General features: G+C 62.3%; 45 protein-coding genes (1 of these 45 cut by a window edge). 26 read left to right on the top strand and 19 right to left on the bottom strand.

Annotated elements, in window-relative coordinates:
- Window positions 1-59: 59 nt before the first annotated feature.
- The 3 genes from PVW27_RS01605 to PVW27_RS01595 form a co-directional block, all read right to left on the bottom strand.
- Entirely contained in the window at window positions 60-1,043 is a 984-nt protein-coding gene (locus PVW27_RS01605; RefSeq protein WP_274554779.1) for a glycosyltransferase family 4 protein, read from the bottom strand.
- Window positions 1,044-1,296: 253 nt separating this feature from the next.
- A complete protein-coding gene (locus PVW27_RS01600; protein ID WP_274554778.1) occupies window positions 1,297-2,463 on the bottom strand; it encodes a rhamnan synthesis F family protein in 1,167 nt (388 codons plus the stop codon).
- Between the two features lie 97 nt (window positions 2,464-2,560).
- On the bottom strand, window positions 2,561-3,208 hold the full coding sequence (locus PVW27_RS01595; protein ID WP_274554777.1) for a TetR/AcrR family transcriptional regulator: 648 nt from the start codon (window positions 3,206-3,208) through the stop codon (window positions 2,561-2,563).
- A gap of 61 nt (window positions 3,209-3,269) precedes the next feature.
- Between PVW27_RS01595 and PVW27_RS01590 the strand changes: the two genes are divergently transcribed.
- Genes PVW27_RS01590 through PVW27_RS01575 form a run of 4 tightly spaced genes read left to right on the top strand, consistent with a single transcriptional unit; the run spans window position 3,270 to window position 7,163 of the window.
- A complete protein-coding gene (locus tag PVW27_RS01590; protein ID WP_274554776.1) occupies window positions 3,270-4,586 on the top strand; it encodes a flavin-containing monooxygenase in 1,317 nt (438 codons plus the stop codon).
- Window positions 4,583-5,479 carry a bile acid:sodium symporter family protein gene (locus tag PVW27_RS01585; protein ID WP_274554775.1) on the top strand — a complete coding sequence of 299 codons (897 nt, stop codon included), beginning with the start codon at window positions 4,583-4,585 and terminating at the stop codon, window positions 5,477-5,479. Before PVW27_RS01590 ends, PVW27_RS01585 begins: the two co-directional genes overlap by 4 nt.
- Complete coding sequence (locus PVW27_RS01580) at window positions 5,476-6,405, top strand: SDR family oxidoreductase (RefSeq protein ID WP_274554774.1); 930 nt, start codon at window positions 5,476-5,478, stop codon at window positions 6,403-6,405. The genes PVW27_RS01585 and PVW27_RS01580 overlap by 4 nt, the downstream gene beginning before the upstream one ends.
- Window positions 6,402-7,163, top strand: a complete 762-nt coding sequence (locus PVW27_RS01575; RefSeq protein WP_274554773.1) for an SDR family NAD(P)-dependent oxidoreductase — start codon at window positions 6,402-6,404, stop codon at window positions 7,161-7,163. Before PVW27_RS01580 ends, PVW27_RS01575 begins: the two co-directional genes overlap by 4 nt.
- Before the next feature lie 7 nt (window positions 7,164-7,170).
- Here the strand turns inward: PVW27_RS01575 and PVW27_RS01570 are convergent, their stop codons facing one another.
- Complete coding sequence (locus PVW27_RS01570) at window positions 7,171-7,818, bottom strand: response regulator (RefSeq protein ID WP_274554772.1); 648 nt, start codon at window positions 7,816-7,818, stop codon at window positions 7,171-7,173.
- Between the two features lie 291 nt (window positions 7,819-8,109).
- Between PVW27_RS01570 and PVW27_RS01565 the strand changes: the two genes are divergently transcribed.
- From PVW27_RS01565 to preA, 5 genes are all read left to right on the top strand, one after another.
- Window positions 8,110-8,598, top strand: a complete 489-nt coding sequence (locus tag PVW27_RS01565; protein ID WP_274554771.1) for an oxidoreductase — start codon at window positions 8,110-8,112, stop codon at window positions 8,596-8,598.
- A 28-nt stretch (window positions 8,599-8,626) separates the two neighbouring features.
- On the top strand, window positions 8,627-11,215 hold the full coding sequence (locus tag PVW27_RS01560; protein WP_274554770.1) for an ATP-binding protein: 2,589 nt from the start codon (window positions 8,627-8,629) through the stop codon (window positions 11,213-11,215).
- Between the two features lie 30 nt (window positions 11,216-11,245).
- On the top strand, window positions 11,246-11,656 hold the full coding sequence (locus PVW27_RS01555; RefSeq protein WP_274554769.1) for a sensor histidine kinase: 411 nt from the start codon (window positions 11,246-11,248) through the stop codon (window positions 11,654-11,656).
- Between the two features lie 182 nt (window positions 11,657-11,838).
- Window positions 11,839-13,161 (top strand): NAD(P)-dependent oxidoreductase, encoded by a 1,323-nt coding sequence (locus tag PVW27_RS01550; RefSeq protein WP_274554768.1) that lies wholly within the window; start codon window positions 11,839-11,841, stop codon window positions 13,159-13,161.
- Between the two features lie 23 nt (window positions 13,162-13,184).
- Window positions 13,185-14,489: an NAD-dependent dihydropyrimidine dehydrogenase subunit PreA gene (gene preA / locus PVW27_RS01545; RefSeq protein ID WP_274554767.1), complete on the top strand. Its 1,305-nt coding sequence runs from the start codon at window positions 13,185-13,187 to the stop codon at window positions 14,487-14,489.
- Between the two features lie 143 nt (window positions 14,490-14,632).
- Here preA and PVW27_RS01540 read toward each other — a convergent pair whose 3' ends face one another.
- The 3 genes from PVW27_RS01540 to PVW27_RS01530 form a co-directional block, all read right to left on the bottom strand.
- A complete protein-coding gene (locus PVW27_RS01540; protein WP_274554766.1) occupies window positions 14,633-15,016 on the bottom strand; it encodes a hypothetical protein in 384 nt (127 codons plus the stop codon).
- On the bottom strand, window positions 15,009-15,596 hold the full coding sequence (locus PVW27_RS01535) for a Panacea domain-containing protein (RefSeq protein WP_274554765.1): 588 nt from the start codon (window positions 15,594-15,596) through the stop codon (window positions 15,009-15,011). The genes PVW27_RS01540 and PVW27_RS01535 overlap by 8 nt, the downstream gene beginning before the upstream one ends.
- Before the next feature lie 530 nt (window positions 15,597-16,126).
- A complete protein-coding gene (locus PVW27_RS01530) occupies window positions 16,127-16,783 on the bottom strand; it encodes a TetR family transcriptional regulator C-terminal domain-containing protein (RefSeq protein ID WP_274554764.1) in 657 nt (218 codons plus the stop codon).
- A gap of 234 nt (window positions 16,784-17,017) precedes the next feature.
- Here PVW27_RS01530 and PVW27_RS01525 point away from each other — a divergent pair, with 234 nt between their 5' ends.
- The 16 genes from PVW27_RS01525 (at window position 17,018) to PVW27_RS01450 (ending at window position 32,999) form a co-directional block, all read left to right on the top strand.
- Window positions 17,018-18,268 (top strand): Zn-dependent hydrolase, encoded by a 1,251-nt coding sequence (locus PVW27_RS01525; RefSeq protein WP_274554793.1) that lies wholly within the window; start codon window positions 17,018-17,020, stop codon window positions 18,266-18,268.
- A 103-nt stretch (window positions 18,269-18,371) separates the two neighbouring features.
- Window positions 18,372-19,832, top strand: coding sequence for a dihydropyrimidinase (gene hydA / locus PVW27_RS01520; RefSeq protein ID WP_274554763.1), 1,461 nt, complete (start codon window positions 18,372-18,374; stop codon window positions 19,830-19,832).
- 111 nt (window positions 19,833-19,943) lie between these two features.
- Window positions 19,944-20,726 carry an ABC transporter ATP-binding protein gene (locus PVW27_RS01515; RefSeq protein ID WP_274554792.1) on the top strand — a complete coding sequence of 261 codons (783 nt, stop codon included), beginning with the start codon at window positions 19,944-19,946 and terminating at the stop codon, window positions 20,724-20,726.
- A gap of 243 nt (window positions 20,727-20,969) precedes the next feature.
- Window positions 20,970-21,902 carry an ABC transporter permease gene (locus PVW27_RS01510; RefSeq protein WP_274554762.1) on the top strand — a complete coding sequence of 311 codons (933 nt, stop codon included), beginning with the start codon at window positions 20,970-20,972 and terminating at the stop codon, window positions 21,900-21,902.
- Window positions 21,899-22,744, top strand: a complete 846-nt coding sequence (locus tag PVW27_RS01505; RefSeq protein ID WP_274554761.1) for an ABC transporter permease — start codon at window positions 21,899-21,901, stop codon at window positions 22,742-22,744. The genes PVW27_RS01510 and PVW27_RS01505 overlap by 4 nt, the downstream gene beginning before the upstream one ends.
- A gap of 65 nt (window positions 22,745-22,809) precedes the next feature.
- On the top strand, window positions 22,810-23,799 hold the full coding sequence (locus PVW27_RS01500; protein ID WP_274554760.1) for an ABC transporter substrate-binding protein: 990 nt from the start codon (window positions 22,810-22,812) through the stop codon (window positions 23,797-23,799).
- Between the two features lie 323 nt (window positions 23,800-24,122).
- The gene (gene maiA / locus PVW27_RS01495; protein WP_274554759.1) at window positions 24,123-24,767 is read left to right on the top strand and encodes a maleylacetoacetate isomerase; all 645 of its coding nucleotides are present in this window, start codon (window positions 24,123-24,125) and stop codon (window positions 24,765-24,767) included.
- Window positions 24,768-24,856: 89 nt separating this feature from the next.
- Window positions 24,857-25,891, top strand: coding sequence for a TRAP transporter substrate-binding protein (locus PVW27_RS01490; RefSeq protein WP_432762076.1), 1,035 nt, complete (start codon window positions 24,857-24,859; stop codon window positions 25,889-25,891).
- 86 nt (window positions 25,892-25,977) lie between these two features.
- Window positions 25,978-26,559 carry a TRAP transporter small permease gene (locus tag PVW27_RS01485; RefSeq protein WP_274554758.1) on the top strand — a complete coding sequence of 194 codons (582 nt, stop codon included), beginning with the start codon at window positions 25,978-25,980 and terminating at the stop codon, window positions 26,557-26,559.
- Window positions 26,556-27,881, top strand: coding sequence for a TRAP transporter large permease (locus PVW27_RS01480; RefSeq protein WP_274554757.1), 1,326 nt, complete (start codon window positions 26,556-26,558; stop codon window positions 27,879-27,881). The genes PVW27_RS01485 and PVW27_RS01480 overlap by 4 nt, the downstream gene beginning before the upstream one ends.
- A 117-nt stretch (window positions 27,882-27,998) precedes the next feature.
- Window positions 27,999-28,760, top strand: coding sequence for a crotonase/enoyl-CoA hydratase family protein (locus PVW27_RS01475; RefSeq protein WP_274554756.1), 762 nt, complete (start codon window positions 27,999-28,001; stop codon window positions 28,758-28,760).
- A gap of 4 nt (window positions 28,761-28,764) precedes the next feature.
- A complete protein-coding gene (locus PVW27_RS01470) occupies window positions 28,765-29,244 on the top strand; it encodes a MarR family winged helix-turn-helix transcriptional regulator (RefSeq protein WP_274554755.1) in 480 nt (159 codons plus the stop codon).
- A 12-nt stretch (window positions 29,245-29,256) separates the two neighbouring features.
- Entirely contained in the window at window positions 29,257-30,129 is an 873-nt protein-coding gene (locus tag PVW27_RS01465; RefSeq protein ID WP_274554754.1) for an amidohydrolase family protein, read from the top strand.
- A gap of 112 nt (window positions 30,130-30,241) precedes the next feature.
- Window positions 30,242-31,561, top strand: coding sequence for an NAD(P)/FAD-dependent oxidoreductase (locus PVW27_RS01460; RefSeq protein ID WP_274554753.1), 1,320 nt, complete (start codon window positions 30,242-30,244; stop codon window positions 31,559-31,561).
- Window positions 31,562-31,576: 15 nt separating this feature from the next.
- Window positions 31,577-31,948 carry a DUF5368 domain-containing protein gene (locus PVW27_RS01455; protein WP_274554752.1) on the top strand — a complete coding sequence of 124 codons (372 nt, stop codon included), beginning with the start codon at window positions 31,577-31,579 and terminating at the stop codon, window positions 31,946-31,948.
- 61 nt (window positions 31,949-32,009) lie between these two features.
- A complete protein-coding gene (locus tag PVW27_RS01450) occupies window positions 32,010-32,999 on the top strand; it encodes an SLAC1 anion channel family protein (RefSeq protein ID WP_274554751.1) in 990 nt (329 codons plus the stop codon).
- An 86-nt stretch (window positions 33,000-33,085) separates the two neighbouring features.
- On the opposite strand, the gene PVW27_RS01445 is transcribed toward PVW27_RS01450, so the two are convergent.
- From PVW27_RS01445 to PVW27_RS01390, 12 genes are all read right to left on the bottom strand, one after another.
- On the bottom strand, window positions 33,086-34,129 hold the full coding sequence (locus tag PVW27_RS01445; protein WP_274554750.1) for an NADP-dependent oxidoreductase: 1,044 nt from the start codon (window positions 34,127-34,129) through the stop codon (window positions 33,086-33,088).
- A gap of 67 nt (window positions 34,130-34,196) precedes the next feature.
- On the bottom strand, window positions 34,197-34,604 hold the full coding sequence (locus PVW27_RS01440; RefSeq protein WP_274554749.1) for a PaaI family thioesterase: 408 nt from the start codon (window positions 34,602-34,604) through the stop codon (window positions 34,197-34,199).
- A gap of 2 nt (window positions 34,605-34,606) precedes the next feature.
- Entirely contained in the window at window positions 34,607-35,641 is a 1,035-nt protein-coding gene (locus PVW27_RS01435; RefSeq protein ID WP_274554748.1) for a phosphotransferase family protein, read from the bottom strand.
- Between the two features lie 15 nt (window positions 35,642-35,656).
- Window positions 35,657-36,322 carry a histidine phosphatase family protein gene (locus tag PVW27_RS01430; RefSeq protein WP_274554747.1) on the bottom strand — a complete coding sequence of 222 codons (666 nt, stop codon included), beginning with the start codon at window positions 36,320-36,322 and terminating at the stop codon, window positions 35,657-35,659.
- Window positions 36,315-37,298: an NAD(P)H-dependent flavin oxidoreductase gene (locus tag PVW27_RS01425; protein WP_274554746.1), complete on the bottom strand. Its 984-nt coding sequence runs from the start codon at window positions 37,296-37,298 to the stop codon at window positions 36,315-36,317. Before PVW27_RS01425 ends, PVW27_RS01430 begins: the two co-directional genes overlap by 8 nt.
- Window positions 37,298-38,500 carry an acetyl-CoA C-acyltransferase gene (locus PVW27_RS01420; RefSeq protein ID WP_274554745.1) on the bottom strand — a complete coding sequence of 401 codons (1,203 nt, stop codon included), beginning with the start codon at window positions 38,498-38,500 and terminating at the stop codon, window positions 37,298-37,300. The genes PVW27_RS01425 and PVW27_RS01420 overlap by 1 nt, the downstream gene beginning before the upstream one ends.
- A gap of 18 nt (window positions 38,501-38,518) precedes the next feature.
- Window positions 38,519-39,448 carry an SDR family NAD(P)-dependent oxidoreductase gene (locus PVW27_RS01415; RefSeq protein WP_274554744.1) on the bottom strand — a complete coding sequence of 310 codons (930 nt, stop codon included), beginning with the start codon at window positions 39,446-39,448 and terminating at the stop codon, window positions 38,519-38,521.
- The gene (locus PVW27_RS01410) at window positions 39,445-39,927 is read right to left on the bottom strand and encodes a MaoC family dehydratase (RefSeq protein WP_274554743.1); all 483 of its coding nucleotides are present in this window, start codon (window positions 39,925-39,927) and stop codon (window positions 39,445-39,447) included. Before PVW27_RS01410 ends, PVW27_RS01415 begins: the two co-directional genes overlap by 4 nt.
- 4 nt (window positions 39,928-39,931) lie before the next feature.
- A complete protein-coding gene (locus tag PVW27_RS01405) occupies window positions 39,932-40,762 on the bottom strand; it encodes an SDR family NAD(P)-dependent oxidoreductase (protein WP_274554742.1) in 831 nt (276 codons plus the stop codon).
- A 15-nt stretch (window positions 40,763-40,777) separates the two neighbouring features.
- Complete coding sequence (locus tag PVW27_RS01400) at window positions 40,778-41,920, bottom strand: acyl-CoA dehydrogenase family protein (RefSeq protein ID WP_274554741.1); 1,143 nt, start codon at window positions 41,918-41,920, stop codon at window positions 40,778-40,780.
- A complete protein-coding gene (locus tag PVW27_RS01395) occupies window positions 41,917-43,095 on the bottom strand; it encodes an acyl-CoA dehydrogenase family protein (protein ID WP_274554740.1) in 1,179 nt (392 codons plus the stop codon). The genes PVW27_RS01400 and PVW27_RS01395 overlap by 4 nt, the downstream gene beginning before the upstream one ends.
- Window positions 43,096-43,252: 157 nt before the next feature.
- Window positions 43,253-44,884, bottom strand: coding sequence for a long-chain-fatty-acid--CoA ligase (locus PVW27_RS01390; RefSeq protein ID WP_274554739.1), 1,632 nt, complete (start codon window positions 44,882-44,884; stop codon window positions 43,253-43,255).
- Window positions 44,885-45,088: 204 nt separating this feature from the next.
- Between PVW27_RS01390 and PVW27_RS01385 the strand changes: the two genes are divergently transcribed.
- Window positions 45,089-45,994: the 5' portion of an NADPH:quinone oxidoreductase family protein gene (locus PVW27_RS01385; RefSeq protein ID WP_274554738.1), read on the top strand. 60 nt of this gene lie beyond the right edge of the window; the window shows 906 of its 966 coding nt (coding positions 1-906); its start codon is at window positions 45,089-45,091; its stop codon lies beyond the right edge, outside the window.

The following is a 45,994-nucleotide window of genomic DNA, read 5'->3' as shown; positions in this document are numbered from 1 at the left end:
TCCACAGTGAAAATCCTCCCGCCCTCCCTGTCGCCAGAAAGGGTAAAGGTGGACGACTTTTACGCCGCCCGCAGCAGGCTCATCCCGCCGCTACCGTGGCCGACTTTCGCACCGCCGTTCTCAGTTTCATCGTTGATGAATTCGGTCGATCCACCGTAATCCGTGGCGACGACAACCTTGCCGGCCGCCAGTGCTTCGGCACATCCAAGTCCCAAACCCTCGGAACGATGGAGCGACAGGAAAACATCGTGCTCTGTCATCATGGCGTTGACCTCATTGCGGGTCATGAGGCGGTCGACAACCTCTATGCGTGAATCATCCGCGGCTTGCTGAGCAAGCCACAAACGTCTTCCCAAATCTCGCTGACCCCGTGTTTTAACGGTCAGGCGAACATTCTCGTTGCCTGGGAAGGCCTTCTTGAAGGCATAGATGGCCGCCTCAGGATTCTTTCTGGCTGGGAAAGAATCAAAATCAAAATGAAAGAGGATTCTCAGTGGCCCCGATGGTTCAAAGAATCTCGGCTCTTGCGATGGCAGGTCTATTGGATGCTTCACAAGATATACGTTTGATAAACCATGTCGCTGTAGGATTTCGAGAATGAATCCTGAAGGAGCCCAAATACTATCATAATTGCTTAGATAATCGACGTATTTTGGGGGAATGCTGTCCAGTTCCCAAAATGGGTAGGCGACATTATATTTGCGTTTGCAGATCTGATACCTGAGACGCTTAAACCCAGTCAGGCCGTCCACAGTGAGGCTAATACCATAGGGTGCCTTGGCCGAAACAAGTTCGACAAAACTCTCTTCATTTTGCCGACCTTCGAGTAAACGGTTGCAGGCCGCAATTTTCAGTTCCTGAGTTGAAAGCGCATGATACAAGAGGCGTGCACTTTCCCCCAATCCCGTTTCGGAAAGCAAGAACCCATGTAGGTTAATTCCTTTTTCAAGTTCAGATTTACCACCCAACCAGCACGGCTTCGGCGTTTGGTCGGCGCACTGGGCTCGATAGCATTGAAGTAGTTTTGTCAGATTTTTATTCACAACGTCCGTTACCCAAAGTGCTATCAAAAGCCAGGAAACTGCATCAACCCACGGTACGTTCGCTTAAGCCAAGCCCGTGAGTTTAGCAACACATGTAGGGCCATTGTTATTGATGCGAAGGCCTGCGCGCGACGCGAGTGGCAGGTTCCTGCCGGATTGCAGTTCCACGCCTAGCGAATGCATTAGAGCGGACGTTTTGCGATCGACTGGATAATCCCAAGATCTAAGTAAGAATTAATATTCTACGGACTATCTAGCTGTCAGCGCAAAGCAGCGTGGCTTCTTGGACAACATGAGGTGTCTGCTGTGTCAAAATGTTTTCGGCTACCTTCAAAATACAGTTGGGCCCGTCTGCTGACAGCCACAATGGCGACTTCTTGAGGAATGGAAAGGTCGTATGACGCAGGTTGTAGAGAGCCAGCGCATAAGCGCTGCCGTGGCGGGCGACGGCGGTCAGGATCAGGCCGGTTCGTTCGTTGCGGCCGTCGACGGTCGACATATCCGTTCGTAGCACACGCGGTTTGATCCCGGCGATCGTGGTGTCCCTGAACAGGATCAGTTCGCGTGCGGTCTGATCCAGGTCTTCATCCGATAGTTTGGCGAGCTCTTGTGGCAACTGGTCGATCTCATGCGTGGCGCCGTGGCTATAGCCGTGGCGGATGGCCCATTGGCTGAGGCCGATCTCGCCGCGTCTGACTGTGTGTTTCTTGCCGTTCCGGATCTCTAGCTTTCGCCAGTAGTCCATGAACCGGTGATCCTGCAGAATGGCCTTGCCGATGCACAGGGCGTAGGACCCGTAATGGAAATTCGGGTTGTCCGGCTGATGGGTCCAGACAATATCGCGATAGTCCGAGGCATCGAAACGTCTGGCCCCCAGAAGGCTTTTGCGGAGGATGGAAAAGCTGGAGGTCGCGCCTGTGAAGTCCTTGTTCATGGCGCGGGCCTGCGTGAACCAACTGTCCTGACGTGGCACCATCCAGACCGAGTCGTTGAGCAGCCAGAGGCGGTCCAGTGTCGGCAGGCGATCCGCGATTTCAAGGAGTCCGTCCCGGTAGCCGCCGAAATCGTAACCAACATTCGGGCGTTCGATGATCTGGGTGGCGACAGCCTGGAGTCGCTCTCTGTCATGGTCGTGCAGGGGCAGGTTCGAGACGACGATCGCACTAATGCCGGCCCGTTTGATTTCATCGAGCATGTAGATGTGAGAGGCCAGAACGCCGGTTTCGGGATAGATCAGATAGATCGCCACTTCCCGCTGCATGGGGACCGTGCCGTTTGTGCGGCGGATCTCTTTGCGGGTGACAAGATCGTAGTAGCGGCGGAAATAGAGCCGGCGGAGCATTTCACCCACGACGACTGTTCCGTCCCGCCGCAACCTTTGCAGCTCGCGTTTGATTTTCCAGAAAGGGATCTTGCCCATGTGCGTCTCGCTCGTCTTTGGCGACCTGTTAGCACAGGTTTGTTGGGCTGGACACCTGTCGACATGCGGCACGCATCGCTGCCCGTGCCGGACACCTTTACGCCGCAAAGCCTGCTGCGCAGAAATGGATGAGGTGGTCGAATTGCTGATCCTCGGGGGCCGGTGTGCCGCCGAGGGCGGCGATCCGGCCTTGCGAGGTCAGCAGGGCCAGCATGGCCGAGACCGAGAACACGAAGGCTTCGGCGATCCGGCTGCGGGAGGCATCGGGGCGGCGTTGGTGCAATGCGTCCATGAAGGTCTGGGCGGTGGGGTCGAAACAGCTGGCCGAAATGGCGCGCCAGCGGTCATCGGTCGAGACGAAGGCGACAAGGCGCGCATAGTCGCGCCAGCGCGGATCGTCCCGTGACAGGGCGAAGAAGGGCTGCATGAAGGCGCGCAGCAGGCCGTCCGGGGTCAGCTCGTCAGTGGCGCGCAATCGGGCGAGGGCGTCAAGTCGGGCCCGGGACAGGGTGTCGGCCCGCCGGGCGACGGTGGCGTGGAACAGGGCCTCCTTGCCGCCGCCGTGATGGTGGATCGTTCCGACCGGCTCGCCCGCCGCTGCGGCGATGTCGCGGATCGTGGCGCCATCGAAGCCCTGACGGGCGAAGACCTGTTCCGCTGCATCGAAGACGCGCTGCCGCGTGGCCAGCGCCCGCGCGGAGGGGGCACGTTTGCGCGGCGGGGCGGAGGGCAGCATCGCGGTCATCGAAATATCTTGCCTTAGATTGAACATTTGTTCAACTTAACTTGCAATGAGGGAGGACGGAATGACCAATGCACGCGACAGGTACGCCCTGATCGGGGCGGGACCGATGGGCTTGGCGACGGCCAAGTTGCTGCTCCAGCACGGTATCGCCTTTCAGGGGTTCGAACTGCACGACAGTGTGGGTGGCCTGTGGGACATCGACGGGCCCCGCTCGACCATGTATGAGACGGCGCATCTGATCTCGTCCAAGAGGATGACGGAGTTCGCCGATTTCCCGATGCGAGACGACGTGGCCGACTATCCGTCCCACCGCGAGATGAAGCGCTATTTCGAGGATTTCGCCCGGCATTTCGACCTGCACCGGCATTACCGCTTTGGGGCCGAGGTTCTGTCCTGCACGCCGCTGGGTGGTCCTCATGACGGCTGGCGCATCACATGGCGCGACGGGCAGTCAGAGCAATCCGCGGATTTCGCGGGCCTTCTGATCGCCAATGGCACGTTGAGCACGCCGAACATGCCCAGCTTCAAGGGCGCGTTCAGCGGCGAGATGATCCATTCCGCGCAGTATCGTCATGCCAGCCAGTTCGACGGCAAGCGGGTGCTGGTGATCGGGGCGGGCAATTCCGGCTGTGACATTGCGGTGGATGCGATCCATCACGGGCTGTCCTGCGACCTGTCGATGCGGCGCGGCTATTACTTCGTGCCGAAATACATTTTTGGCAAACCCGCTGATACGCTGGGCGGGGCGATCAGGCTGCCGATGCCGCTGAAGCGAATCCTGGACGGGGCAATCCTGCGCATGTTCGTGGGCGAACCGCAGAAATACGGTTTTCCCAAGCCGGATTACCGGCTGTATGAAAGCCACCCCATTGTAAACTCGCTGGTGCTGTATCACGCGGGACATGGCGACATCCGGGTGAGGCCCGATGTGGACAGGTTCGACGGGCCGACGGTGCATTTCACCGATGGCAGCCAGTCCGACTATGACATGATCCTGACGGCCACCGGCTATAGGCTGGATTACCCGTTCATCGACAAGGCGCATCTGAACTGGCAGGGGGATGCGCCGCATCTTTACCTGAACGCGATGCATCCTCAGCGGGATGACCTTTTCGTGCTGGGCATGGTCGAGGCCTCGGGGCTTGGCTGGCAGGGGCGGCATGAACAGGCCGAAATGGTCGTGCGCTATATCAAGGGATTGCAGGACGGATCAGCCGCAGCGCGCAAGCTGCAACAGACCAAGGCGCAGGGATTTGACCGGGCCACGGGGGGCATGAACTACCTCAATCTGCCGCGCATGGCCTATTATGTGGACAAGGCCACCTATCGGAAAGCGGTGAACCGCTGGATCGGCAGGCTGGGAGGGGCACCGGCATGATCGACGAGGCGGTTCTTGATTTCTCGGCGGGCTCGCTGGTTTTGCTGAACGGGATTCTGGCGGTGGTGATGTTCTCGATCGCCATTGATCTGGCGCCGCGAGATTTCCGGGTTCTGGCGCGGGCGCCGAAACCGCTGATCGTCGGGCTTGTGTCGCAATTCGTGGTATTGCCGGTCCTGACGTTTCTGCTGGTGCTGGCGGTGCGGCCACAGCCATCGGTCGCCTTGGGGCTGATGCTGGTGGCGGCCTGTCCGGGGGGCAACATCTCGAATTTCATCACGCATCGGGCAGGGGGGAATGCGGCGCTGTCAGTGTCGATGACCGCCTTTGCCACGGTGGCGGCGATCCTGCTGACGCCGCTCAATATCGCCTTCTGGGGCAGTCTCTATGCCCCCACGGCCGAGATCCTGCGGGCCACTTCGATTGATCCGGTGAATATCGCGATCACCGTGGGGCTGATGCTGGTGTTGCCGCTGGTTCTGGGGGTGACGCTGAACGCCCGCCGCCCCGACGTGACGCGCAAGCTGCGACAGCCGTTGCAATGGGTGTCCATGGCGATTTTCGTGGGGTTCATCATCATCGCACTGGCGGCCAACTGGGCGCAATTCCTGACTTATGCCGGTGGAATCGCGGGGCTGGTGATCCTGCACAACGCGCTGGCGCTGGGCGGGGGCTATGCGACGGCCAGTCTGGCGGGGCTGTCGGCCTTTGACCGCAGGGCCGTGACCATCGAGACAGGCATCCAGAACTCGGGTCTGGGTCTGGTGCTGATCTTCGGCTTTTTCGGCGGCTTGGGCGGCATGGCTGTGGTGGCGGCCTTCTGGGGCATCTGGCACGCGATTTCGGGGCTGGCTCTGGCCAGCGTGATGGCGCGGACCAAGGTTGCGCCATGACCCGCATCCTGATCACCGGCGGGGCGGGCATGGTGGGGCGCGCGCTGGCCGAGGCTTTGCCAGCAAAGGATGTCATTGTCACGGATCTGTCCGACCGGGGGCTGCCTGAGGGGCTGGAGTTCCGGCGGATGGATGTGACGGGCACTGACCCCGATCAGGTGATCGGTGCGATCCGGCCCGAGGTGGTGGTGCATCTGGCCTCGATCGTGACGCCGCCGCCGGGGATGACGCGGGCGCAGGCCCATGCGGTGGATGTGACCGGCACGCGGCATGTGCTGGAGGCTTGCGTGGCGCATGGGGTGCGGCGGCTGGTCGTGACCAGTTCGGGCGCGGCCTATGGCTATCACGCGGACAACCCCGTGCCGCTGACGGAAGACGCACCCTGCCGTGGCAATCCGGAATTCGCCTATGCCGATCACAAGCGTCAGGTCGAGGAGATGCTGGCCGCGGCGCGGGCGCGGCATCCGGGGCTGGAGCAGGTGGTGCTGCGCGTGGGCACAGTGCTGGGGGCGGGGGTGGACAACCAGATCACCGCATTGTTCCGGCGCAGGCGCCTTCTGGCGATCCGGGGCAGCGACAGCCCGTTCGTGTTCATCTGGACCCGTGATCTGGCCCGGATCGTCCGGCGGGCGGCGACCGATGGGCCTGCGGGGATCTACAATGTCGCCGGGGATGGCTGGATGTCGGTTGATGCGCTGGCGGCGGCACTGGGCAAGCCGGTGCTGCGGGTGCCGGCCTGGGCGCTGCGGGCGGCCTTGGCGGTGCTGCATCCGCTGGGCCTGTCGCAATACGGGCCCGAGCAGGTGCGGTTTCTGCAATACCGGCCTGTTCTGGACAATACGCGGCTGAAGCGTGATTTCGGCTATGTGCCGGACCTGACCTCGGCGCAGGTGTTCGACCTGTGGCGGCGGGAGGCCGGGCTGTGAGGACGGCGGTGATCTCGGGCGGCAATGGCGGGCTGGGGCGGGCCATGGCCGCAGCGCTGGAGGCGCAGGGCTGGCACTGCGTGCTGATGGATATCGACGTGACCGGGCTGGCGGCATCGGCGACACGGACACCCGTTGCGGTGGACCTGACCGATGGCGCCGCGCTGGAGCAGGCGGCGGCGCAGATCATCGCAGCGCGCCCGTCGATTGATCTGGTGATCTATAATGCAGGCGTGTCGCAGATCGGCCCCTTCGCCGGATCCAGCGATGAGAGTCATCGTCGCGTGTTCGAGATCAACTATTTCGCCGCCGTGGCCATGGCGCGGGCCTTTCTGGCGGCGATCCGGCAGAGCGGCGGCACCCATCTGGCGATATCCTCGGTCGCGGGCTTTGCACCGCTGCACAACCGCACGGCCTATGCTGCGTCGAAACATGCGGTGCAGGGTTTCTTTGCCTCGTTGCGGTCAGAGGAGGCGGCTTTTGGCGTGCGTTGCCTGATCGCGGCCCCCAGTTTCGTGGCGACGAACCTTGGCCGGGCCGACCGGCGCGCGGACGGCTTGCAGCGGCCGGGATCGGCGGCGGACGGGATGGATTACATGACCCCCGAGGCGGCCGCAGCCGTGATCCTGCGCGGATTGGCGCGTGGGCAGGACTTCATCCCCGTGGGGCGTGTCGCCCGGCTGGCCTGGTGGCTGATGCGCGCCTCGCCCGGTCTTTATCAACGGGCGATGCGGCGCAGGATCAGCGGCAAGGGATAGGGCGCGATCAGGACTCGATGATCGACATGTCGCGACCGATGACGGCGGCATGGGCGCGGTTGCGCGCGCCCAGCTTGCGGCAGATCGTGCGCATGTGCATCTTGATCGTCGTTTCGCTCTGATCCATGTCGTTGGCGATGTGCTTGTTGGTCAGGCCCGCCGCAGCAAGGCGCAGCACATGCAGTTCCACATCGGTCAGCTTGTCGCGTTCCCCGGCGGCCTGCTTGTCGTCCAGCGCGTCGGCGGGAACGAACATCTGCCCGGATTCGATCAGGCGCAGCACACTGACCAGCGATTGCAGCGGCATCGTCTTGGGGATCAGGCCGCGCACGCCCATTTCGATGGAACGGTTCAGGATATGGCGGTCGGCATTGGCCGAGAACAGGACAACCTGACCCGTGCCCGCGTTTTCGACCACCTGACGCACGCCCTCCAGACCGACAAGGCCCGGCATCCGCAGATCCAGCATCACGATGTCATAGGGGCCGTCATTGACAAGGCAGGAGATCGTTTCGTCAAACGTTTCTGCGGTGTCGACGCTGAACCGTTCCGTCGTGGACAACAGGGTGGCGACAGCCTCGCCGATCAACCTGTGATCGTCCGCAAGCAACACACGGCTGATGTGATCAGCAGTCGCGGCATAGTTTCTGGGCATCTGGTTTTTCCTGAATACTCGGACCCCGAACGCACTTACGAGGAAATGTTGGCATACGTAAGGTATGATAGCGGCACAAACGACAAAATCATCCTATATGTTTGATGTCATCCTTGCAAAAGACATGCCAGATTGTCGAAGGAGAGTGATACACCTTTGCCGCGAATCCTGTAAGATAAGACGCGGCAGAAAAACGTTATCGTAAGGCAGTTCAGGGTTATCTTAAGATACTATTGTCCGGCTGAAAGAGGGCCGCTAGCAATGCGCAGTCTCAAGAGAGGTTCAGGGCTCATGTTTAAACGTTTCTTTCTCATGGTGGTTGGTGCCCTCGGTCTGGCGCATATGACGGCCGGTCTGGCCGCCGCCGAAGTGCTCTTAAGTGTCGATGTGAAAGGGGACGGGTCCGAGATCCGCACCCTGACCGATGCGGAACTGTCGGCGCTGCCGCAGGTCAGCTTCACCACATCGACCATATGGACAACCGAGCCCGTCACGTTTTCGGGCCCCAGTCTGGCCTCTGTGCTTGAGGCTGTCGGGGCGCAGGATGGCGCTCTGAGCATGGTGGCCGTAAACGACTACAAGGTCGAGATGCCGCGCAGCCTTGTGGAAGAGGAAGTGCCCGTCGTCGCCAACCGGATCAACGGCGAACCCTTCAGCATCCGCGACAAGGGCCCGCTATGGGTCGTGTTCCCCTATGATGCCGATGCGCGGTTTCAAACCGAGGAAATCTACTCCTTCTCGATCTGGCAGCTGACCCAGATCCAGGTTGTTCCGGATTGAAGAATTGTTCGCCATCACAGGATCATCAGTGCTGAGGAAAGACACCTCCCGGCGCTATACGGCCCTGTTTCTGCTACTGCTTCTGGTATTGTCCTGCGTCGCTATGGTGTATAGCGCGCAGGCTTTCCGGGATCGCATCGACGCGGTGCGGGCCTCGGATTCCGACAATGCGGGCTGGCTGATCTCGCAGCTTGACGTTGATCACAAATCGCTGGCTCTGGCGATTGACCGGACGCTGCTGTCCACGACCTATCCCGCGCTTGCAGGGGCATCAACGGACCTTGCGGTGGTCCGGTTGCGTCTGGATATCTTCTATAGCCGCGTGAATACCGTGATCGCCGCCCTTGGCCGCGAGACCGTCTCGCAGGAACTGCGGAACCGGCTTGTCGAACTGGATGAAAGCCGTGATGCGCTGGCGGCGGAGCTTGACCGTCTGACCGATGGGGACACCGCGGGACTGTTACAGTTTGCCAGCAGTGTGCAACGGGCCGCGCCGCTGGTGCGCGACATCACGACCATGGCTCTGCTGCATTTCGTGACGCAGTCCGACATGGTGCGGGAGGCCGAGCGCAGCCTGCTCAAGCGGTTCTGGATCCAGAGCCTTGTTCTGCTTTTCCTGATGATCGCCTCGGCCGTTCTGGCCGTGAAGCTGTGGCGCGAACTGGAAGACCGGACGGTCAAGATGCAGCGCGCGCTGGACACGGTGTCCAAGGTGTTCGAGGTCTCGCTGAGCGCCGTTGTCATTTCGGACATGTATGGCCAGATCCTGATGGCCAACCCTGCGGCGGCAAGCATCTTCGGGGTTCCCGCCGATGAATTGGAAGGCGAGTTCCTCGAGGAGGTGATGGTCCCGGCCGATCACAGGGAGTCTCATCGTAAGCTGATGGCCAGACACCGGCGCGATGGTCACCGCAAGATGATCGGTGCCGGACCGGTGCGGATGGATGCCGTCCGGATGGACGGCACGCCCTTCAAGGCTGAGATTTCGGTCGTGGCGGATCACGATCTGGACGGGCGGCCGATCCTGATCGGGTTCATCCGCGACATTTCGGATGTGGTCGCCGCCGAAGAACGGCTGGTGATCGCGCGGGACGAGGCCGAACGGCACGCCTCGGCCAAGACGATGTTCCTGGCGACGATGAGCCACGAGATGCGCACCCCGCTGCATGGGGTCATGGCGGCGCTTGACCTGATCGATCAGGGGCCGATGGATGACGAAACGCGGCTGCTGCTGCAAACGGCCAAGGATTGCAGCGACCGGGCGTTGCAACAGGTCAATGACGTGCTGGAAATCACGCGGCTTGGCGAAAGCCGGATGGGCAATGTGCCCTTCCGCCCGGCCGAGGTGGCGCAGGATATCCTGCGCGAGCTGACGCCGATGGCGGCCGCGCGCGGCCTGTGGCTGAAGCTTGAGGTCGAGGGACAGGATGCCGAGCGGATGTATCTTGGTCTGCCCAATGCCTTCTCGCGCGCGCTGTATAATCTGGCGGGCAATGCGGTAAAGTTCACCGACCATGGCGGAGTCCGGATCGGGCTGACCTTTTCTCCCGAGGAAGACGGCGCGCAGCGCCTGCGGGTCGAGGTGCGCGATACCGGCATCGGGATCGGTCCTGCGGATCAGGAGCGCATCTTCGCGGAATTCGAGACGGTGGAATCCGTTTCGCGCTTCCGGGGGTCGGGCACGGGGCTGGGCCTGCCGATCGTGCGGCTGGCCGTCACGCGGATGGGGGGGCACCTGTTCTTGAGCAGCGAGGAAGGGAAGGGCAGCACCTTCTGCTTCGAGATCACCCTGCCTTTCGCGGATGAGGACAACGATACCGTGGCGTTGCCCGTGGCACCCGACGCGGCATCAAAGGCCATCGCGCCGCCGGTCAAGCCGCTGGAGGTTCTGGTGGTCGATGACAACAAGATCAACGTCACGCTCATGAGCAAGATGATCGTGCGGCTGGGGCATGTCCCGTCACAGGCCAGCAACGGTCTGGAGGCGGTGGCCGCAGCCTCGGGCAAGCCATATGACATCATCCTGATGGATGTGAGCATGCCGGTCATGGACGGGCGCGAGGCAACCGGGCTGATCCGCGCAGGCGGGGCCTCGGCCGATGCCATCATCATCGGCGTCACGGCCTTCAGCGACGAGGAGCGTCTGAAAGACCTGACGGCGGTCGGCATGAACGCCGTCGTGACCAAGCCGATCAACACCGCCGAACTGTCTGCCGCCATGACCCAGATGCTGGACGTCAGACTGTCCGAGCAGGCAGAGGCCGCCCCCGACGCCAAGCCCCAGTCCGAGATGCACCGCGCCTTGGCGCAGCTGGAAGAGATGCTGGACCGCGGCAGCGCGCTGCGTTTTCTGGATCAGGCCCTGAACGATGTGGACAAGACCCTGCCGGTCCTGTCGGACAAGACCATGGGTCTGGAGGATGTGGCGGACCGCATCCACAGCACGGTCGGATCGACCGCCGTGGTCGGCCTGACCCAGTTGTCGCGCCTGCTGGCCGAGGCCGAGGACTCGGCCCGTGCAGGCGACCGAAAGGCACTGGGCAAACTGGCCCCCCGGATCTCGCGGCGTCTGAGCGGAGATCAGGACATCCTGCGTCAGGTCACGGAAGACGTCTGATCGTAGCGGAAAAAAGGGGCGCAGCCTGGCATGGCCGAGGCCAAGGGAATTCTGCTCGAGACCGAGCCTTGCGATACCAAGGTTGCGGCCGATCCGGTGCGTGTCGCGCAGATCATGGAGAACCTTCTGTCCAACGCGGTCAAGTTCACCTCCTCGGGCGGTTCGGTGCGCGTTTCGGCCCTTCCCGGTCCTCATTGCGTCAAGGTGACCGTGGCCGATACCGGGGACGGCATACCCGAAGAGAAACTGGACTCAATCGTCGAAGAATTCTCGCAGGTGCATCCCTCGGGCACACGGCGACAGGGCGGGACAGGTCTGGGTCTGGCCATCACCAAGCGACTGGTGGCCCTCCAGGGCGGCGACATCAGCGTGCAAAGCACGCCGGGTGTCGGCAGCACCTTCACTTTCAGCCTGCCTCTGGAGGAACAGGCCGCCGCCTGACCCGCCACGTCCGATCACCGGTCATCTGCCGGCGCAGGGCGGTTGACGCTGCTGCGAAACGCTCATGCCGGGCGCGATCACCCTTGGATGGGTCGTTCACAAACTGCCTAAATTTTACCAGTTGATAAAAAAAGGAATCGTGGAATACTGACCTCAAGAAAAGAACAACAGGAGAGGCTCTGATGACTGCAAATCCCCTTGCGGAAGGGATCATAGCCGGGCGGCTGGACCCTGCCGCCTATGCTGATCATTTCTCGGATCTGCATCCGCCACTGGACGATCACGAGGCGCTGGTGGCCGCAGATCGCTGCTATTTCTGCCACGATGCGCCCTGCATCACGGCCTGCCCCACCGACATCGACATCCCGCTCTTCATCCGCCAGATCGCGACCGGCACACCCGAAGCGGCGGCCAGAACGATCTTCCAGCAGAACATCCTCGGCGGCATGTGCGCCCGCGTCTGCCCGACCGAGACATTGTGCGAACAGGCCTGCGTCCGCGAAAAGGCCGAAGGCAAACCCGTCCTGATCGGCCAGTTGCAGCGCTACGCCACCGATACCCTGATGGCGCAAGGTGTGCATCCCTTCACCCGCGCCGCCCCCACGGGCAAGCGCGTCGCCGTCGTGGGTGCTGGTCCCGCGGGCCTGTCCTGCGCGCATCGCCTCGCCATGCTGGGCCATGACGTGACCGTCTTCGACGCCCGCCCCAAACCGGGGGGCCTGAACGAATACGGCATCGCCGCCTATAAATCCGTGGACAGCTTCGCCGAAGCCGAGGTGGACTGGCTTCTGAAAATCGGCGGCATCACCATCAAGACCGACGCCGCCCTTGGCCGCCACATTACCCTTGCCGAACTGCAAGCCGACCATGACGCCGTCTTCCTCGGTCTGGGCCTCGGTGGCGTCAACGCGCTTGGCGTGGATGGCGAAGATCGCACGGGCGTCCTCGACGCCGTCGATTTCATCGCCGACCTGCGCCAATCCACCGATCTCAGCCAACTCCCCATCGGCCGCGACGTGGTGGTCATCGGCGGCGGCATGACCGCCGTGGACGCCGCCGTGCAGGCCAAACTGCTGGGTGCGCTCAACGTCTCCCTCGTCTATCGCCGCGGCCGCGACCGCATGAACGCCAGCCGCTATGAACAAGACCTCGCCGCCTCCAAAGGCGTGCGCATCATCACCAACGCCAGCCCCGTCGCCATCCACGGCAACGGATCGGTGCGCGAGATCGAATTCGAATACACCGACGACACCCTCACCCCCACCGGCCAACGCTTCCGCCTCGCCGCCGATCAGGTGTTCAAGGCCATCGGCCAGACCCTCGCCGGCGACACCCTCCCCGCCATCGAGCGCGGCAAGATCGCCGTCACCGGCGCGGGCCGCACCTCCATCACCGGCATCTGGGCGGGCGGCGATTGCGCCACCGGCGGCGATGACCTGACCGTGACCGCCGTGGCCCAGGGCCGCGACGCCGCCATGGACATCCACACCACATTGATGGGCTAAGCCCCCACAGGGAGACCAGCACAATGGCCAATCTCACCACCGAATTCGCCGGGATCAAATCCCCCAACCCCTTCTGGCTGGCCTCCGCCCCGCCCACGGACAAGGAATACAACGTCCGCCGCGCCTTTGAAGCAGGCTGGGGTGGGGTCGTCTGGAAAACCCTGGGCGAAGCAGGCCCGCCCGTCGTCAACGTCAACGGCCCCCGCTACGGCGCCATCTGGGGCGCCGACCGTCGCCTTCTGGGCCTCAACAACATCGAACTCATCACCGACCGCCCGCTGGAAGTGAACCTGCAGGAAATCAAATCCGTCAAACGCGAATACCCCGACCGCGCCATGGTCGTCTCCCTCATGGTGCCCTGCGTGGAAGAGGCGTGGAAAGCCATCCTCCCCCTCGTCGAGGAAACAGGAGCCGACGGGATCGAGCTGAACTTCGGCTGCCCACACGGCATGTCCGAACGCGGCATGGGCAGCGCCGTCGGCCAAGTCCCCGAATATATCGAAATGGTCACCCGCTGGTGCAAGCAGAACACCCGCATGCCCGTGATCGTCAAACTCACGCCCAATATCACCGATATCCGTAAACCCGCGGCCGCCGCCCATGCCGGGGGCGCGGATGCGGTCAGCCTGATCAACACGATCAACTCGATCACCTCCGTCAACCTCGACCTCTTCGCCCCCGAACCCACCATCGACGGCAAGGGCGCGCATGGCGGCTATTGCGGCCCGGCCGTCAAACCCATCGCGCTGAACATGGTCGCCGAAATCGCCCGCACGCCGGAACTCGCCAACCTGCCCATCAGCGGGATCGGCGGCGTCACCACATGGCGCGACGCGGCGGAATTCATGGTGCTGGGCGCAGGCAACGTGCAGGTCTGCACCGCCGCCATGACCTATGGCTTCAAGATCGTGCAGGAGATGATCTCGGGTCTCAGCCAGTGGATGGACGAGAAGGGGATCGAACACACGTCCCAGATCGTCCGCCGCGCCGTCCCCAATTGCTCGGACTGGCAACACCTCAACCTCAACTACGTGGCCAAGGCGAAAATCAATCAGGACCTCTGCATCAGCTGCGGCCGCTGCTTTGCCGCATGCGAGGATACCAGCCACCAGGCCATCGCCATGTCCGAGGATCGCGTCTTCACCGTCAAAGACGATGAATGCGTCGCCTGCAACCTGTGCGTGAACGTCTGCCCCGTGCAGGACTGCATCACGATGGAGGCCATGGCCCCCGGCACCGTAGACCCCCGCACGGGTAAGGTGGTCGAGGCCGACTACGCCAACTGGACCACCCACCCCAACAACCCGGGAGCCGTCGCCGCCGAATAACCCGCCTCTCTCTGGGGCCACTCACGCGGTCGCTGTCCTCCCGGCGACCGCGATTTTTATGGGGGGATTTGCACAGGGGTGATGAGGACACTCCCCCCGGTCATCGTTGAAGAGTTTCAGTGCAGGAAAATCAAGAGTCTCCGCTAAGTGTAAAGGCTCTCAAGCGCCGAAATTACAAAAGCTTTTTCGTGCTGAGTGAGCGATCTGACGTCTCTTGCGAATGCTGCCAACTCCCCGGCAAGGTGTGCGTCTATCGCTCCCGTTTTGGTTGCTCCGAAGATTGAAAGCTTGTCCTCCTTTACCCTGACCAACAGAGAAAATGAGACGATAGATTTACCAGTAGGTGATTTTGGCAACCCTGGAATTTGACCATCATCCAAGACGCAATCGCTCTTAAATCCAGTGTTGGAGTTCAGAAACAAAAACGCAAAAATTGTCTCGTTCTCGGTTCGCCCCAGACAAAGATGAAATTTTTCTTTGCCCGCGATGGGCGAGTGGAAGCGGATGACGTCACCAGCTTCATACATACGACGAATATTCAGCCAATGTTGCGGCCTGCTCAAAATTCGGGTCGTCAAAAAGCAGGCCAAGCTTCATGGGATAAGCGGCACGCCCGCCATCTTCACGCCACGCATCAACATAGGCCGGATCTTCATGAGTCAGTCGTCGAATTTGACCAAAGCCCAACGAATGAACCACCCCAAGTGAATTGCCCAAGACCTCAATGTCACTCGGCGAGAGGAAATCTTCGGGTCTCAAAGCGCCGTCACTGGGATAGAAATGCTTCGTAGCGTTTACATGCGGCACCGATTTCCAAGGAACACCATGAAGGTGATGGTCACGCAAAGCCTTGTCATTTCCCTTGAGAAGATCGTAAGCAAGCGACGGAACCGGCCCGTGAAGCATCGCGCAGTAATTGTCGTAGGTTACTGGCCTTCCCCACTCGTTCAGATGTGCTCGGTCCGCGAGAAAAAGTGTCTTGACCAGATCATACTGCGACACTTTCCGTCCGCGACGTTGCGCCTCTGCCATAACGAAGTACAGCGCAGCTATGATGCGATCTAGGCTGGGCTTCATTTCGACTTGCTCTGGGACAGCGTAGTTCATCAATCCGACCTCTCATGCCAAAAGATATAAACGAATCTCACGCTTTTCCAAGATAGCCCAAAAAATGTGAATATTCTGTGTTTCTGCCGCGATAGTGTAGCAGTCGACGTCTGCGATACTTCGGGTCTGTGACCTTGCCGTCAGCACAGTTTGATAAGAACGGCAGGCTCGCTGTGTTTGTGAATTTCGCGATACAATCCGAAATACATACAAAGTTATCAAAATTATGTGCTCCGTGCAAAGGGAACCACTCCTACACCGTCGCAATCACCAACTACCCTCCAAAGCCCTCACACGTAATGCGGGCTTCATCGTGGTCCTTGCGGCACGTCCGAGTCAACAACCATACCGCACAGAGGGGTAGCGCTGAACGTCAGGGTGCGCCTGTCCAGGGTGGGGGCACCTGCCACGCATTTGGCCCATAAAGGCTTAACAGCGCGGAAATCTTGCTTAAAAAAACCCTACCATGTTTCTCCAACCCATTGAAATCATTGACCCCGAAAAATGTCTCACGGTGGGACATCCTGGGATCAGACCGTCAGAAGCCGCCGATACATCGTCTCCAGATGACTTGCGGCCCCCGGAAAGACCCCGCCCTCCGGCATCAGGACATTCACCTGCGCCTCGAAGTCGGCATAGTGCTGGGTGGTGGCCCAGATCGAAAAGATCAGGTGCCGCGGATCAACCGCCGCGATCCGCCCCGCCTCCGCCCAGCCCGCGATCAGCGCCGCCTTCTGATCCACCAAGGGTTTCAGCCGCGCCTCCAGATGCGGCCCCATCCGCGGCGCGCCTTGCAGGATTTCATTGGCAAACAACCGGCTCTCGCGCGGATAGGCCTGCGCCATATCCAGCTTGCGCCGGATATAGGCCAGGATCTCCTCCAGCGGCTCCCCTTCCGGGTTCATCTGCTCCAGCGGATCGAGCCAGGTTTCCATCAGTTGATTGAGAAGGGTGACATGGATCGCCTCCTTCCCGTCGAAGTAATACAGGATGTTCGGCTTGGACAACCCCGCCTCCGCCGCGATCTGATCCAGCGTCGCGCCCCGGAAACCATGGGCCGAGAACACCTCCAGCGCTGCCTCCAAGATCCGCTTGCGATTGCGCGTCTGAATGCGGCTGCGCTTGGGGGCGGGTTCCGCACGGACCTTCGCGGCACGCGCTGTGGCTGTCCTGGCTGCGTCCTTCATAGGCCCTCTCTTGCTGCGAAATTCATCGCTAACCGAAGCGCCCCCCAGCGTCCAGACCGGCGGTTCAAGACAAATCTTGACACAGGTGACACAGGTTGCAATCGTCACTTTACCAATTGGTAAAAAAGCAACAAGGCGGAAGCATCTTCTCGACACGGGCGGCCGGGGTGGAACGGCCCCTCTGCGCTATGGATGCAAGAGGCCGGATGACAGAAGAAACAGGGAATGAACGCAATGCCTGCACCCGGTGAGAACCTCAAGATCAATGCCGACCGCCTGTGGGACAGCCTGATGGAGATGGCCAAGATCGGCCCCGGCATCGCAGGCGGCAACAACCGCCAGACCCTGACCGACGAGGATGCCGAAGGCCGCGCCCTGTTTCAGCGCTGGTGTGAAGACGCGGGCTGCACCATGGGGCTGGACACCATGGGCAATATGTTCGCGCGGCGCGAAGGGACCGACCCCTACGCACTGCCGGTCTATGTGGGCAGCCATCTGGATACGCAGCCCACGGGTGGGAAATATGACGGCGTGCTGGGTGTTCTGGGCGGGCTGGAGGTGATCCGCACGCTGAACGATCTGGGCATCCGCACCCGCCATCCCATCGTCGCCGTGAACTGGACCAACGAGGAAGGCACCCGCTTTGCCCCGGCCATGCTGTCATCCGGTGTCTTTGCCGGTGTGCTGGAGGAAGACTGGGCCAAGGACCGCGTGGATGCCAAGGGCAAGCGCTTTGGCGACGAATTGAAGCGGATCGGCTGGGAAGGCGACGAGCCTGTGGGTGCGCGCAAGATGCATGCCTATTACGAGCTGCATATCGAGCAGGGCCCCATTCTGGAGGCCGAGGGCAAGGACGTGGGCGTCGTCACCCACGGGCAGGGCCTGCGCTGGGTGCAATGCACGGTGACGGGCAAGGGCCAGCATACGGGATCGACGCCCATGCGCATGCGCCGCAACGCGGGGCGGGGCCTCGCGCAGATCACCGAACTGGTGCACGCGATTGCCATGGCGCATCAGCCCGCCGCCGTGGGGGCGATCGGCCATATCGACGTCTATCCCAACAGCCGCAACGTGATCCCTGAAAAGGTGGTCTTTACGGTCGATTTCCGCAGCCATGTGCTTGAAACGCTGGAAGCGATGGTGGCCGAGTTGAACGAGAAGGCACCGGGTATCTGCGACGCGCTGGGATGCGAATTCGAAGCCGAGGTGGTGGGCGCTTTCGATCCCCCCGCCTTCGACGAAGGCTGCGTGACTGCGATCCGCAACGCCTGCGAAACGCTGGGTTATAGCCATATGGATGTGATCTCGGGTGCCGGTCACGATGCCTGCTGGATCAACCGGGTGGCCCCGACCGCGATGATCATGACGCCCTGCGTGGACGGGTTGAGTCATAACGAGGCGGAAGAGATTACCAAGGATTGGGCCCGCGCGGGATGCGATGTGCTGCTGCACGCAGTGGTCGAGACAGCGGGCATCGCCGAGTGAGGACAGGGCAGGGCCGGGGGCCAGCCCCCGGACCCCCGGGATATTTGAAGCAAGAAGAAGCAGGGGCCGGATGGCACCCATGCGCGCGACAAGGAGGGTTGAGATGACCAAGGTGATCAAGGGCGGCATGGTCTGCACGGCGGACCGGACATGGAAAGCCGATGTGCTGATCGAGGGCGAGACCATCAAGCAGATTGGCGTCGATCTGAAAGGCGATGAGTATATCGATGCCGATGGGGCCTATGTGATCCCCGGCGGGATCGACCCGCACACGCATCTGGAGATGCCCTTCATGGGCACGACGGCGGCGGAAACCTTCGAGAGCGGCACATGGGCGGCGGCGACAGGTGGGACCACGATGATCGTGGATTTCTGCCTGCCGGGGGCCGATGGCAGCATCAAGAACGCGATCAATGAGTGGCACCGGAAGTCTGCGCCGCAGATCTGTTCCGATGTCGGCTATCACATGGCGATCACCGGCTGGAACGAGAGCGTCTTCAACGAGATGAAGGACGCGGTCGATATGGGGGTGAACAGCTTCAAGCATTTCATGGCCTATAAGGGCGCGCTGATGATCGAGGATGACGAGATGTTCGCATCCTTCAAACGCTGCGCCGAATTGGGTGCGCTGCCGATGGTCCATGCCGAGAACGGCGATCTGGTGGCCGAGATGCAGCAGAAATACTTTGATCAGGGAATCACCGGGCCGGAGGGTCACGCCTATTCCCGCCCGCCCGAATTCGAGGGCGAGGCCGCGAACCGCGCGATCACCATCGCCGATGCGGCGGGGGTGCCGTTGTATATCGTGCATGTCTCCTGCGAGCAGGCGCATGAGGCGATCCGGCGCGCGCGGCAGAAGGGGATGCGGGTCTATGGCGAGCCGCTGATCCAGTTCCTGACGTTGGACGAATCCGAGTATTTCAACACCGATTGGGACCATGCCGCGCGGCGCGTGATGTCGCCGCCGTTCCGCAACAAGGCACATCAGGACAGTCTGTGGGCCGGATTGCAGGCCGGATCGTTGCAGGTGGTGGCCACGGATCATGCGGCCTTCAGCACGGCGCAGAAGCGCGCGGGGCGGCATGATTTCCGCATCATCCCGAACGGATCAAACGGGTTGGAGGAGCGTCTGGCCGTCCTGTGGACCGAAGGGGTGGAAACGGGCCGCCTGACGCCCAACGAATTCGTGGCGGCGACCAGCACGAACGTGGCCAAGATCCTGAATATCTATCCCAAGAAGGGGGCGATCGTGGAAGGGGCGGATGCAGACATCGTAGTCTGGGACCCGAAGATCAGCAAGACCATCAGCGCTTCGAACCACCATTCGGTGCTGGATTACAACGTGTTCGAGGGCTTCGAGGTGAAGGCGCAGGCGCGCTATACCCTGAGCCGGGGCGAGGTGATCTGGGCTTGGGGGCAGAACAGCCAGCCGCAGCCCGGACGGGGCCGTTTCGTGCCGCGCCCGGCTTTTCCCTCGGCCAATGTGGCGCTGAGCAAGTGGAAGGAACTGACCGCGCCCAAGATGATCAAACGTGATCCGCTGAATATTCCGGCAGGAATCTGATTCAGGTCAGAAAAGAAGCAGAGTAAGGGAGGGTCGGACTTGATCCGGCCCCCCGCCGCCAGCCAATACTGCGGCCAGCAGGAGACGACAGACGTGACCACCCAACCCGCGATCAGCGCCCCCGTGATCAGTGCCAAGGGCCTTGATCTGACCTTTCAGACCGGGGATGGCCCGGTGCATGCGCTGCGTGACGTGTCGCTGGACATCAACCGGGGGGATTTCGTCAGTTTTATTGGCCCGTCGGGCTGTGGCAAGACCACCTTCCTGCGGGTGATGGCCGATCTGGAGCAGCCGACGGCAGGGCAGATCACGGTGAACGGCACCTCGCCCGAGGCGGCGCGCAAGGCGCGGGCCTATGGCTATGTGTTTCAGGCGGCGGGGTTGTATCCCTGGCGCACCATCGGCGGCAATATCCGCCTGCCGCTTGAGATCATGGGCTATAGCCGCGCCGATCAGGACGAACGGGTCAAGCGCGTGATGGAACTGGTGGAACTGGGCGGGTTCGAGAAGAAATATCCCTGGCAGCTCTCGGGCGGGATGCAGCAGCGGGCCAGTATCGCCCGCGCGCTGGCCTTTGATGCCGATCTGCTGTTGATGGATGAACCCTTCGGCGCGCTGGACGAGATCGTGCGGGACCATTTGAACGAGCAATTGCTCAAGCTGTGGGAGCGGACCAACAAGACGATCTGTTTCGTCACCCATTCGATCCCCGAGGCGGTTTATCTGTCCACGAAGATCGTGGTGATGTCGCCGCGCCCGGGCCGGATCACCGATGTGATCGACAGCCCCCTGCCGCGCGCGCGCCCCTTGGAGATCCGCGACAGCCCAGAGTTCATCGAGATCGCCCATCGCGTCCGCGACGGGCTGCGCGCGGGGCATGCTTATGATGATTGAGCCGCGCGCCACCGATCCGGGTGGAAAGGGCGCAGGCGCCTGCCCCCCTTCACACCCGGCCCGCCTTTTGTGCAAGGTGGCGGACCCCTTCACCGTTCACGGTCATCGGCTCTCCAGCCTGTACCGTGGGGGGAATAGAGCACCAATTCCTTTCACTGTTCCTAAAATACTCAAAGAACTGTGCCCGCCGCAGGTGATGGCTTTCGAGTATCCGGGGAACGGTGACGCCGGGAGTGTGCAAGCATGAGGAATGCTCTGCCTGTCCTGACGGTTCTGCTGGCGATCATGGCCATCTGGTATGCCGCTGTGGCGCCGATGAATATCCGCGTCGCGCTGGATCAGGCGCAGCGGGGTGGGGCGGTGTTGCAGCCGGCCACCGCGCTGGAGCGTCAGGAGGTGTCGGTCTGGTCCTTGATGCTGCGCAATCCGGCGCAGATCAAGGACGCATATGCGATGGAGCGGCCGCGGTTGCCGACGCCGGGGCAGGTGGCGGTCGAGTTGTGGAACACCACAGGGGATATGGCGCTGAACGGGCGGGCGATGTCGAAACGCTCGCTTATCTATCACGGCTGGATAACGCTGCAATCGACGCTTTGGGGCTTTGCGCTGGGCACGACTCTGGGGATTCTGGGGGCGGTGGCGATCGTCTATTCGCGGGTGGTGGATATGAGCCTGATGCCTTGGGCGATCATCAGCCAGACGGTGCCGATTGTGGCACTGGCACCGATGATCATCGTCGTGGCGTCGCAATTGGGCATTTCGGACCGCACGGTGCCCAAGGCGATCATCTCGGCCTACCTGTGCTATTTCCCGGTGCTGGTGGGCATGGTCAAAGGGTTGCGCTCGCCCGCGCATGCGCAACTGGACCTGCTCAAGACCTATAACGCGTCGGGCTTTCAGGCATTTCTGAAGCTGCGTCTGCCAGCCTCGGTGCCGTATCTCTTTACCTCGCTCAAGGTCGGGATCGCGGCGGCGCTGGTGGGGACCATCGTCGGCGAGTTGCCGACGGGGGCCATCAGCGGCCTGGGTGCGCGGATCCTGATCGGGGATCAGTTCGGCACGCCGCTGGCGATCTGGGCGGCGCTGGTGGCGGCGGCGGTTCTGGCGGGGGCCTTGGTCACGCTGCTGGATCTGGCGCAGCGGGTCACCTTGAAACGCATGGGGATGCAGGCATGAGCTGGCTGGTCTTTGCGCTGATCTTCTGGGCCGGAGCCTGGGCATTGAATGCGTGGCTGGCGAATTCCGCATGGCGGGGCACCCGCGCGGTACGCATTCTTGTGCCCGTGCTCTTTGGTGTGACCCTGATCGTGCTGTGGGAAGGGCTGGTGCGGGGATTGGGCGTGTCGCCCGTGATCCTGCCCGCACCATCCGATGTGGCGCAGACCTTTGCCGCCTCGACCGGCATCCTGTGGGAGGATTTCCGCCAGACCGTCCTCAAGGGCGCGTTGACCGGCTTTGCCATCGGCAGCACGGCGGCGTTTGTCACGGCCATCCTGATTGACCGGTCGGCCTTTCTGACCCGTGGCCTGTTGCCGGTGGGCAATTTTGTGGCCGCCCTGCCCATCGTGGGGATCGCGCCCATTCTGGTCAGCTGGTTCGGCTTTGACTGGCAGTCCAAGGCGGCGGTTGTCGTGGTGATGGTGTTTTTCCCCATCCTCGTGAACACAGTGCAGGGCCTGCGCGAAACGGATGCCATGCAGCGCGACCTGATGCGGACTTATGCGGCGGGCTATATGCAGACCTTGCTGAAGCTGCGCCTGCCTGCGGCGATGCCCTTCATCTTCAACGGGCTGAAGATCGCCACCACGCTGGCGCTGATCGGGGCGATCGTGGCGGAATATTTCGGGTCACCCACGCGCGGGATGGGCTTTCGCATTTCCACGGGCGTAGGCAGCCTGTCGATTGATCTGGTCTGGGCCGAGATCATCGTCGCGGCCATCGCGGGCACGGCGTTTTATGGTATCGTGGTCTGGATCGAGCGGGCGATGACCTTCTGGCATCCCTCGCAACGCAGGTAGCGGACAAGCAACAAGAAGCCGGAAAGGCCGGACAAGAAGAATCGTTCAACAAGGAGTATGAGAGAATGAAGAAACTGATGACAGGTGCGACGCTGGCCCTTGGGTTGGCCTCGGCCCCCGCATGGGCGGCGGATGACGTGACGCTGCAACTGAAGTGGGTCACGCAGGCCCAGTTCGCGGGATATTATGTGGCGCTCGACAAAGGGTTCTATGAGGAAGAGGACCTGAATGTCACCATTCTGCCGGGTGGCCCGGATATCGCGCCGACGCAGGTGATCGCGGGCGGCGGTGCCGATGTGATGGTGGACTGGATGCCGGCCGCCCTTGCCGCGCGCGAAAAGGGTCTGCCGCTGGTCAATATCGCGCAGCCGTTCAAATCCTCGGGCATGATGCTGACCTGCTGGAAAGACACCGGGATCGCCAGCCCTGAAGACCTGAAGAACCGCACGCTGGGTGTCTGGTTCTTCGGCAACGAATTCCCCTTCATGAGCTGGATGAGCCAGCTGGGGATTTCCACCGATGGCAAGAGCGAGAACGGGGTTGAAGTCCTGAAGCAGGGTTTCAACGTCGATCCGCTGATCCAGCGTCAGGCGGATTGCATCTCCACCATGACCTATAACGAATACTGGCAGGTGATCGACGCGGGCGTGACGCCCGAGGAGTTGGTGACCTTCAAGTATGAGGATCAGGGCGTCGCGACGCTGGAGGATGGTCTTTACGTTCTGGAAGAGAACCTGAGCGATCCGGCCTTCGTCGACAAGATGGCCCGTTTCGTGCGCGCCTCGATGAAGGGCTGGAAATACGCCGAGGAGAACCCGGACGAGGCGGCGATGATCGTTCTGGACAACGACCAGACCGGCGCACAGACCGAACAGCATCAGAAGCGCATGATGGGTGAGGTGGCCAAGCTGACCGCAGGGTCGAATGGCGCGCTGGACCCGGCTGACTATGAGCGCACCGTGGCCACGTTGCTGGCCGCCGGTGAGGAGCCCGTGATCACCAAGCAGCCGGAAGGCGCCTGGACGCATGTGATCAGCGATGCCGCGCTGAACTGATCCCGCGCAGACAGTCCATGGGAAGGGCCGGTTTCGACCGGCCCTTTTGTTTTGCGCGGCCGGGGGCAAAGGCATAAGACTGGCGAGACCACATGACTATTGACAGGCGATGCATCGGATCGCAAAGTCAACCAAGCGGTCGGTTTAGCTTCGGGGGGAGGCTGGTCCGTTGCGGTCGGCAAAGATGTGCTTGGCCGAACTGGTGAAATGCAGTATCAAATAGAAATGGTGCATAACTATACGTATGCTACCTATTCGCGGAAACCTTTGGGAGGAGGGCTCATGCAAGCGATGTTCGTCACAGCCCCTCCGGGGATGGTCGCATGAAGTTCTATGGCTATTTCCGCAGTTCCTCGTCCTATCGCTGCCGGATTGCGTTCAATCTCAAGGGGGTGGACTACGATTTCGAATCCGTCCACCTCAAGCAGGGGGCGCAGAAATCCCCCGCCTTCGCGTCGCTTAACCCGCAGAAGCTGCTGCCTGCCCTGATCACCGATGACGGGGACGAGTTGACGCAGTCGCTGGCGATTCTCGAATGGCTGGACGAGACACATCCCGACCCTGCGCTGTTGCCGACAGATCCGCTGGAACGTGCCCGCGTGCGCGCCTTTGCACAGGTGATCGCCTGCGAGATCCATCCGCTGCAGAACCTGCGCGTGCTGAAATACCTGTCCGACGAATTCGGCGCGGATGCAGCGGCCACGACGAAGTGGCTGACCCGCTGGCTGACCGATGGGCTGGACGCCTGCGAGGCATTGCTGGCCAAGCGCCCGCGCGACAGCGCCTTCTGCTTCGGCGATACACCGGGGCTGGCAGACGTGTGCCTTGTTCCCCAGATCTTTTCCGCACAGCGTTTCGGGGTGGATATCAGCCATCTGAAACGGATCGCGGACATTCATGCGCGATGCGAGGCGCTGCCGGCATTTGCCGATGCGCATCCCGCACGCCAACCGGACTTTGAACCCTGAGGAGCGGGCGAGATTTCCGGCATCTGAAGGCCCGACCCCTGCGGCGAAATCGGGGCGGTTTCCACATTATCCTTAGGGAGGATCACACTATGACCTTTATGAAAACGGCACTGCGCACCGTTGCGACCGCCGCCATGATGGCCGGCATGACCGTCGCGGCCCATGCGCAGGAAGTGACGTTGAAGCTGCACCAGTTCCTGCCCGCGCAGGCCAATGTGCCGAAACTGATTCTGGATGTCTGGGCCGACAAGGTCGAGGCGGACAGCAACGGGCGGATCAAGATCGACCGTTTCCCCTCGATGCAGCTGGGCGGCACCCCACCCGAGTTGATCAATCAGGTGATTGACGGCGTGGCCGATATCGTCTGGACCGTGGCAGGCTACACGCCAGGCCGCTTTCCGCAGGCCGAAGTGTTCGAGCTGCCCTTCATGATGACCAATGCCGAGGCGACGAGCCGCGCCTATTGGGACTATGCTGAGGCCAATCTGCTTGACACAGAATTCAAGGATTTCAAGACGCTCGGCGTCTGGGTCCACGGTCCCGGTGTGATCCACTCGAAAAGCCCGATCACCTCGGTTGCCGATCTGAACGGGGTCAAGCTGCGCGCGCCGACCCGCACCACGACCCAGCTGTTCACGGCACTGGGCGCAACGCCCATTGGGATGCCGGTGCCCGCGATTCCGGAATCGCTGTCCAAGGGCGTGATCGACGCGGCTGTTATTCCGTGGGAAGTGACCGCCTCTCTGAAGATGTCGGAACTGGTGGGCAATCACACCGAATTCGGAGGCGAGTCGCTTTACACGACCTCGTTCATCTTCGCGATGAACAAGGAGAAGTATGAGGCGCTGCCCGATGATCTGAAGGCGGTGATCGACAACAATTCGGGTCTGGAATTCTCGGCCTTTGCGGGCAAGACCCAGGCCGGGGGGGATGGTCCGTCGCGGGAAGTCGCAGTTGCGGCTGGCAACAACATCATCACGCTGACTCCGGAACAGGTGGCAGAGTGGAAAGAGGCTGCCGCCGGTGTCGAGGCCGAGTGGATCGAGAGCCTGAACAAGACCGGCCTTGACGGGCAGGCCGTGGTGGATCAGGCGCGTGCGCTGATTGCAAAGCACAGCAACTGACACCATAGAATGACGGGGTCCCGCAGCGGCAGCGCTGCGGGACCTTGCTTGACGGTTCGATCATCAACGGAAGGAAAGTCACGCAGATGCACAGGTTCATGAATGGTCTTGCCCGCCTGATGGCGGTGTTGGGCGGGCTGGTCCTGACGGCGCTGATCCTTGTGATCTGCGTCTCGGTGCTGGGGCGGGCGTTGAACACGCTTTTGCATTCCGGCCCGGTGGTTGCGGTGCTGGGTGACTTTGCGCAGACCTTGCTGGATACCGGCGTCGGACCGATCCTTGGTGATTTCGAACTGGTCGAGGCCGGTGTTGCCTTTGCCATCTTCGCCTTCATCCCCTTCTGTCAGATTACCGGCGGTCATGCGACCGTCGACATCTTCACCGCCGGCCTGTCGGTCAAGGTGAACCGGATGATCCAGATGGTCGTGGACATCGTCTTTGCAGCTGTGTTGGTCCTGATCGCCCTTCAACTTTACGAGGGGATGCTGTCCAAGATGCAGTATCGCGAGACGACCTTCCTGTTGCAGTTTCCGGTCTGGTGGTCCTATGCCGCCAGCCTTGTCGGTGCCGTGGTCGCGGCGCTGGTCGGTATCTATATCGCGATTGTGCGGGCCGGTGAGTTTTTCGGCAACCGGACCATCCTGTCCGTCGGGGGAGCAGAACATTGACCACTCTTGAAATCGGGATTGCGTCCTTTCCCGTTCTGCTGACCCTGATCTTCCTGCGCGTGCCGATCGGGCTTGCGATGTTTCTGGTGGGGCTGTTCGGCCTGTTCTTTGCCACGGGCAGCTTCAACATGGGCTTTGCCCGGCTGAAGTCCGAGACGTATTCGACCTTTTCCAGCTATTCGCTCTCGATCATCCCGATGTTCCTGCTGATGGGCCATTTCGCCACGCTGGGCGGCATGTCCCAGTCGCTGTTCAAGGCGGCCGAGGCATGGCTGGGGCACCGCAAGGGCGGTGTCGCCATGTCCGCTGTCGGTGCCTGTGCCGGGTTCGGAGCGATCTGTGGATCGTCGCTGGCCACTGCCGCCACCATGAGCCAGGTCGCTTTGCCGGAACTGCGCCGCTATGGCTATGCCGGAGGTTTTTCGACGGCGACACTGGCGGCAGGTGGCACGCTGGGTATCCTGATTCCGCCATCCGTGGTGCTGGTGATCTATGCCATCCTGACCGAGCAGAACATCGCCAAGCTGTTCCTGTCGGCTTTCGTGCCGGGCATTCTGGCCGCTATCGGTTACATGATCACGATCGCCATCTATGCGCGGGTCCATCCCGACCGTGCCGGAACCGCCCGCGCGCGGATGCCCTATGCACAACGCTGGCGTGCCGTGCTGGATGTCTGGCCGGTTCTGACCGTGTTTCTGGTCGTTGTCGGCGGTATCTATCTGGGCGTCTTTACCCCCACGGAAGGGGCAGCCGTCGGCGCGTTGGGCACCGGCCTGATCGCGCTGTTCAATGGCGGGCTGAACCGACACAGCTTTGTCGAAAGCTTCATGGCGACGGCACGCTCGACCGCGATGATCTTTTTCATCGTGCTGGCGGCGGCCTTCTACAACGGTTTTCTGGCGCTGACGCAGGTGCCGCAGGAGCTGTCGAACTATGTGGTCAGTCTTGGACTCAGCCCGTGGATGGTGCTGACCGTGATCCTGCTGATCTACCTGATCCTTGGCGCGGTGATGGACAGCCTGTCCATGATTCTGCTGACGATCCCGATCTTCTTTCCGATCGTCGCCAATCTGGATTTCGGCATGACGACCGAGGAAGTGGCGATCTGGTTCGGGATCCTTGTGCTGATCGTGGTCGAAGTCGGCCTGATCACGCCACCTGTGGGCATGAACCTGTTCGTCATCAACTCGATGGACCGGCTGACCCCCATGATCGAGACCTATAAGGCCGTGATGTATTTCGTGGCCTCTGACATCATCCGCGTGATCATCCTTGTGATGTTCCCGAGTATCACGCTGTTTGCACTGCGGATGATGTACTGACAGACCACGCCCCGGCCCTCCGCAACAGGCGGTGGGGCCGGGGAAGCCTTGCGTTTTCGCGCGTCCAGATAGTTATGACATATAGCCAAAAAGGCCGAACAGATGACAAGATCGCCCATGCAGACTCTGACCCTTGATATCGAAGGCCCGGTTGCCACTCTGACGATGAACCGTCCGGACAAGCGCAATGCGATGAACGATCAGTTGCTGTCCGAACTGGATGCCTTCTTCTCGAACCCGCCAGCCGGGGTGAAAGTGGTTATCCTGACCGGGACGGGCGGGCATTTCTGTTCCGGTCTTGACCTGAGCGAGCATGTGGCCCGCGACGCCGAGGGCACGCTGCGCCATTCGCGGGGCTGGCACGCGGTGATGGACAAGATCCAGTTTTCGGGACTGCCGGTCGTGTCGGCCATGGTCGGTGCAGTGATCGGCGGGGGGCTGGAACTGGCCACCGCCACCCATGTGCGGATCGCCGAGCCGTCGGTGATCTTTCAGCTGCCCGAGGGACGGCGCGGCATCTATGTCGGGGGCGGGGCTTCGGTCCGGGTCGGGCGTATCCTTGGAGCTGACCGGATGATCGAGATGATGCTGACCGGGCGCAAATACGATTCCGAGGAAGGTCTGCGTTTGGGCCTGTGCCACTATGCCGTCGGGCCGGGGCAGGCGATGGATCTGGCGCGGGATCTGGCGGGCAAGATCGCCAGCAATGCGGGTCTGTCCAACTATATCATGATCCACGCGCTGGCCCGGATCGAGGACATGTCCAAGGCGGACGGCCTGTTCACCGAAAGCCTCTGTGCCGCGCTGACCCAGACCAGCCCCGACGCGCAGGAGGGCCTGAAGGCGTTCCTACAGAAACGCAGCCCCACGTTCCGGTGATGCCATGACCCGCAAGACTGCCCCCGCACCCGAGACACCCATCCCTTCGGCCACCGCGCTGGACCGGTCGCTGCGCCAGCTTGTCGGCTATACCATGAAGCGCGCGACCAACTGCATGATGGCCGATGCCGCCCGGGTATTGGAGCCGCTGGGCCTGCGGATCACCACGTTCTCGGCCCTGTCGGTGATCTGTGACACGCCGGATGTGACGCAGTCGCAACTGGCCGCCAGCCTGAACATGGAGCGTTCGAACACGGTGCTGATCATCGACGCGCTGGAGGAGGCAGGCCTGATCGGGCGGCACCGGGTGTTGACGGATCGCCGGTCCTTTGCCTTGCGCGCGACGCTGGCCGGAACGCGCCGCCGCCGTGCCGCCGTCGCCGCCCTTGAGGCGCATGAGGATGCGATGCTGGCTGACCTGAGTGCCGAGGAACGCGCAACACTTGTGGCGCTGCTGCGCCGTATTGACCAGATCGACCAGTAAGGGAAACCGCCCATGATTGACCTCGCGAACATCCGCGCCATCGACATCCACACCCATGCCGAAGAGCCCTGCGGCTGCCATTCGGATGACGGTTACGACGACCTGCAATCCACCATGGCCAAGTATTTCGGCGCGCCGTGGTCGCATCCGCCCACCATGGTGGAAACCGCCGCCCATTACCGCGAACAGAACATCGCCGCAGTGATCTTTCCCGTCGATGCCGAGCGCGAGACAGGGTATCGCCGCTACAAGAACGAGGAAGTGGCCGAGATCGCCGCCGCCAATTCCGATGTGCTGATCCCCTTCGCCTCGATCGACCCACACAAGGGCAAGATGGGCGTGCGCGAGGCGCGGCGTCTGGTCGAGCATTACGGGGTCAAGGGGTTCAAGTTCCACCCGACCTTTCAGGGTTTCTATCCCAACGAACGTTTCGCCTATCCGCTCTATGAGGCGATACAGGAGGCCGGGGCCATCGCCCTGTTCCACACCGGCCAGACCGGCGTGGGCTCGGGAATGCCGGGTGGCAACGGGATGCGGCTGAAATATTCCAATCCGATGTATCTGGACGATGTGGCGGTGGATTTCCCCGATCTGAAGATCATCATGGCGCATCCCTCCTTTCCCTGGCAGGAAGAGGCGCTGGCTGTGGCCCAGCACAAGCCAAATGTCTATATCGACCTGTCCGGCTGGTCGCCCAAGTATTTCCCGCCGATCCTTGTGCGTTATGCCAATTCGATCCTGAAAAAGAAGGTGCTGTTCGGGTCCGACTGGCCGATGATCAGCCCCGAACGCTGGCTGGCCGATTTCGAGAAGATCGACATCAAGGACGAGTTGCGTCCCGATATCCTGAAGAACAATGCCGCGCGGTTGCTGGGCATGATGTGATTGCAGGGCCGCCCGGAGCACGAAAATCCGGGCGGTCGCCTGCCGAATTTGATCCATCTCAAATCCGTCTTTCCGAATGTATGCCAAAATACGCATATATCAGGAGGACCCCATGTCAGAATCAACCCAGTTGCGCGCCTCGCGTCGCGCTTTTCTTGGCCTTGCCGGTGGGGCCGCTGCCTTCATGGCCACATCCGGCGCACCCGTGCAGGCCGCGCGGATCAAGACCGGCGCGCGGATCGTGATCCTTGGCGCAGGCGCGGGCGGTGCCGCGCTGGCCAATCGTCTGGTCACGCGGCTTGACGGCGCGCAGATCACCCTGATCGACGGTCGGCCCGAGCATTGGTATCAGCCCGGTTTCACCCTGATTGCCGCAGGTCTGAAACCGGCGGGATATTCCGTGTCCGGCACGACTGACTGGCTACCGAAAGAGGCGACATTGATCGCCGAATATGCCGCCGAGATCGACCCCGAGGGCAACCGTGTGGTGACGGCCTCGGGTCAGGCGGTTCCTTATGATTTCCTTGTCGTCGCAACCGGCCTGACACTTGATTGGGCCGGGATCGAAGGCTTCTCTCTGGATATGGTGGGGCAGAACGGCATCGGCGCCGTCTATGCCGGGCCTGACTATGCCGCCAAGACATGGGCGGCCATGGACCGTTTCACCGAAGAGGGCGGGCAGGCCCTCTTCACCCGCCCCGCGACCGAGATGAAATGCGCGGGCGCGCCGCTGAAATACACCTTCCTGACCGATGATTTTGCCCGCAAGAAGGGCAATCGTGGCAAGGTCGAGATCACCTATGCCGCCAACAACAAGGCGCTGTTCGGTGTGCCCATTGTCAGCGAGAAGGTGCGGATGCTGTTTGCCGATCGCGACGTCGCCGTGGTGCATGACCATGTGATGAAGGCGATTGATCCGGGCCGGAAGCTGGCCACCTTCACCACGCCCGATGGGGACAAGGACCTGCCCTATGATTTCATCAACGTGATCCCGCCGCAGCGCGCGCCCGAGGTGGTGCGCAACTCGCCGCTGCCATGGGCCGACAAATGGCAGGATCAGGGGTGGGTCGAGGCCGATATGAAGACCCTGCGTCATGTGCGCTATGCCAATGTCTTCGCGCTGGGTGATGTGGCGGGCGTGCCCAAGGGCAAGACGGCGGCCTCGGTCAAATGGCAGGTGCCGGTGGTCGAGGACCATCTGACAGCCCAGATCGAAGGCAAGGACGGCACCGCCGCCTATGACGGCTATACCTCCTGCCCGCTGATTACGCGTGTGGGGCGCGCGATGCTGGTCGAGTTTGATTACAACAACAACCTTGTGCCCAGCTTCCCCGGCATCATCGCTCCGCTGGAAGAGCTGTGGATCAGCTGGCTGATGAAGGAAGTCGCGCTGAAAGCCACCTATAACGCCATGCTGCGCGGCAAGGCCTGAGAAAGGATCACGACGATGAAAGAGCTCACATTCGAGACCCTGCTGGCCGTGTTCGAGGAAATGTTCGGACGTGGCCTGTTCTGGGCCATGGTGGCGGTCGCCGTGGTCATCACGCTGGCCTATCTCTATGTGCTGATCCGCGACCGTGCCATGTCGATGCGGAAATTCCTGCTGGCGCAGTTGGCCATGCCCTTTGGCGCGGTGGCGGCGGTGTTGTTCGTGCAATGGATCACCAGTTCCGGGTTCCATGATATCGGCGGGCCGATTGACGTGATCGTTCTGCTGGGTGTCGCGGCGGCCGGTGCGGTGGGGATTGCGATCCTTGTCTATACCGCGCAGGCGCTGATGCAGGGGCGTCAGGGCACCCCTGTGTCGGGAAGGTCGTGACATTCCCGCGCCAAACTGTTGTCTTGCGCCGCAACAGGCGCAGAACAGAAAGACTCAGACCATGACCGACATCACGCAGGCAAAAGCGGTGTCCCCCGCCACACACAGCCGGCTGGAGCATTTTCCCGTCACGTTCTTTGCCATCGTGATGGGCATGACGGGCCTGTCTCTGGCCTTGCAAGCGGTCGAGCGGGCCTACGGTCTGGCGTCATGGGGGTCCGACCTTGCCTATGGATCGGCGATTCTGATTTTTGGTGCCGTCGCGGTTCTCTACGCACTCAAGGCGCTGCGCTATCCGGCGGCGGTGCGGGCAGAGTGGAACCATCCCGTGCGGCTGGCCTTTTTTCCGGCCATCTCGATCTCGCTGCTGCTGATCTCCACGCTGACCCTGTCGCGGGCACCCGCTGTGGCCGAGCCGTTGTGGCTGTTCGGGATGGTCATTCAAGGGATGTTGACCATCGCCGTCATCTCGGGCTGGATCGGGCACCGGGCGTTTCAGACGCCGCATCTGTCGCCAGCATGGTTCATCCCGGCGGTGGGAAATGTGATCGTGCCGATCGCGGGTGTGCAGATGGGCTATACCGAGATCAGCTGGTATTTCCTGTCGGTCGGACTGATCTTCTGGATCGTGTTGCTGACGCTGGTGATGAACCGGCTGATCTTTCACGACCCGATGCCGGGGCGGTTGCAGCCAACGCTGGTGATCCTGATCGCGCCGCCTGCCGTGGGCTTTCTGGCGTGGTTCCACCTGACGGGCCAGATCGACGCCTTTGCGCGCATCCTGATGAACGGGGCCTATCTCTTCACCTTGCTGGTCGCCGTGCAACTGCCGCGCATCGTGAAACTGCCCTTCGCGCTGTCCTTCTGGGCGCTGTCCTTTCCCTTTGCCGCCGTGACGGTGGCCAGTTTCCTCTATGCCGACAAGACCGGTTCGGCGGCGCATCACCTGTTCGGCACGGTGCTGGCTGGTGTCCTGCTGGTGATCATCGCGGCGTTGCTCCTGCGCACCATCCGCGCCATACGCGCGGACGAGATCTGCCAGCCGGAATGACAAAAGGGGCGACCCGACAAGGCCGCCCCCCTTCTTTTTGCCTCAAATATCCCCGCCGGAGGCTTCCGCCCTTGACACCCGGCGGATCAGTCGACTTTCACGATGGCCTTGCCGAAGTTCCCGCCCTTCAGCATCCGCATGAAGGCGGCGGGGGCGTTCTCCAGCCCTTCGGTGATGTCTTCCTGCACGGCGATCCGGCCTTTGGCGACCATCGGCCCCACTTCCGACAGGAAGGCGGGGAAATGGTCGAAATGGTCCGAGATGATGAAGCCATGCACATGCATCCGGTTCACAAGGATCGTGCGCCAGAGTTTGGGCAGGTTGTCCTTGCCGGGGCTGTCGCTGCCCCCGCCCAGACCGCCCAGATCATACCAGCTGATCATGCCGCAGACAGGGATGCGCGCGCCCACGTTCATCAGGGAGATCACCCCTTCCAGAACCTTGCCGCCGACGTTCTCGAAATAGATGTCGATCCCCTTGGGGCAGGCTTCCGCCAAGGCGGCGCGCATTTCCTTGCCATCGGCATAGGCGCGGTGGTCGAGGCAGGCATCGAAGCCGAACTTCTCGACCGCCAACTTGCACTTGTCGGCCCCGCCCGCGATACCCACGGTGCGCAGGCCGCGCGCCTTGGCGATCTGGCCGACCATCGACCCGACCGGGCCTGTTGCGGCGGCCACGACCAGCGTCTCGCCCTCCTTGGGCTTGCCATATTCCGTCAGGCCGAACCAGCCGGTGAAACCGGGCATCCCCAGCACCCCAAGTGCCGCCGTGACCGGACCATGGGCCGGGTCAAGCTTGCGCAATTCGCGCCCCGGCAGGCAGCCATGGCTGGCCCAGCCGAACATCCCGAAGGCAATGTCGCCCGGTTTGAAATGCGCGCTGTTCGAGGCGATCACCTCGCCCACAGCACCGCCTTCCATCGTGCCGCCGATGGGCACGGGTTTGGCATAGGATTTGGCATCATCCATGCGGCCGCGCATGTAGGGGTCCAGTGACATATACATCACCTTGACCAGTACCTCGCCCTCGCCGGGCGTGGGAATGGGGGCCTTTTCAAAGCGGAAATCCTCGGGCACCGGAGATCCGCTGGGGCGGCGGGCCAGGGCGATGCGGTTCATCATCTCAGTCATTCGTGATCTCCTTCATGTGCTGCGGGTCCGGTGCGGGCCGCGCATCTTTGGTCTGTCAATGTGTCAGTCAACGTCCGCGAATGCGGAACACGCCCGTGGCTGTGGCGATTGTGGTGCCGGTGGTGTCGGTGATCTTGCCCTCGGCAAAAAAGGTCTTGCGCCCCCCGCCCGTCACGCGGCCTTCGCCGATCAGCCGGTCCCCCTGCGCCTGACCCAGATAGTTGACGGTCATCGACAGGGTCATCGCCATCTGCTTGTCGGCGGGATCGCCGGTATAGCTGCCGCTGAACCCCATCACCGTGTCCAGCAGCATGGCATGCACCCCGCCATGAGGGATGCCGTAGCGGTTCATCAGGAACGGCTCCAGCGGGAGTTCAAAGCGGCTGTAGCCCTTGGCCCAGCCGGTCATGACAAAGCCCAGATGCGCTTGCAGGGGGTAGGCGTCTTCCACCAGCGCGGGGTTCAGTTCGGTCATGGTCATCCTTTCCGCGCGGCATCCAGCCCGCTTTGGGCGAACATGGGAACGAAACTCCCCAGTTTGCGGGCCCGTTCCGGGTTCGAGGCATTGCCATCCACCGCCCGTTTCAGCACCCCTTGCAGGATGCTGCCCATACGGAAGAACGCGAAGGCCAGATAGAAGCCGAAGCTGTCGATCATGGGTATCCCGCGCCGCGCGCAATAGGCGGCGATGAAATCCTGATCCGACATCAGCCCTTCTGCCACGCGGTCCACACCCGCCAGCCCGCGCCCCTCATTGCCCGGCGGCATCGCCCATTGCATCAGCACGGCGGCAAGGTCCGCATAGGGGTGGCCCGTGGTCGACAGTTCCCAATCCAGCACCGCCAGACAGGCGGGGTGGTCCTTGGCGAACAGCATGTTGTCGATGCGATAATCCCCATGCACCAGCGTGCGCTGCCCGTCATCGGGGGGAATATTGGTATCCAGCCATGCGATCAACTCTTCCATCGGTTGGATGTGATCCATTTCCGAGGCGCGGTATTGCTTGGTCCAGCGGTCGATCTGGCGGCGGTAATAATTGCCTTCGGGGCCGTAGTCGTCCAGCCCCGTTGCCTTGAGATCGACGGAATGGATCGCGGCGAGCACGCGGTTCATCTCGTCCTGCACGGCGCGACGGTCTGGCACGGGCAATTCGGGCAGGCGCGGATCGTCGAAATGGCGGCCATCCACCTCGTCCATCACATAGAAGGCCGACCCGATGACGCTGTCGTCCTCGCACAGTACATGCATCCGGGCGACGGGCACATCGCTGCCAGCCAGTGCCTGCTGTACGCGGAATTCGCGTTCCACCGCATGGGCGGATTTCAGCAAAATCCCCGGCGGTTTGCGCCGCAGCACATAACGCGCGTTGGGTGTGATCAACCGAAAGGTCGGGTTGCTTTGCCCGCCTGCGAATTTCTCGGCTGTGATTGGGCCTGCAAAGCCCGGCAGGTGATCCGTCAGCCAGCGGGCGACGGCCTCGGTATCCAGCTGTGCGGCGGCATGGGTGGTCATGGCCCTGTCCTTTCCTCAGCTATAGGTCAGCAGCCGCGCAGCATTGGCGGCCGTGATATGCGGGGTCTCGTTGAACGTGCCCAGATGTTCACCGCGCGGCGTGACCACGATCCGGCACAATGAACAGTTCTTGATCTGGAGTTGCAGCCGGATCATCGCATCGGCGGGGGCGCCCATCACCTCGGCCACTGTCTGCCCGATGGCCCCGCCCGAGGTCACGACGATCACCTGTTCGTTTTCACCTGCGGTCGCCTGCGCGCGGGCGTCGCGGACGCGGGCAACAAAGGCGTCATAGGGTTCGGGCGGGTCGATGATGGCACCCGTTTGCCATTCCAGAACCGTCTCGCGCAGCATCTTGAAATGCAGGCGGCGGTCGGTGTGCAGATCCTTGGGCCTTTCCTGCCCGCGATAGCGCGCGTTCAGAAGGCCACCGAAGTCAAACTCGTTGAATCCGGGCAGGATACCGGGGGCGGTCGGGAAACCCAGCGCGGTGTTGATCCCCTCCCACGTCTCGCGGTGCCGCCGTTGCGCGCCGATGAACACCGCGTCGGGACTGGCCCCCAGCGCCTTGAGCGCCAGACCCAGTTCGCGCGACTGCTCATGCCCCAGATCGGACAGCTTGTCATAGTCAGCAGCACCGAAACTGGCCTGCGCGTGACGGATCAGCCAAAGTTCAGCCATTCACGATCTCGCGCATCTCGGCCTTCGCCGCTGCGTATTCCGTGACAAGCCTGTCCACCAGCGCACGGGCGGGCACTACCGCCTTGACCGCGCCGATCCCTTGCCCCGCACCCCAGATTTCCTTCCACGATTTCGGCTTGGACCGGCCCTCGCCGAAGTTCATGGAGGAGGCATCGGCTGTTTCCAGATTGTCCGGGTCCATACCCGCACGCAGGATGGACGGTTTGAGGTAATTGCCGTGCACGCCCGTGAACAGCGAGGAATAGACGATATCCTCCGCCCCGCTCTCGACGATCATCTGTTTATAGGCGGCGTCGGCATTCGCCTCTTCGGTGGCGATGAAGGGCGAGCCGATATAGGCCAGATCGGCCCCCATCGCCTGCGCGGCAAGGATGGATCGGCCCGTGGAAATCGCCCCCGACAGCAATACCGGCCCGTCAAACCATTCGCGGATCTCCGAGATCAGGGCGAGGGGCGATTGCGCCCCCGCATGCCCGCCCGCGCCTGCGGCCACCGCGATCAGCCCGTCAGCCCCCTTTTCAATCGCCTTTTTCGCAAAGCGATTGTTGATGATGTCATGCAGCGCGATCCCGCCGCAGTCATGGGCGGCCTGATTGACCTCGACCCGTGCCCCAAGGCTGGTGATCCAGATCGGCACCTTCCATTTGTGGCAAATCTCGATATCCCGCTCCAGCCGCGCGTTGGAGCGGTGCACGATCTGGTTCACCGCAAAGGGCGCGGCGGGGAAATCCGGGTTTGACTGGTTGTGGCGGTCCAGCTCTTCGGTGATCCGCTTCAGCCACGCCTCCAGCAGGATCGGCTCGCCCTCCTTTTCGCGGGCATTCAGCGCGGGGAAACTGCCCACGATACCCGCCTTGCATTGCGCGATGACCAGATCGGGGTTCGAGATGATGAACAGCGGAGAGGCGACAACGGGAATCCGCAGCCCCTGCAACTGTTTGGGCAACTGACGCATCAAAGCACCTCGAAGAGGCCAGCCGCCCCCATGCCGCCGCCCACGCACATGGTGCAGACGACGTATTTTGCGCCGCGCCGTTTCCCCTCGATAAGCGCGTGGCCGACCATGCGGGCCCCCGACATGCCGTAAGGGTGGCCGATAGAGATCGCCCCGCCGTTGACGTTCAGCAATTCGTTCGGGATACCCAGACGGTCGCGGGAATAGAGCACCTGCACGGCAAAGGCCTCGTTCAGCTCCCACAGGCCGATATCATCCATCTTGAGGCCGAATTTCTTGAGCAGGATCGGCACGGCAAAGACCGGACCGATGCCCATTTCGTCCGGCTCGCACCCGGCCACGGCCATGCCGACATAACGCCCCAGCGGCGACAGCCCGCGCCGTTCCGCCTCGCGCGCTTCCATGACCACGGCGGCGGAGGCCCCGTCCGACAACTGGCTGGCATTGCCTGCGGTGATGAAATCGCCCGTGGCGATCTCCAGGCCGTCCTTGTGCACGGGGGCCAGTTTTTGCAGATCGGCAAGGGTGGTGGAGGGGCGGTTGCCCTCGTCCTTGTCCAGCGTCACCTCGACATCGCTGACGACCCCTGTCGCCTTGTCCATGACCTTCATCACGGTGGTCATGGGCACGATCTCATCATCGAACTTGCCTGCGGCTTGCGCCGCCGCCGTGCGCTGCTGCGATTGCAAGGCATAGGCGTCCTGTTCTTCACGCGTCACGCCATAGCGGCGGGCCACCATTTCGGCGGTTTCCAGCATCGACATGTAAAGTGCCGGCTTATTCGCCTTGATCCACGGATCGCCCATCCGGAAGCGGTTCATCTTGTCGTTCTGCACAAGGCTGATGGATTCCACCCCGCCGCCGATGGCAATCTCCATCCCGTCGGTGATGACCTGCTTGGCGGCGGTCGCAATCGCCATCATGCCGGACGCGCACTGACGATCCAGCGACATGCCCGCCACGGTGACGGGAAGCCCTGCGCGGATTGCGGCCTGACGGGCGATATTGCCACCGGTGGAGCCTTGCTGCAGGGCGGCACCGATCACCACATCCTCGATCTCGGCGCCGGTCAGCCCGGCGCGTTGCACCGCATGGGTGATGGCATGGCCGATCAGGGCCTGTCCTTGCGTGTCATTGAAAGCACCGCGATAGGCTTTGCCGATGGGGGTGCGGGCGGTCGATACGATAACGGCGTCACGCATGGTCTGTTCCTTTCAGGGTCAATCGTTCCACGGCAGCGGCAGGCCACGGGCCTCGGCTGCCATGCGGGCATATTTGCGGGTCTGTGCAAAGGCATCGTGCATCTCGGCCTGACCACGCGGATCGCGGATCTGGCCCATCGCAGCAATGACACCTTCGGGTGACAGGGCATCGCCTTGCAGGGCGACTCCGGCCGTTTCAAGGATCTTGGTTTCGGTAAAGCAGCCAGCGCCCGCGCCAAGGATCATGCGGCTGGGCGCGTCATCGCAGACCAAGGCCAGAAGGCCCGGTGTGATCATCTCGGGTTGCAGCAGGTCAAGCGTTTCGGGCGGCAGCAGGCTTTCGGTCATCCGCGTGGCGGCTGTGGGGGCCAGCATGTTGACGCGGATATCGTATTTGGCCCCCTCCAGCGCCAGAACGTTCATCAGCCCCAGAAGCGAGGATTTGGCCGCCCCGTAATTGGACTGCCCGAAGTTTCCATAGAGGCCAGAGCCTGAGGTGGTATAGACGATCCGCCCATATCCCCGCTCGACCATATGCCGCCACAGCGCGTGGGTGGTGTGCACCGATCCCATCAGATGCACGTCCAGAACCTTGCGGAAATCCTCCATCGTGGATTTGGCGAAGGTCTTGTCGCGCAGGATGCCCGCGTTATTGACCAGAATATCCACATGGCCGAATTCGGCCAGCGCCTCATCCACCATGGCCTGCACTTGTGCGGGGTCGGTCACATCGGCCCCGTTGGCGATGGCGCGCCCCCCCATGGCGCGGATTTCCTCGACCACGGCGCGGGCGGCGTCGGAGGATTGGCCGCGCCCGTCGGTGGACGCCCCCAGATCGTTGACCACGACCTTCGCGCCCCGTTCGGCCAGACCCAAGGCATGACAGCGCCCAAGGCCCACACCTGCGCCGGTGACAATGGCCACGCGGTCGTCGAAACGGATGCTCATGCTGTGTCCTTCCCGAAATAGCGCCGGCCCAGCCATTCGGCGACCAGCGCGGGTTTGTCATGACCTTCGATCTCGACTGTCACTTGCAGCGTGGATTGCACCTCGCCGGGGCGGATCTCCACAAAATCGGCCAGAACGAAGCGGCCCCGGATACGGGCCCCAACCCTGACCGGCGAGACGAAGCGCATCTTGTTCATACCGTAGTTGACACCCATCGTGACCCCTTCGATCGAGGGCATCTGATAGACCATCGCCGATAGCAGCGAGAGGGTCAGAAACCCATGCGCGATGGTGCTGCCGAATGGTGACTTTGCTGCAGCCTCTGGATCAACATGGATGAATTGGTGGTCATGGGTGCAATCGGCAAACTGGTTGATCTGGTCCTGCGTGATGGTGAACCAGTCCGAGACACCGATCTCAGACCCAACCATAGCCTCGAATGCAGCGCGGCTGACGATGTTGGTGGCGGGCATGGTCATGGCTTTAGAGATCCTCGTTGAACAGGCTACCCGGCGCGTTCGACTGCATCCCCCCCGACAAGGGCAGGATCGCGCCCGACAGGTAAGCTCCGCCGCGCCCGCAGAGGTATTGCAGCGCGCCTGCGATATCCTCGGGGGTGCCGACACGGCCCAGGGGCACGCCCTGCGCAGATTTGCGGCGGCCTTCCTCATCGGCCAGCGCAAACGCAGTCATTTTCGACACGAAAGGCCCCGGCGCGATGGCGTTGACGGTGATGCCCATTGGCGCCAGGTCATTGGACAGCACGCGGGTCATGTGATGCACGGCCCCTTTGGACACGGCATAGGAATAGGTCATCGTGCCCTTGGGAATGTCGCCCATGACGGACCCCACATTGATCACGCGCGCGGGGTCGCCTTCCGTTTTCGCGGCCAGAAGCAGGGGCAGCAGGCTTTGTGTCAGGTGGAACATGCCCGTGACGTTCAGGCTCAGGAGTTTGTCCCAGGCGTCATAGGGATGTTCGCCCAAAGGTGCGCCCCATGTGCGGCCTGCGTTGTTCATCAGGATGTGCAGACGGTCGGTGCGCGATTGCACCTCGGCCACCAGTGCGGCGATACCTGCTTCAGTCGCCACGTCACCGCCGAACCCTTCAACAGATCCCGCGACACCCAAGCCGTTGATCTCGGCGGCTACAGCTTCGCAGGCATCCGCCTTGCGGCTGGCGATCAACACGCGTGCCCCGGCGGCGGCCAAGCCTTCGGCGGCCATGCGCCCGATGCCCGTGGCCCCCCCGGTGACAAGCGCCACCTTGCCAGTCAGATCAAACAGATGGGCGGGTGAAAGCGTCGATGTCATGTCATGTCCTATCCGTCAAAAGCCGCGCGCGGCAGCGATGATCGCGGCGTGATGGCCGTAATCGCCCAGCCATTCCGCGCCCACGCGGGCGCGTTTCATGAAAAAACCGATGTCATAGGCATCGGTCATGCCGATCCCGCCATGCATCTGCACCGCCTCGGACACGGCCAGTTTCGCGGTCTGCGCAGCCCGTGCCTTGGCCAGTGAGACGGCAAGCGCCGCGTCATCCGGCGTGGCATCCAGCACCCGGCCCGCGTTGGCGACAGCACTCAGCGTCACCTCGATCTCCGACCACAGATGGGCGGCGCGATGTTGCAGGGCTTGGAAACTGCCGATGGTGCGGTCGAACTGCTTGCGTTCCTTAAGGTATCCCAGCGTGATCGCGGCGGCCCCCCCGGCAAGGCCCGTCAATTCGGCGGCCAGCGCCGCTTGCCCCGCCTGCACACCGGGGCGCAGGGCGGCAAGGCCCGCGTCCAGATCGCCGATGATATCGTCGCCCGTCGCCGCGACCCCATCGAACACCAGCCGCGCATGGTCGCGGCTGTCGATGGTGGACAAGGCCTGACGTTGCAGCCCCGCGCGATCTGCGTCGATATCGAACAGGGTCAGCCCCTCGGTATCGCCGGGCATCCCCGATGTCCGCGCCAGAAGCAGAACGCGGCCCGCCGTCGATCCATCTGCGACGAACGCCTTGACCCCTGACAGGCGGAAGGCATTGCCCTGCCGTTCCGCCTTGAGAGCGGTAGTCGCAGGCGCGAATTTAGGGCCTTCGTCCAATGCCAGCGCATAGGTCGCCTCACCCGCCGCGATGGCCTGCAAGGCCCCCGTCCCACGCGGTCCCGCCTGACGCAGAACAGACGCGGCGATGACGGCGGTGGAGAGGTAAGGCGAGGCCGCTAGCACGCGCCCCATCTCCTCGGCCAGAATACCCGCTGCGCGGTGGCCCATATCGGCCCCGCCTGCATCCTCGGGGATCAGAACGCCGGTCCAGCCCATCTGCGCCATCTCGGCCCAGAGTGCGGGATCATGCGCGCGCCCCGCGTCACGATTGGCCCGCAGCGCCGACACGGGTGAGGCATCGGACAGAAACCCGCGCGCGGCGTCGCGCAGCATCACCTCGTCCTCGGTGTCCAGCAGGGATTGGGTCAGATCTTTCATTGTCCCGGCATCTCCAAAACGCGCTTGGCGATGATGTCCAGCATCACTTCGCTCGTGCCGCCCTCGATGGAATTGGCCTTGGTGCGCAGCCATTCCGGCGCAAGGCCGCCATGCGCGCCATCCCATTCCAGCCCGTCACTGCCAGCGGTCGCCATCAGCAGCTCATACCGGCGCTTGTTCAGCTCGGTGCCGTAATATTTCAGCATGGCGCTGGCATTGCCGACACCGCGCCCGGCCTCGGCCTGATCCTTGTAGCGGCCCATGGTCAGGTTGAAGGCCAGCGCGTCCACCTCGGCCTGCATCGCTTCGGCGCGCAGGATGGGATCGGCCAGCACGTTACCGTCTTGTGCGGCCAGAATCTGCCCGATGCTGCGCCCACCCAAAAGGCCGCTTGCCCCGCCGCCGATCATCTCGCGCTCATGCGTCAGAAGGTATTTCGCGATATCCCAGCCGCGGTTCAGCTCGCCCACAAGGTTCTTTTTCGGCACTTTCACATTGTCGAAAAATGTCTCGCAGAAGGGGGATTTGCCCGAGATCAGTCGGATGGGCCGCGTGGTGATGCCCGGTGTGTCCATATCCATCAGCAGGAAAGATATGCCCTTGTGCTTGGGCGCGTCACGATCCGTGCGCACCAGCGCGAAGATCCAGTCTGCCTTGTCGGCATAGGATGTCCAGATCTTCTGCCCGTTGACCAGCCAATGGTCGCCCATATCCTCGGCCCGCGTCTGGACATTGGCCAGATCCGACCCGGCCCCCGGTTCGGAATAACCCTGACACCAGCGGATCTCGCCGCGCGTGATCGGGGGCAGATGTTCGGCCTTTTGCGCCGGATTTCCGAACTCCAGCAGCGCCGGTCCCAGCATCCACAAGCCAAAGCTTTCCAAAGGGGGCGGCGCGCCGATGCGGGCCATTTCCTCGCGGTAGATCTTTTCCTGTGCGCGGCTGAGGCCCGCGCCGCCGTATTCCACCGGCCAGCGCGGGGCAGTCAGCCCGCGCGTGATCGCGCGGTCCAGCCACAGGCGTTGATCGTCGTTGGCAAAGGTCCAGTTGCGCCCGCCCCAGACAATGGCGGACTCGTCCATCGGGTGACCCAGCAGCGCGGCAGGGCAGTTGTCGCTGATCCATGCCGATATTTCGGCGCGGAAGGCGGCCAGAGCCTCGGTTGCGTCAGACATATCACCCCTCCCTTGGTTTTATGTTCGCAATGCGGAAATGAATTTCACGGCTCAGGCAACATCATCTGGTCGTGACCGTCAAGCGCACCTTGGGGCGCGACCGACATTCCGTAACGTGACATCCGGGGCAGGCGATGACCTGCCCCGTGACAGGCGATCAGCGCAGATCGGGCAGTTTGTAATCGGCGAACTGCTCGCGCAGGGTCAGTTTCGATACTTTGCCCGTCGCGGTCAGGGGCAGGGCATCGACCCAGACGATATCATCGGGCAACTGCCATTTGGCGAAATGATCGGCCATATGGGTGTTGATCTCGTCCAGCGAAGGTTTCACCTCGCCCGCCGCCACGGCGATCAGCACCGGACGTTCGTCCCATTTCGGATGGGGCATGGCAATCGCCGCGCAGGAGGCGATGCCGGGATGCGCCATCGCGACATTCTCCAGATCGATCGAGCTGATCCATTCCCCGCCCGATTTGATCAGGTCCTTGGAGCGGTCCTGAATCGTCAAAAACCCGTTCGGATCAATCGAGGCGATATCCCCCGTGCCGAACCAGCCCTCGGCATCGATCACCTTTTTCGTGGCCTCTTCGTTGTTGAAGTAGCCGGACACCACGGTGTTGCCGCGCACATACAATTCGCCCACGGCCTTGCCGTCATGGGGCTGGCGCTTGCCATCGTCGCCCACGATCTTCAACTCCACCCCAAAGACGCGGCGGCCCTGCTTGGCCTTCATGTTGATCTTCTTGTCGAAGGGCAGTTCGCGGACCCATGTGGGCATGTTGCCATGGGTGCCGATCGGGCTCATTTCCGTCATGCCCCAGGCGTGGCCAACGTTGACGCCCAGTTTCTCGAATGTCTCGATCATCACGCGGGGGGCGGCGGACCCGCCCACGATCACATCGCCGAACCCCTTGGGGATGCGGCCCTGCGCCTTGATCTCGGCCAGAAGGCCCTGCCAGACGGTGGGCACGCCCCATGCGGAATAGACGCCCTCATTATCCATCAGCCTGAAGATGCTGGGCCCGTCCAGCGCGGGGCCGGGCATCACCATCGACAGCCCCACCATGGGCGCTGCATAGGGCAGGCCCCAGGCGTTGACATGAAACAGCGGCACGACAGGCAGAACCTTGGCGCCTTCGGGGAAGGCCGACCCCATCACCAGCGCGATCATCAACCCGTGCAGCACGGTGGACCGGTGCGAATAAAGCGCGCCCTTGGGATTGCCCGTGGTACCCGACGTATAGCACAGGCCGGACGCTGTATTCTCGTCCATCTCCGGCCAGTCATAGGTGGTAGGCTGGCCGTCCAGCAACTCCTCGTAGCACAGCGCGTTGAGGGTGTTGTCCGGCATATGGGCGCGGTCGGTCATGATGACATAGACCAAAGACGCGGGCAGGTGATCCTTGAGTCGTTCAAGGATCGGCACGAAGGTCAGGTCCACGAACAGAACCTTGTCGCCCGCATGTTCGACGATATAGGTCATCTGCTCGGCGCTCAGACGGGGGTTGATCGTGTGGCACACGGCCCCGATGCCGGAAATGGCGTAATAAAGCTCAAAATGCCGATACCCGTTCCATGCCAGCGTGGCGATCCGGTCACCCGTCTCGATCCCCATTCCTTTCAGCGCGTGGGCCAGTTGCGACACCCGCGCCAGCGTTTCGGGATAGGTCTGGCGATGGACATCGCCTTCGGTGCGAACCGAGACGATTTCTGCCTTCGGATGCGCCTCGGCCGCATAGGTCAGGATGTCGCTGATCATCAGCGGCCTGTTCATCATCATGCCCTGCATGTGGTTCTCCTCCCATTCGCATTCATGTTGGGCGGACCCTAGCGCGATGATCCGCTTTGCCAAAGGCAAAAACCGAAGGCCGGGCGCGACTTTGCCGCTGCGTCATTCCGTCCCGGCGCTTGCTGGTGCGGGCGGGTCTGCCTAGGCTGGCCGTCAGACGCGCGCCGGGCTGTGGTCGCCGCGCCGGATCAGGAGGAGAATGCCATGAAAGCCGTCATCTGCAATGATTTCGCGCCGCTGGATCAACTGGTTTACGGCGACATGCCGGACCCGGTGGCCAAGGGCGATCAGGTCGTGATCCGGGTCGAAGCGGCGGGGGTGAACTATCCTGACGGCCTGCTGGTGCAGGGGCTGTATCAGATGCGGCCCGAGCACCCTTTCGTGCCGGGGATGGAAGCTGCGGGCGTGGTGGTAAGCGTTGGACCCGATGTAAAACGCCTCAAGGTGGGTGACCGGGTCGCCACTATATGCTCGCTGGGCGGCTATGCCGAAAAGGTCAGCGCGTCGGAAAAGCTGGTCTTTCCCATCGGGGACATGGACGCAGCCGAGGCTTGCGCTTTGCTGGTGGCCTTCGGCACCTCGCATCATGCGCTGAAACAGCGGGCCAATCTGCAACCGGGCGAGACGCTGGTGGTTCTGGGGGCGGCGGGGGCCACGGGCATCGCCGCCATCCAGATCGGCAAGATCATGGGCGCGCGCGTCATCGCCGTCGCATCCAGTGATGAAAAGCGCCAGATCGCGCGGGACAATGGCGCGGATGATGCCATCGGCTATGACAACCTCAAGGATCAACTCAAGGACATGACCGGCGGCAAGGGCGTGGACGTCGTCTATGATGTGGTGGGCGGCGCGGCCTTTGACGCCTGTTCGCGGTCCATGGCGCGCAAGGGGCGGCTGCTGATCATCGGTTTCGCGGGTGGCGAGATCCCGAAGTTTCCTGTCAATCTGGCCTTGGTCAAGGAGTTCAGTCTGGTCGGTGTTTTCTGGGGCAACTTCACCCGGTTCGAACCTGAGGTCTATGCCCAGAACATGCGCGAACTTCTGGGCTGGTATCAGTCGGGTCAGGTCAAGCCGCTGATCGAGGGACGCTATCCGCTGGCGCAGGCGGCC

Source organism: Seohaeicola sp. 4SK31 (genome assembly GCF_028802875.1).
Classification (GTDB): Bacteria; Pseudomonadota; Alphaproteobacteria; order Rhodobacterales; family Rhodobacteraceae; genus Seohaeicola.
Note: the sequence above shows the minus strand (reverse complement) of the source record. Positions and strands in the feature narration are given on the sequence as shown.

Bases quoted from the DNA above. Each gene is read 5' to 3' on its own strand.
- PVW27_RS01600 (WP_274554778.1), bottom strand. From the start codon at position 2,463: ATGGGCAAGATCCCTTTCTGGAAAATCAAACGCGAGCTGCAAAGGTTG.
- PVW27_RS01595 (WP_274554777.1), bottom strand. From the start codon at position 3,208: ATGACCGCGATGCTGCCCTCCGCCCCGCCGCGCAAACGTGCCCCCTCC.
- PVW27_RS01590 (WP_274554776.1), top strand. From the start codon at position 3,270: ATGACCAATGCACGCGACAGGTACGCCCTGATCGGGGCGGGACCGATG.
- PVW27_RS01585 (WP_274554775.1), top strand. From the start codon at position 4,583: ATGATCGACGAGGCGGTTCTTGATTTCTCGGCGGGCTCGCTGGTTTTG.
- PVW27_RS01580 (WP_274554774.1), top strand. From the start codon at position 5,476: ATGACCCGCATCCTGATCACCGGCGGGGCGGGCATGGTGGGGCGCGCG.
- PVW27_RS01570 (WP_274554772.1), bottom strand. From the start codon at position 7,818: ATGCCCAGAAACTATGCCGCGACTGCTGATCACATCAGCCGTGTGTTG.
- PVW27_RS01565 (WP_274554771.1), top strand. From the start codon at position 8,110: ATGTTTAAACGTTTCTTTCTCATGGTGGTTGGTGCCCTCGGTCTGGCG.
- PVW27_RS01555 (WP_274554769.1), top strand. From the start codon at position 11,246: ATGGCCGAGGCCAAGGGAATTCTGCTCGAGACCGAGCCTTGCGATACC.
- PVW27_RS01550 (WP_274554768.1), top strand. From the start codon at position 11,839: ATGACTGCAAATCCCCTTGCGGAAGGGATCATAGCCGGGCGGCTGGAC.
- preA (WP_274554767.1), top strand. From the start codon at position 13,185: ATGGCCAATCTCACCACCGAATTCGCCGGGATCAAATCCCCCAACCCC.
- PVW27_RS01540 (WP_274554766.1), bottom strand. From the start codon at position 15,016: ATGTATGAAGCTGGTGACGTCATCCGCTTCCACTCGCCCATCGCGGGC.
- PVW27_RS01535 (WP_274554765.1), bottom strand. From the start codon at position 15,596: ATGAACTACGCTGTCCCAGAGCAAGTCGAAATGAAGCCCAGCCTAGAT.
- PVW27_RS01530 (WP_274554764.1), bottom strand. From the start codon at position 16,783: ATGAAGGACGCAGCCAGGACAGCCACAGCGCGTGCCGCGAAGGTCCGT.
- PVW27_RS01525 (WP_274554793.1), top strand. From the start codon at position 17,018: ATGCCTGCACCCGGTGAGAACCTCAAGATCAATGCCGACCGCCTGTGG.
- hydA (WP_274554763.1), top strand. From the start codon at position 18,372: ATGACCAAGGTGATCAAGGGCGGCATGGTCTGCACGGCGGACCGGACA.
- PVW27_RS01510 (WP_274554762.1), top strand. From the start codon at position 20,970: ATGAGGAATGCTCTGCCTGTCCTGACGGTTCTGCTGGCGATCATGGCC.
- PVW27_RS01505 (WP_274554761.1), top strand. From the start codon at position 21,899: ATGAGCTGGCTGGTCTTTGCGCTGATCTTCTGGGCCGGAGCCTGGGCA.
- PVW27_RS01500 (WP_274554760.1), top strand. From the start codon at position 22,810: ATGAAGAAACTGATGACAGGTGCGACGCTGGCCCTTGGGTTGGCCTCG.
- maiA (WP_274554759.1), top strand. From the start codon at position 24,123: ATGAAGTTCTATGGCTATTTCCGCAGTTCCTCGTCCTATCGCTGCCGG.
- PVW27_RS01490 (WP_432762076.1), top strand. From the start codon at position 24,857: ATGACCTTTATGAAAACGGCACTGCGCACCGTTGCGACCGCCGCCATG.
- PVW27_RS01485 (WP_274554758.1), top strand. From the start codon at position 25,978: ATGCACAGGTTCATGAATGGTCTTGCCCGCCTGATGGCGGTGTTGGGC.
- PVW27_RS01475 (WP_274554756.1), top strand. From the start codon at position 27,999: ATGCAGACTCTGACCCTTGATATCGAAGGCCCGGTTGCCACTCTGACG.
- PVW27_RS01470 (WP_274554755.1), top strand. From the start codon at position 28,765: ATGACCCGCAAGACTGCCCCCGCACCCGAGACACCCATCCCTTCGGCC.
- PVW27_RS01465 (WP_274554754.1), top strand. From the start codon at position 29,257: ATGATTGACCTCGCGAACATCCGCGCCATCGACATCCACACCCATGCC.
- PVW27_RS01460 (WP_274554753.1), top strand. From the start codon at position 30,242: ATGTCAGAATCAACCCAGTTGCGCGCCTCGCGTCGCGCTTTTCTTGGC.
- PVW27_RS01455 (WP_274554752.1), top strand. From the start codon at position 31,577: ATGAAAGAGCTCACATTCGAGACCCTGCTGGCCGTGTTCGAGGAAATG.
- PVW27_RS01450 (WP_274554751.1), top strand. From the start codon at position 32,010: ATGACCGACATCACGCAGGCAAAAGCGGTGTCCCCCGCCACACACAGC.
- PVW27_RS01445 (WP_274554750.1), bottom strand. From the start codon at position 34,129: ATGACTGAGATGATGAACCGCATCGCCCTGGCCCGCCGCCCCAGCGGA.
- PVW27_RS01440 (WP_274554749.1), bottom strand. From the start codon at position 34,604: ATGACCGAACTGAACCCCGCGCTGGTGGAAGACGCCTACCCCCTGCAA.
- PVW27_RS01435 (WP_274554748.1), bottom strand. From the start codon at position 35,641: ATGACCACCCATGCCGCCGCACAGCTGGATACCGAGGCCGTCGCCCGC.
- PVW27_RS01430 (WP_274554747.1), bottom strand. From the start codon at position 36,322: ATGGCTGAACTTTGGCTGATCCGTCACGCGCAGGCCAGTTTCGGTGCT.
- PVW27_RS01425 (WP_274554746.1), bottom strand. From the start codon at position 37,298: ATGCGTCAGTTGCCCAAACAGTTGCAGGGGCTGCGGATTCCCGTTGTC.
- PVW27_RS01420 (WP_274554745.1), bottom strand. From the start codon at position 38,500: ATGCGTGACGCCGTTATCGTATCGACCGCCCGCACCCCCATCGGCAAA.
- PVW27_RS01415 (WP_274554744.1), bottom strand. From the start codon at position 39,448: ATGAGCATCCGTTTCGACGACCGCGTGGCCATTGTCACCGGCGCAGGT.
- PVW27_RS01410 (WP_274554743.1), bottom strand. From the start codon at position 39,927: ATGACCATGCCCGCCACCAACATCGTCAGCCGCGCTGCATTCGAGGCT.
- PVW27_RS01405 (WP_274554742.1), bottom strand. From the start codon at position 40,762: ATGACATCGACGCTTTCACCCGCCCATCTGTTTGATCTGACTGGCAAG.
- PVW27_RS01400 (WP_274554741.1), bottom strand. From the start codon at position 41,920: ATGAAAGATCTGACCCAATCCCTGCTGGACACCGAGGACGAGGTGATG.
- PVW27_RS01395 (WP_274554740.1), bottom strand. From the start codon at position 43,095: ATGTCTGACGCAACCGAGGCTCTGGCCGCCTTCCGCGCCGAAATATCG.
- PVW27_RS01390 (WP_274554739.1), bottom strand. From the start codon at position 44,884: ATGCAGGGCATGATGATGAACAGGCCGCTGATGATCAGCGACATCCTG.